Annotated in this window: 46 protein-coding genes and 1 other RNA gene (2 of these 47 cut by a window edge); 27 read left to right on the forward strand and 20 right to left on the reverse strand. The window is 49.9% G+C overall.

Annotated elements, in window-relative coordinates:
- The 17 genes from trpB to bamC form a co-directional block, all read left to right on the forward strand.
- Positions 1-1046: the 3' portion of a tryptophan synthase subunit beta gene (gene trpB / locus ACO0LL_RS11410; RefSeq protein ID WP_422950987.1), read on the forward strand. The gene continues 223 nt to the left of window position 1, outside the view; only the last 1046 of its 1269 coding nucleotides appear in the window; its start codon lies beyond the left edge, outside the window; its stop codon occupies positions 1044-1046.
- A gap of 137 nt (positions 1047-1183) precedes the next feature.
- Complete coding sequence (trpA, locus tag ACO0LL_RS11415) at positions 1184-1990, forward strand: tryptophan synthase subunit alpha (RefSeq protein ID WP_422950988.1); 807 nt, start codon at positions 1184-1186, stop codon at positions 1988-1990.
- Positions 1991-2075: 85 nt separating this feature from the next.
- Entirely contained in the window at positions 2076-2951 is an 876-nt protein-coding gene (gene accD, locus ACO0LL_RS11420; RefSeq protein ID WP_422950989.1) for an acetyl-CoA carboxylase, carboxyltransferase subunit beta, read from the forward strand.
- A gap of 55 nt (positions 2952-3006) precedes the next feature.
- Complete coding sequence (folC, locus tag ACO0LL_RS11425; protein ID WP_422950990.1) at positions 3007-4296, forward strand: bifunctional tetrahydrofolate synthase/dihydrofolate synthase; 1290 nt, start codon at positions 3007-3009, stop codon at positions 4294-4296.
- A gap of 62 nt (positions 4297-4358) precedes the next feature.
- A complete protein-coding gene (locus ACO0LL_RS11430; RefSeq protein ID WP_422950991.1) occupies positions 4359-5429 on the forward strand; it encodes an SPOR domain-containing protein in 1071 nt (356 codons plus the stop codon).
- Between the two features lie 19 nt (positions 5430-5448).
- Entirely contained in the window at positions 5449-5937 is a 489-nt protein-coding gene (locus tag ACO0LL_RS11435) for a CvpA family protein (protein ID WP_422950992.1), read from the forward strand.
- A gap of 22 nt (positions 5938-5959) precedes the next feature.
- Entirely contained in the window at positions 5960-7480 is a 1521-nt protein-coding gene (gene purF, locus ACO0LL_RS11440; protein WP_422950993.1) for an amidophosphoribosyltransferase, read from the forward strand.
- A gap of 223 nt (positions 7481-7703) precedes the next feature.
- Positions 7704-8651 (forward strand): ABC transporter ATP-binding protein, encoded by a 948-nt coding sequence (locus ACO0LL_RS11445; protein ID WP_422950994.1) that lies wholly within the window; start codon positions 7704-7706, stop codon positions 8649-8651.
- Between the two features lie 61 nt (positions 8652-8712).
- Positions 8713-10068 carry an ABC transporter permease gene (locus ACO0LL_RS11450; protein WP_422950995.1) on the forward strand — a complete coding sequence of 452 codons (1356 nt, stop codon included), beginning with the start codon at positions 8713-8715 and terminating at the stop codon, positions 10066-10068.
- Positions 10069-10246: 178 nt separating this feature from the next.
- Positions 10247-12583: a TonB-dependent receptor plug domain-containing protein gene (locus ACO0LL_RS11455; protein WP_422950996.1), complete on the forward strand. Its 2337-nt coding sequence runs from the start codon at positions 10247-10249 to the stop codon at positions 12581-12583.
- A gap of 182 nt (positions 12584-12765) precedes the next feature.
- A complete protein-coding gene (locus tag ACO0LL_RS11460; protein ID WP_422950997.1) occupies positions 12766-13620 on the forward strand; it encodes a 3',5'-nucleoside bisphosphate phosphatase in 855 nt (284 codons plus the stop codon).
- Between the two features lie 75 nt (positions 13621-13695).
- Entirely contained in the window at positions 13696-14571 is an 876-nt protein-coding gene (htpX, locus tag ACO0LL_RS11465; protein ID WP_422950998.1) for a protease HtpX, read from the forward strand.
- 50 nt (positions 14572-14621) lie between these two features.
- Positions 14622-15245 carry an L-threonylcarbamoyladenylate synthase gene (locus ACO0LL_RS11470; RefSeq protein ID WP_422950999.1) on the forward strand — a complete coding sequence of 208 codons (624 nt, stop codon included), beginning with the start codon at positions 14622-14624 and terminating at the stop codon, positions 15243-15245.
- Between the two features lie 49 nt (positions 15246-15294).
- Positions 15295-15990, forward strand: coding sequence for a site-2 protease family protein (locus ACO0LL_RS11475; protein ID WP_422951000.1), 696 nt, complete (start codon positions 15295-15297; stop codon positions 15988-15990).
- A gap of 31 nt (positions 15991-16021) precedes the next feature.
- The gene (locus ACO0LL_RS11480) at positions 16022-16579 is read left to right on the forward strand and encodes a class I SAM-dependent methyltransferase (RefSeq protein WP_422951001.1); all 558 of its coding nucleotides are present in this window, start codon (positions 16022-16024) and stop codon (positions 16577-16579) included.
- Between the two features lie 99 nt (positions 16580-16678).
- Positions 16679-17563, forward strand: a complete 885-nt coding sequence (gene dapA / locus ACO0LL_RS11485; RefSeq protein ID WP_422951002.1) for a 4-hydroxy-tetrahydrodipicolinate synthase — start codon at positions 16679-16681, stop codon at positions 17561-17563.
- Positions 17564-17647: 84 nt separating this feature from the next.
- Positions 17648-18811 (forward strand): outer membrane protein assembly factor BamC, encoded by a 1164-nt coding sequence (gene bamC / locus ACO0LL_RS11490; protein WP_422951003.1) that lies wholly within the window; start codon positions 17648-17650, stop codon positions 18809-18811.
- A gap of 148 nt (positions 18812-18959) precedes the next feature.
- On the opposite strand, the gene ACO0LL_RS11495 is transcribed toward bamC, so the two are convergent.
- The gene (locus ACO0LL_RS11495; protein WP_422951004.1) at positions 18960-19388 is read right to left on the reverse strand and encodes a DUF1841 family protein; all 429 of its coding nucleotides are present in this window, start codon (positions 19386-19388) and stop codon (positions 18960-18962) included.
- A 111-nt stretch (positions 19389-19499) separates the two neighbouring features.
- Here ACO0LL_RS11495 and ACO0LL_RS11500 point away from each other — a divergent pair, with 111 nt between their 5' ends.
- Complete coding sequence (locus ACO0LL_RS11500; protein WP_422951005.1) at positions 19500-20081, forward strand: malonic semialdehyde reductase; 582 nt, start codon at positions 19500-19502, stop codon at positions 20079-20081.
- A gap of 69 nt (positions 20082-20150) precedes the next feature.
- On the opposite strand, the gene nth is transcribed toward ACO0LL_RS11500, so the two are convergent.
- From nth to ACO0LL_RS11515, 3 genes are all read right to left on the reverse strand, one after another.
- Entirely contained in the window at positions 20151-20798 is a 648-nt protein-coding gene (gene nth, locus ACO0LL_RS11505; protein WP_422951006.1) for an endonuclease III, read from the reverse strand.
- Positions 20795-21499 (reverse strand): electron transport complex subunit RsxB, encoded by a 705-nt coding sequence (gene rsxB, locus ACO0LL_RS11510; RefSeq protein WP_422951007.1) that lies wholly within the window; start codon positions 21497-21499, stop codon positions 20795-20797. The genes nth and rsxB overlap by 4 nt, the downstream gene beginning before the upstream one ends.
- A 113-nt stretch (positions 21500-21612) precedes the next feature.
- Positions 21613-22848, reverse strand: a complete 1236-nt coding sequence (locus ACO0LL_RS11515) for a polyhydroxyalkanoate depolymerase (protein WP_422951008.1) — start codon at positions 22846-22848, stop codon at positions 21613-21615.
- Positions 22849-23368: 520 nt separating this feature from the next.
- Here ACO0LL_RS11515 and ACO0LL_RS11520 point away from each other — a divergent pair.
- Together ACO0LL_RS11520 and ACO0LL_RS11525 are read left to right on the forward strand one after the other, a co-directional pair.
- Positions 23369-27661: a response regulator gene (locus ACO0LL_RS11520; RefSeq protein ID WP_422951009.1), complete on the forward strand. Its 4293-nt coding sequence runs from the start codon at positions 23369-23371 to the stop codon at positions 27659-27661.
- A 71-nt stretch (positions 27662-27732) separates the two neighbouring features.
- Positions 27733-28857: a response regulator gene (locus ACO0LL_RS11525; protein WP_422951010.1), complete on the forward strand. Its 1125-nt coding sequence runs from the start codon at positions 27733-27735 to the stop codon at positions 28855-28857.
- 103 nt (positions 28858-28960) lie between these two features.
- On the opposite strand, the gene ACO0LL_RS11530 is transcribed toward ACO0LL_RS11525, so the two are convergent.
- Both ACO0LL_RS11530 and fdxA read right to left on the reverse strand, forming a co-directional pair.
- Positions 28961-30031: an NAD(P)/FAD-dependent oxidoreductase gene (locus tag ACO0LL_RS11530; protein ID WP_422951011.1), complete on the reverse strand. Its 1071-nt coding sequence runs from the start codon at positions 30029-30031 to the stop codon at positions 28961-28963.
- 84 nt (positions 30032-30115) lie between these two features.
- Positions 30116-30439: a ferredoxin FdxA gene (gene fdxA, locus ACO0LL_RS11535; RefSeq protein ID WP_186951675.1), complete on the reverse strand. Its 324-nt coding sequence runs from the start codon at positions 30437-30439 to the stop codon at positions 30116-30118.
- 407 nt (positions 30440-30846) lie between these two features.
- Between fdxA and ACO0LL_RS11540 the strand changes: the two genes are divergently transcribed.
- Positions 30847-31818 carry a 2-hydroxyacid dehydrogenase gene (locus ACO0LL_RS11540; protein ID WP_422951012.1) on the forward strand — a complete coding sequence of 324 codons (972 nt, stop codon included), beginning with the start codon at positions 30847-30849 and terminating at the stop codon, positions 31816-31818.
- A 37-nt stretch (positions 31819-31855) separates the two neighbouring features.
- On the opposite strand, the gene ACO0LL_RS11545 is transcribed toward ACO0LL_RS11540, so the two are convergent.
- Together ACO0LL_RS11545 and ACO0LL_RS11550 are read right to left on the reverse strand one after the other, a co-directional pair.
- Positions 31856-32110, reverse strand: coding sequence for an acyl-CoA-binding protein (locus tag ACO0LL_RS11545; protein WP_422951013.1), 255 nt, complete (start codon positions 32108-32110; stop codon positions 31856-31858).
- Between the two features lie 100 nt (positions 32111-32210).
- Positions 32211-32915, reverse strand: a complete 705-nt coding sequence (locus tag ACO0LL_RS11550; protein WP_422951014.1) for a UPF0149 family protein — start codon at positions 32913-32915, stop codon at positions 32211-32213.
- Between the two features lie 75 nt (positions 32916-32990).
- Between ACO0LL_RS11550 and ACO0LL_RS11555 the strand changes: the two genes are divergently transcribed.
- The 3 genes from ACO0LL_RS11555 to ACO0LL_RS11565 all read left to right on the forward strand — a co-directional run bounded on the left by ACO0LL_RS11555 (position 32991) and on the right by ACO0LL_RS11565 (position 35664).
- A complete protein-coding gene (locus ACO0LL_RS11555; protein ID WP_422951015.1) occupies positions 32991-34034 on the forward strand; it encodes a serine/threonine protein kinase in 1044 nt (347 codons plus the stop codon).
- Positions 34035-34125: 91 nt separating this feature from the next.
- Complete coding sequence (gene rpiA, locus ACO0LL_RS11560; protein WP_422951016.1) at positions 34126-34797, forward strand: ribose-5-phosphate isomerase RpiA; 672 nt, start codon at positions 34126-34128, stop codon at positions 34795-34797.
- A gap of 114 nt (positions 34798-34911) precedes the next feature.
- Positions 34912-35664 (forward strand): carbonic anhydrase family protein, encoded by a 753-nt coding sequence (locus ACO0LL_RS11565; protein WP_422951017.1) that lies wholly within the window; start codon positions 34912-34914, stop codon positions 35662-35664.
- 99 nt (positions 35665-35763) lie between these two features.
- On the opposite strand, the gene ACO0LL_RS11570 is transcribed toward ACO0LL_RS11565, so the two are convergent.
- The 3 genes from ACO0LL_RS11570 to ACO0LL_RS11580 form a co-directional block, all read right to left on the reverse strand.
- Positions 35764-36036: an oxidative damage protection protein gene (locus tag ACO0LL_RS11570; RefSeq protein ID WP_162041666.1), complete on the reverse strand. Its 273-nt coding sequence runs from the start codon at positions 36034-36036 to the stop codon at positions 35764-35766.
- Positions 36037-36101: 65 nt separating this feature from the next.
- Positions 36102-37412: an amino-acid N-acetyltransferase gene (gene argA, locus ACO0LL_RS11575; RefSeq protein WP_422951018.1), complete on the reverse strand. Its 1311-nt coding sequence runs from the start codon at positions 37410-37412 to the stop codon at positions 36102-36104.
- Between the two features lie 173 nt (positions 37413-37585).
- On the reverse strand, positions 37586-38740 hold the full coding sequence (locus ACO0LL_RS11580) for a tetratricopeptide repeat protein (protein WP_422951019.1): 1155 nt from the start codon (positions 38738-38740) through the stop codon (positions 37586-37588).
- 212 nt (positions 38741-38952) lie between these two features.
- Between ACO0LL_RS11580 and hrpA the strand changes: the two genes are divergently transcribed.
- A complete protein-coding gene (gene hrpA, locus ACO0LL_RS11585; protein ID WP_422951020.1) occupies positions 38953-43119 on the forward strand; it encodes an ATP-dependent RNA helicase HrpA in 4167 nt (1388 codons plus the stop codon).
- A 130-nt stretch (positions 43120-43249) separates the two neighbouring features.
- Positions 43250-44146, forward strand: coding sequence for a DMT family transporter (locus ACO0LL_RS11590; RefSeq protein ID WP_422951021.1), 897 nt, complete (start codon positions 43250-43252; stop codon positions 44144-44146).
- Between the two features lie 8 nt (positions 44147-44154).
- Here ACO0LL_RS11590 and ACO0LL_RS11595 read toward each other — a convergent pair whose 3' ends face one another.
- The 5 genes from ACO0LL_RS11595 to ACO0LL_RS11615 all read right to left on the reverse strand — a co-directional run bounded on the left by ACO0LL_RS11595 (position 44155) and on the right by ACO0LL_RS11615 (position 53724).
- A complete protein-coding gene (locus tag ACO0LL_RS11595) occupies positions 44155-44754 on the reverse strand; it encodes a hemerythrin domain-containing protein (protein ID WP_422951022.1) in 600 nt (199 codons plus the stop codon).
- Positions 44755-44905: 151 nt separating this feature from the next.
- Entirely contained in the window at positions 44906-46960 is a 2055-nt protein-coding gene (locus ACO0LL_RS11600) for a S46 family peptidase (protein ID WP_422951023.1), read from the reverse strand.
- A gap of 120 nt (positions 46961-47080) precedes the next feature.
- Positions 47081-48943 carry an oligoendopeptidase F gene (gene pepF, locus ACO0LL_RS11605; protein ID WP_422951024.1) on the reverse strand — a complete coding sequence of 621 codons (1863 nt, stop codon included), beginning with the start codon at positions 48941-48943 and terminating at the stop codon, positions 47081-47083.
- A gap of 293 nt (positions 48944-49236) precedes the next feature.
- Positions 49237-52806, reverse strand: a complete 3570-nt coding sequence (locus tag ACO0LL_RS11610; protein WP_422951025.1) for an ABC transporter permease/M1 family aminopeptidase — start codon at positions 52804-52806, stop codon at positions 49237-49239.
- Positions 52807-52815: 9 nt separating this feature from the next.
- The gene (locus ACO0LL_RS11615; protein WP_422951026.1) at positions 52816-53724 is read right to left on the reverse strand and encodes an ABC transporter ATP-binding protein; all 909 of its coding nucleotides are present in this window, start codon (positions 53722-53724) and stop codon (positions 52816-52818) included.
- Between the two features lie 257 nt (positions 53725-53981).
- Between ACO0LL_RS11615 and ffs the strand changes: the two genes are divergently transcribed.
- Positions 53982-54080: signal recognition particle sRNA small type (gene ffs, locus ACO0LL_RS11620), an RNA gene on the forward strand.
- A 355-nt stretch (positions 54081-54435) separates the two neighbouring features.
- On the opposite strand, the gene ACO0LL_RS11625 is transcribed toward ffs, so the two are convergent.
- The 4 genes from ACO0LL_RS11625 to hslO form a co-directional block, all read right to left on the reverse strand.
- Positions 54436-55749 carry an MFS transporter gene (locus ACO0LL_RS11625; protein ID WP_422951027.1) on the reverse strand — a complete coding sequence of 438 codons (1314 nt, stop codon included), beginning with the start codon at positions 55747-55749 and terminating at the stop codon, positions 54436-54438.
- The gene (locus ACO0LL_RS11630) at positions 55746-56813 is read right to left on the reverse strand and encodes a MerR family transcriptional regulator (RefSeq protein ID WP_422951028.1); all 1068 of its coding nucleotides are present in this window, start codon (positions 56811-56813) and stop codon (positions 55746-55748) included. The genes ACO0LL_RS11625 and ACO0LL_RS11630 overlap by 4 nt, the downstream gene beginning before the upstream one ends.
- Positions 56814-56899: 86 nt before the next feature.
- A complete protein-coding gene (locus ACO0LL_RS11635; RefSeq protein WP_422951029.1) occupies positions 56900-57334 on the reverse strand; it encodes a DoxX family protein in 435 nt (144 codons plus the stop codon).
- Between the two features lie 168 nt (positions 57335-57502).
- On the reverse strand, positions 57503-57671 hold the 3' end of the coding sequence (gene hslO / locus ACO0LL_RS11640; protein WP_422951030.1) for an Hsp33 family molecular chaperone HslO. 758 nt of this gene lie beyond the right edge of the window; the window shows 169 of its 927 coding nt (coding positions 759-927); its start codon lies beyond the right edge, outside the window; the stop codon is at positions 57503-57505.

Here is a 57671-nt window from a genome sequence, read left to right on the forward strand (position 1 = left end):
AATTGAAGTACTTCGTTGGTCGTCCATCTCCTGTGTATCACGCCAAACGCTGGTCTGATCTGATGGGTGGGGCGCAAATTTATTTCAAGCGTGAAGACTTGAATCACACCGGCGCCCACAAGATCAATAATGTCATCGGCCAGGCTTTGCTGGCCAAGCGCATGGGTAAGCCACGCGTCATCGCTGAGACTGGTGCTGGTCAGCATGGTGTTGCCACAGCAACCATCTGCGCCCGTTTTGGACTCGAATGCGTGGTTTATATGGGGTCTGAAGACGTCAAGCGCCAGGCGCAAAATGTGTATCGCATGAAGTTGCTAGGGGCGACCGTGGTGCCAGTGGAGTCTGGTTCCAAGACCCTGAAAGATGCGCTGAATGAAGCCATGCGTGACTGGGTCGCGAACGTCGATAATACTTTTTACATCATAGGCACGGTGGCTGGCCCGCATCCTTATCCCATGATGGTCAGGGACTTCCAGTCAGTTATTGGTGAGGAGTGTTTATGGCAAATGCCTGAGCAAACCGGGCGTCAGCCAGACCATGTCGTGGCTTGCGTAGGCGGTGGCTCAAATGCCATGGGTATTTTTTATCCTTACATTGATCATCAGCAAGTCAGGCTCATCGGTGTTGAAGCTGCAGGGGAGGGGCTGGAAAGTGGCAAGCATTCTGCTTCACTGACGGCAGGTTCCCCCGGTGTATTGCACGGCAACCGTACTTATTTGTTGCAAGATGAGAATGGCCAGGTCATAGAAACCCACTCCGTGTCAGCGGGCTTGGATTACCCGGGCGTAGGTCCTGAACATGCATGGTTGAAAGAAAGTGGCCGTGCGCAATACGTGACCATTACTGACGATGAGGCACTCAAGGCTTTTCATGATTGCTGTCGTATAGAAGGCATCATTCCTGCGCTGGAATCCAGTCATGCCCTGGCTTACGCAGCCAAACTTGCTGCGACTTTGCCCAAAGACCAGATAATCCTGGCAAATCTGTCGGGGCGCGGTGACAAGGACATGCATACCGTGGCCGAACGTGCCGGGTTGAAGTTCTGACCAGCCATTGAGTAAACATGCAGGCGCATACATATAGGAGTGCGGCCTGCATGTCTTCCCTATCAAAATTGAGACTGATGCCATCGCAGGAGTGATGCCCTGGACAACGCATAGCGCATCGAATAAGGACCGACAAGATGTCAAGAATTCAAAATACCATGGCTGCTTTGGCAGCCAGCAATAAAAAAGGCTTAATCCCTTTCATCACCGCAGGTGACCCTGCACCTGAATTAACTGTGCCTTTAATGCATGCTCTGGTCGAGGGCGGCGCCGATATTATTGAGCTGGGCGTGCCGTTTTCTGACCCTATGGCAGATGGCCCTGTCATTCAGCGCGCCTCTGAAAGAGCGCTGCAATTTGGAGTTGGCTTGCGGGATGTATTACAATTCGTCCGCGAATTCCGGCAAAGTAATCAAAAGACACCAGTTGTACTCATGGGTTATGCCAACCCTATAGAGCGCATGGGGCAGGATGCTTTCATCGCCAAGGCTGCTGAAGTTGGGGTGGATGGTGTGCTGGTAGTGGATTACCCGCCGGAAGAATGTGAAGAATTTGCAAGTAAAATGCAGCAACAGGGGATGGATACCATTTTCTTGCTGGCACCGACATCGACTGATGAGCGTATAGCACAAGTTGGTAAAATTGCCAGTGGTTATGTGTATTATGTGTCACTGAAGGGTGTTACCGGTTCTGGTGCGCTGGATCTGGATGCGGTTGCCGCCATGATCCCGCGTATCAAAAAGCATGTCAAAGTACCGGTTGGCGTGGGCTTTGGCATACGTGACGGGGCGACGGCGAGAGCCATTTCCACAGTGTCGGATGCGGTGGTGATAGGCTCGCGCATCATCCAGGAACTGGAAAATACCCCGCGTGGAGACGTAGTTGCCGCAGTTGCTGCAGTGAAAAGCTTTATTTCTGGTGTCAGACAGGCTTTGGACGAGTAAAATACGCGCCTGACTGGTTCTTTTACCAGAATGAACCTGATGCCGGGTTGTTAAAAAGACAGCCTGGCGGCCATAAGGAGAAAACATGAGTTGGTTAGAAAAACTGTTGCCGCCGCGTATACAACGCTCGGAATCTGCAAATCGTAAGTCGATTCCTGAAGGTTTGTGGGTCAAGTGCCCCTCTTGCGAAGCGGTGCTGTATCGTTCTGATCTGGAAGCCAATATCCATGTTTGCCCCAAATGCAGCCATCATTTGCGCATAGGCGCGCGTGAACGTCTGGATGCCTTGCTCGATGCAGGTGGCCGTTATGAAATCGGCCAGGAAGTCTTGCCTATCGATACACTGAAATTCAAAGACAGCAAAAAATACCCTGACCGCCTCAAAGATGCGCTGGAAACTACCGGTGAAACTGATGCCCTGATAGTCATGGGTGGTTCTATTATGGCTGTGCCTGTTGTTGCTGCTTGTTTCGAGTTTGAATTCATGGGCGGCTCTATGGGTTCTGTTGTTGGTGAACGGTTCGTGCGTGGCGCGCAAGCTGCACTGGAACAAAAAGTGCCTTTCATTTGCTTTACCGCTACCGGTGGTGCACGTATGCAAGAGGGCTTGTTGTCGCTGATGCAGATGGCAAAAACCACATCCATGCTGACTAAATTGTCTGAAAATAGATTGCCTTTCATCTCTGTACTGACAGACCCTACCATGGGTGGCGTATCTGCTTCTTTCGCCTTCCTCGGTGACGTAGTGATTGCCGAGCCTAAAGCCTTGATCGGCTTTGCTGGCCCACGCGTGATTGAAAATACCGTGCGTGAAAAATTGCCAGAAGGCTTCCAGCGCTCTGAATTCCTGCTGCAAAAAGGCGCGATCGACATGATCGTCGATCGTCGCAAGATGCGTGAAGAAATTGCGCGTTTGCTGGCTTTGTTGCAAAACCAGCCTGCTGAAGCAGTATCCACCTGATATATATTGAATACCTAATAAGCCCGAAGCATTTTGTTCGGGCTTTTTTTATCTTATGACAAATTTACCTGCCACCCTGGCTGACTGGCTGGCCGTACTCGAAACCCGCCATTCCAAAGAAATCGATATGGGCCTGGACCGCGTTGCTGCGGTCAAGAACAAGCTGGACATCCACTATGATTGCCCCGTCATCATGGTCGCTGGCACCAATGGCAAAGGCTCTACCTGCGCCATGCTGGAAGCAGTGCTGATGCAGGCTGGTTACCGTGTTGGTCTATACAGTAAACCGCATTTCCTCGACTTCAATGAGCGTGCCCGTATCAATGGTGAGATGGTCAAGGACGATGTCTTTATCTCCACTTTCAATGCTGTTGAAGAGGCACGTGGCGATATTTCGCTGACCTATTTTGAATTTACTACGCTGGCAATTTGCAAATTGCTGGCCGATGCCAAGCTTGATGTGGTCATCCTCGAAGTCGGTCTCGGTGGTCGCCTGGATGCAGTGAATGTCATTGATGCTGATGTCTCCATCGTCACCAGCATCGATATCGACCATATTGATTACCTTGGTGATACCCGCGAAAAGATAGGCTTTGAAAAAGCCGGTATTTTCCGCCCGGGCAAGGCAGCGATTTGTGGTGACCCTTTGCCGCCCCAGTCCCTGATAGGCCATGCCAATGCCATAGGTGCAGACTTGTGGCTGTTTGGCCGCGATTTCAATTACAACGGTGACAAGCAGCAATGGAATTTTGCTGGCCGCAGCCAGCGCCGTAATTCACTTGGTTACCCCAGTCTGCGTGGTGCCAACCAGCTCTTGAATGCGTCTGCCGTGCTGGCCGCGCTGGAAGCCCTGAAGCTTGAACTGCCAGTCGGCGCGCAAGAAGTGCGTACTGGTCTGGTGATGGTGGATTTGCCTGGTCGTTTCCAGGTCATGCCAGGTCGCCCGACCGTGGTGCTGGATGTCGCGCATAATCCGCACGCCGCCGCTACCCTGGCGCAAAATCTCGACAATATGGGTTTTCATGCCTATACCTATGCGGTATTTGGTTCCATGCTCGATAAGGATATTGACGGTGTTATTGCTCAATTGAAAGAAAAAGTCGATCACTGGTGCGTCACGGCCTTGCCTTTGCCGCGAGCGGCCCCAGTTGATGTATTGAAAGACAAATTGGTCGCCGCTGGCGTGCTGGCAAATACTGAAAAAACCATCACTGGTTTTGATGCCCCAGAGCTGGCTTATGCGGATGCCATCAGCAAGGCAGGCGAAAATGATAGAATAGTGGTCTTTGGATCGTTTTTGACGGTAGCAGGTGTGATGCGCGCCCGTCGTTCTGCTCTCCATTGATGTTTTTTGCAAGCCGGTTTGTTGATGACGTACCCGCTTGCTAACCAACCAGAAATTTGCACATGGGTTTGCTCTCGCGTTTTACACAGAAGCAAGAAACTTCCGATACTCAGGATAGCGGTGAATTCCGTTCCCGCGCTGAAGAAGAGAGTATCGAAACTCGTTCCAGGACAAAAAAGGCCGAGCCCAGAAGGCGCTCGAAGGTCGATGATCCCATATTGCCAGAGAAGAAACGTGCCAGGCGCCGCCTGATAGGTGCCGTTGCACTGGCACTTGCTGCCATTATAGGCTTGCCCATGATCCTCGATTCTGATCCCAAGCCTTTGCCTGATGATATTAATATCCGCATTCCCTCCAAGGATAAAACACCGGATATCGCCGCTGATGCTGTCGCGCCAAAATCCAAAAAGCAGCTGCCAGATGAGCCACCTGAAGAAATCATAGAAGTACCGGCGACGCTAAAAAATAAAGTCGCTGCCACTGATGGTGTCGACAGACAGGTCAAGTCCATGACCACTGCGGGTGGTACTACGCTGGCCCAGACTGCGCCAGCAACGGCCAAGCCAGTCAAGCCTGAAGTAAAAACAGAAACAAAACCCGAAACAAAGACAGAAACCAAACCTGTAGTAAAAGCAGAAAGCAAACCTGAACCAAAAGTTGAGGTAAAGCCAGTTCCAGCTCCAGTCAAAGCGGTGGAGAAGGACGTGGCTACGGCAAAAAATGAGCCTAAAGCTGAAGCCAAGCCTGCCAAGTCTGAAAAAACTGATGTCAAACCAGTTGTCGCCAAACCTGGCAATGCCGATGATGAGGCTGCCCGTGCGCTCGCCATACTCGAAGGTAAAACTCCACCAGCTACCAAGCCGGTAGTCAGCAAGCCGGAAGCCGCAGACAAACCTGCAGAAAAATCATCTTACACGGTGCAGGCAGGCGCGTTTTCCACACAATCCAAAGTGGATGAAGTGCAAGCCAAGCTGAACGCGGCGAATATACGTTCATATACGCAAAAGATCATCACCACGAATGGTGAAGTGACAAGGATTAGGGTAGGCCCCTTTGCTTCCAAAGAAGAGGCAGATAAAATGCGCGCCAAATTAAGCAAGCTGGGCCTGAGTGCCAGCCTGCCACCTAACTAATGAGTAAGGAATATCTGGCGTGACATTGTTTGATTATCTCGTGCTGCTGATCCTGGTTTGTTCCATCGTGATCAGTACGCTGCGCGGTTTAATTAAAGAAATTTTGTCGCTGGTCAGTTGGGTGGTCGCATTTGTGATTGCCAATGCCTATAGTGATGTATTGGCGACCTGGTTGCCATCGATGGTGCCAGGCCAGATGCTGCGCCTGATTGTTGCCTTTATTGCCCTGTTTATCGGTGTGCGCCTGTTGATGGCGCTGATCATGATGGCGGTGGATGCCATGATCAAGGCTAGCGGCCTGACATTGGCAGACCGGGGTCTTGGTGGTCTGTTTGGTCTGGCGCGTGGTTGCATACTGGTGCTGGCTGCCGTGCTGGTGTGCGGTATGACATCCATACCGCAACAGCCGTTCTGGACCCATGCATGGCTTAGCCCTCTTGCAGAAACCGCAGCGCGCACGGTGATCCCGCTGTTGCCAGTCTCGGTTTCGGAGCATGTAAAGTTTTAATTGTTTTTTTTAGGAGTCCACCATGTGTGGCATCGTAGGCGTATTTTCAAATAATCCTGTCAATCAATTGATTTATGACGCGCTGCTGCTGTTGCAGCACCGCGGTCAGGACGCAGCTGGTATCGCAACAAATCATGGTAATAAATTCGCCATGCATAAAGCGAATGGCCTGGTGCGTGACGTATTCCGTACCCGCAACATGCGTTCTTTGCCTGGTAATGTCGGTATTGGGCAAGTACGTTATCCAACTGCCGGTTCCACCAGTGAAGAAGAAGCGCAACCCTTTTATGTCAATGCACCATTTGGTATCGTGCTGGCACATAACGGCAACCTGACCAATGCGGTAGAGCTGAAGATAGAGCTGTTCAAAAATGACCGCCGTCATTTGAATACCGATTCTGACTCTGAAGTCTTGCTCAATATCCTGGCGCATCAGATACAGGAAGTCACCAGCGGCTATTCGCTGGACCCAGAAGGTCTGTTCCGCGCCGTTGCGATGCTGCACAGGCGTGTACGTGGTTCTTACGCCGTTGTTGCACAAATCTCTGGCTACGGCTTGCTGGCTTTCCGTGATCCATTTGGTATTCGTCCTTTGTGCGTCGGTGTTTCACAGACCGAAAACGGCGCTGAATACATGATCGCCAGTGAATCAGTTGCGCTCGAAGGCCTGGGCTTCAAGTTCCTGCGTGATGTTGAGCCGGGTGAGGCTTTGTTTGTCGATATGGATGGCAAATTGCATACCCAGCAATGTGCAGATAACCCTAGCTTGAACCCATGTGCCTTTGAATATGTGTATCTGGCCCGTCCTGATTCCATCATTGATGGCGCCTCGGTGTATCTGACCCGCCTGAAAATGGGTGAGTATCTGGCCGACAAGGTACGTAATCAGTTCCGCGATGGTGAAATTGATGTTGTCATGCCTATCCCTGATTCTTCCCGCCCATCGGCAATGGAATTGGCACAAAAGCTGAATCTTGATTATCGCGAAGGCTTTATCAAGAATCGCTATATAGGCCGTACTTTCATGATGCCAGGCCAGGCTGTGCGCCGTAAATCAGTGCGCCAAAAGTTGAATGCCATTGGTTCTGAATTCAAGGGCAAGAGTGTTTTGCTGGTCGATGATTCCATCGTCCGTGGCACGACCAGTCGTGAAATCGTGCAAATGGCACGCGAATCTGGTGCAAGGCGCGTGATTTTTGCTTCTGCTGCGCCACCGGTGCAATTCCCTAATGTGTATGGTATCGATATGCCTACACGCAGTGAATTGATCGCCTATGGCCGTAGTGAAGAAGAAGTCTGCCGTGAAATCACTGCTGACGCTCTGGTGTATCAGGATGTGGCGGCCATGAAACGTTCAATTTCTGATGTTAACCCGCTGTTGAAAAACATAGAAGCATCTTGCTTTGATGGTTTTTACATCACGGGTGATGTGACGTCTGGTTATCTCGATAAGCTGGAAACAGCGCGTAATAGCCCACGTCCAGATACTGAAGACTTGCTGCGTTCGCAACTGAACCTGAACCTGGCAGATCGCGCGGACTGATCATGAAGATCAAAACCTGCCTGAAAACGGCAGGTTGAACCTGAAAACCTGCTTACTTTAAATAAGCAGGTTTTTTTATGTCTCTGTCCTTGGTGTTGCCATATCTGTTGCAAACTCGCGCATAGTCAGGATTCTTGTTTGCTGTAAAAGCATTGTTTGAATTACCATTGCTGACACTGGTTCTTTAAATTGTGTTCAATTGTTCTCCATTAAGGCAAATCCCATGGCTAGCACGCTGCTGGATGTACAGAACTTGACTAAATCATATGGCGCACGCAAGGTCGTTGATGATGTTTCATTTACTATTGAACGCGGGCAAACCCTAGGTTTGCTGGGGCCAAACGGAGCAGGCAAATCAACCACAGTCAGCATGATTTGCGGCTTGTTACAACCTGAGCAGGGCAGGGTATTGCTGGATGGGCAGACCATGGGGGCCGGCAATAATGCCGTTAAATTCAAGATAGGGCTGGTGCCGCAAGACCTGGCGCTGTATGACGAATTGCCAGCAAGAGAAAATCTCAAATTGTTTGGTGCCTTGTATGGCCTGTCTGGCAGCAAGTTGCAGCAGCGCTGTGATGCAGTGCTGGAGCTGGTCAATCTGGCGGACAGGGCAAATGACAAGCCATCGACTTTCTCTGGTGGTATGAAACGTCGCCTGAATATTGCCGCCGCACTTTTGCATGACCCGGAATTATTGATACTGGATGAGCCTACCGTTGGCGTTGATCCACAAAGCCGCAATGCGATTTTTGATAGCCTGGACGTGCTCAAGGCACAAGGCCGTACGCTTATCTATACCAGTCATTACATGGAAGAGGTTGAGCGTCTGGCTGACCATATCGTCATTATTGATCATGGCAAAGTCATTGCCAATGAAACCCCGGCAGATTTATACCGCCGTTTGCCTGCCAAGGCAGCGTTGCAACTGGATTTGAATACGCAGATCACTGAGACAGATGTTGCTGCCCTGAGTGTTTTGCCAGGTGTTGATAGTGTACATATGTCAGATCACGGCAAGCATCTGGATGTCACGCTGACTGAGCATGAGGTAGCTTTTGGTTTGCTGAGTTGGCTGGCAAAAAACGGCTACAAGACCAATCATTTTGCGACTGCAAAAACCAATCTTGAAGCGGTATTCCTGACCCTGACCGGGCGTAGTTTGCGCGATTGATTTTCTCTTGATTTGCGCCTGAAATCCCTCCAATAAGAATGCGAAATACTGAGGAACCATAATGACTGCCCTGATCGCACTGATACGAAAAGACCTGATCCTGTTCCTGGCGGACCGTCGTGCTTTATTGCTTAACCTGGTGATGCCCATACTGTTGGGGGCATTCTTTGGGTTTGTCACTGGCGGCAGAGAGGCTAAAGATGCGGCCAAGATAGAGATCGCCGTGATCAGTCAGGATGATCATGTGATCAGCCAGAAAATAGTAAAGGGCCTGAAGGAAGAGGCCACTCTGTCAGTCAAGGAATTACCCCTTGAAGAGGCCAAGGCTCTGGTGCTGAAAGGCAAGCTCAATATGGCGGTCCTGATACCTGAAAAATTTGGTGATCAGGCAGGCGGGGCCCTGTTTGGTGGCAAGGAAAAACCAGAGCTGCTTATTTTTTATGACCCCTCGCAAACCGCAGTGCTGGCCATGGTCAAGGGTATGTTGACGCAGCAAGTCATGCAAAGTGTCAGTGCCGAAATGTTTGGTGGCAAAACGGGTACCAAGTTCATAGACCAGAGCTTGCAAGAGCTGGAAAAGATGGATGAAGCCAATAAAAATAAAGGGGAGTTGCATGACTTTCTTGGGAGTTTGAAAAAATTCCAGCTTAGCCAGCAAAAAACTGAGCTTGCAGATACTGCTGCAGATGCGGGTTCAGCAAGCGCTTCTGCTGCAAAATCAACAGATGCAGCAAAATCAGCGAAGGCCGCAAATACTGGCTTGAGCATGCCCTTCGTTACCAAGGATCAGGCCATGACCGCAGGTGACCCGGTCACCAATAAATACAATGGCTATGCTCATTCATTTGCAGGCATGAGTGTGCAGTTTATTTTATTCATGGCGATAGATGCGGGCATAGGCATACTCCTGGCCAGGCGGTTGGGTTTGTGGAACCGCTTGCTGGCCGCGCCAGTTGGTCTGAATACAGTGCTGATCGCCAGGGCGCTGTCATGTGCCCTGATCGCCTGTGGCCTCATGTGTTTTATTTTCCTGGTCGCGGTTTTTGTATTCAATGTGCATATAGCGGGAAGTCTGCCTGGCTTCATCGGCGTAGTGGTTTCTTTCTCCCTGATGACAGCCAGTTTTGGATTGTTGATTGCTGCCTTTGGCAAAACCCCTGAAGCAGCGCGTGGCATATCGGTGTTTGCGACCCTGATCATGGTCATGCTCAGCGGTGCCTGGATGCCTTCTTTCATGTTTCCGCAATGGTTGCAAAGCCTGACCCTGATCGTGCCTACGCGCTGGGCTGTGGATGGCCTGGATGCCATGACCTGGCGTGGCCTGGGGTTGGATGCTGCTTTACCTGCAGTGGGTGTGCAATTGGCTTTTGCTGCTGTTTTTGGGGTAATTGCGCTATGGCGTTTCCGTAAAGCCTGAAAACCATAGATTTTGTCTGGTATCACAAAGTAACCATCGCAAGCCCACTGTTTCAATTCTATACAAATATGAACCGGTGTTTGCTGGTATTCAAGCTTGCTTAAAAATACAATCCTGACATGAGCGAGCGCTGCCTGTTTGCGCTCATGCAGTTTTTGTATTTTCACGTTTGAAACCTATGTATCCAAAATTTAGATTGCGTACCCTGACACTGGCGGTTGCCAGTGTTTTCTCAGTGACTACGTTTGCTTATGCGCAAACTACCCCTCCTGAAGCCATCAAAAGTACTGAGGAAAATTCTCAGGACATGAAAGCCAAAGCCAAGACAGGCGACAAAAAAACTGAAGCAGCCAGCAAGGACAATATACAAAAAGTCACCATCAATGGTGGCCGTACTGACCAGGAAGAGCGCCGCCAATCCACTGCAGCCAAAATTATTTTCGGCAGGGAAGAGCTGGACAGGAATGGCGACAGCAATCTCGGGGAGGTGTTGAAACGCCTGCCCGGCGTGACTGTGGGCGGCAGGCCAGGACGTGGCGGTGATATACGCATGCGTGGCATGGGCAATGGTTATACCCAGATACTGCTCAATGGTGAACGTGCGCCACGCGGCTTCTCCATGGACAGCCTGACACCTGACCAGGTAGAACGCATAGAAATCATTCGCGGTACCGTGGCTGAATACAGCACCCAGGCGATTGCTGGCACCATCAATATTGTTTTGCGGGAAGAGTACAAGCAAAAAGATATCGACCTGAAGTTATCCCTGGGCTATGAACAGGGCAGGCTGGCACCGAATGTGTCACTGACAGTGCCCGGTGAAATGGGTAGTTTGTCGTATGCCTTGAGTGGTTCTGTTTTTCAGAATCGTCAGCATGATGAAGGCAGTACTTTTACCAATTCTTATGATCATGGTCCGCAGCGTGATCCTCAGACTATATCTGAGACTTTAATTCAGAATCAATTTGATCAAACTAACCGCAGGACGACAGGTATTCATTTGACGCCGCGTTTTAACTATAAGTTTGAAAATGGCGACACCTTGATGGTGCAGCCATTCCTGATGAATTCGCGCAGTGATTCCAGTACCCGAAGTGATATTAATCTGATTGATCACTATGTAACTAAACTAGATAACACTAATGTACTTGCCACTAACGGTGATTTTGCAGTGGCAACCGGATCTGCACACGCGGAGACAACATTCTTGCGCGGTTTTGGTAACTGGCAACATAAGTTCGAGGACAACTCGAAATTGAATATCAAATTTGGCGGCGGCCTGGGCAAAATGGATAGCAATTCCTTGCGCTATCAATTTGATAAAACCGGTAATCAGATCGACTTGATCAGCGATGTCAATAATACTAGGGACAGCAGTCTCAATACCGGTGGTAAATTCACTAAGCCTTATGGTGAAGGGCACACATTGGCCGCTGGTTGGGACATAGAAATGGGTAAGCGCAGCCAGACCCGTATTTCACTGGATAATGGAAAATCGCAGTTCGCCGAATCTGGTGACAACCTGGATGCCAATACTCGTCGCCTGGCTGTTTTTGCACAGGACGAATTTGATATCAATCCACAATTCTCTGCTTACGCAGGGTTGCGCTGGGAAGGTATCAGGACCAGCAGCACGGTGGGTGGTAATGCGATAGAAAATACCAGTAGTGTCTGGAGCCCGGTCTTGCATGGTGTCTGGCGTATTCCTGGTGCTGGCAAGGATCAGATCAGAGCCAGCCTGACTCAAAGCTACCGTGCGCCAGCACTGAATGATTTGATCGCTGTGACTAGCATTTCCAATCAAAACAGCTTTTATCGCCCTGACCGTACCGGCAATCCATTCTTGAAGCCGGAGTTATCCAAGGGTATTGATCTCGCTTTTGAACATTATTTGACGCGCGCAGGTATTATCAGTGCTAACTTTTTTGTTCGCGATATCAATAATCTGATACGCAGAAGCACAGATCCGGTTCAGGTTTTGGATTTGGTCGATGGTTTGTACAAGACGCGCCAAATTTCCAAGCCTGTGAATATCGGTCACGCAACGACCAAAGGCATAGAATTGGAAGCTAAATTCCAGTTGCAGGAATTCTTCCCTGATGGCCCGGCTATTGATGTGCGCAGCAACTATAGCCATTTCTGGTCTACTGTGGATGATATCAAGGGGCCTAATAATCGCCTTGACCAGCAACCTACACAAACTGCCAATTTCGGTCTTGATTATCGTCCTGCAGGTATTCCGCTGACCGTTGGCGGCAATATCAACTGGACGCCAGCCTACGAAATACAAAGCAGTAACGTCCAGGTCAACCAGACTGGTATCAAACGTCAAGTAGACCTGTACGGTTTGTGGAAATTCAATCCAAACTTGCAAGTGCGCCTGTCCGCCAATAATGTGCGGGCCAATGATTATCAGAGCGGCAGCATAGTGAACTCGGACACACTTAACCGTATTGACTACAACACATCCAAAACCTACACCATCTGGACATTGCGTGTAGAGATGAAGCTGTAAGTCATGTCATAAAAACAAAGGATCGTGCAGTGCAGCACGATCCTGTCCTGGAGAGTACAATACTTCAGTAGGGCGGTGTAGAGGTGCACGATGTATAGATGCATACACAAGCAATTCCTGGCTAAAACAGGCAGTCTGGAAAAAGATTAACACCGCCGGCCTGATTTTTCCCCGTACTCATCATGTTATCTCCAGAATTAAATGCCGATTTACACAGCCATTCCGTCGTCTCTGACGGTGTGTTGACACCGTCGCAACTGGCAGAGCGCGCCAAGTTAAATGGCGTGGATGTCTGGGCGCTGACTGACCATGATGAAGTGCGCGGCATCCCTGAGGCGCGTGCTGCGGCACTGGACCTGGGCATGGGATATATTGCCGGGGTGGAAATCTCGATTACCTGGGCTGGCAAGACTATCCACATTGTTGGCCTCAATATTGATGAAACCAATCCTGATCTGGTCAGTGGCCTGGCGCAAACACGCTCAGGCCGTGAGCGTCGTGCGCGTGATATGGCGGCAGAATTATTAAGCAAGGCAGGCATTGCCAACACTTATGAGGGGGCGCTCAAATACGTCGGCAACCCTGACCTGATCTCACGTTCACATTTTGCCCGTTACCTGGTGGAGATTGGTGCCTGCGCCACGGTGTCTGACGTATTCAGACATTATCTGGCAGATGGCAAGCCAGGTTTTGTTCCTCATCGCTGGGCGACTCTGGCAGAGGCGGTCGGCTGGATACGTGGTGCCAGTGGTGTGCCTGTAGTGGCACACCCTGGGCGCTATGATCTTAGCCCATTGGCTTACGATGCCTTTTTTACCGAGTTCAAGAATCTTGGTGGCCTGGCAATAGAAACTGTGACTGGCAGCCATACGGTGGATCAGTATGAGGAATACACCAGGATCGCTGCCCACTATGGCTTCTTGTCTTCACGTGGTTCTGATTTTCACTCTCCCCAGGATGCCGAGGTCGATATTGGGCGTTTGCCACCCTTGCCAAAAATAGCAAAACCCGTGTGGGAGCAATGGTCTCTGGCTTGAAGATGCTGCCTTGAAAACGCGGGTTTAAGCCATATGTAACAGGGCATGAATCGTGTGTTCCTTTGGGAGGTGTTCATGAAGCGCATAGTCTTGTTCTTGCTGACAAATCTGGCGGTGATTGCCGTCATGTCGGTTGTGCTATCCGTGTTGGGCGTTAACCGGTTTTTGACGGCGAACGGCCTGCAATTATCGACCTTGTTGGCGTTTTCCCTGGTTGTCGGTTTTACCGGGGCGATATTCTCGTTGCTGATCAGCAAGCCCATGGCGAAATGGTCAACGGGTGCCAGGGTCATCGAATCTCCATCTACATCAACCGAGCTCTGGCTGGTCAATACTGTCAAGGCCCTGTCTGAAAAGGCAGGCATCGGTATGCCTGAGGTGGCGATCTATAACGGTGAGGCCAATGCATTTGCCACTGGTGCTTTCAAAAATTCTGCACTGGTTGCTGTTTCCACTGGCTTGCTGGAGGGTATGACACGGGAAGAGGTAGAAGCCGTACTCGGTCATGAAGTGGCGCATATCGCCAATGGCGATATGGTGACCATGGCACTGATACAGGGTGTGGTGAATACTTTTGTGGTATTCCTGGCCCGGGTAGTTGGTTACGCAGTGGATAAGGCAGTATTTCGCAATAATGATGATGACAGGCCGGGCATAGGTTATATGATCACGGTATTTGTATGTGAGATACTGTTTGGTATTGCTGCATCCATGATCGTTAACTGGTTTTCGCGTCAGCGTGAATTTCGTGCAGATGCCGGTTCGGCGAACTTGCTGGGTAACCGCCAGCCCATGATGCATGCCTTGGCAAGACTGGGTGGTTTGCAACCGGGCGAGTTGCCAAAATCGATGGCCGCATCTGGCATTAGTGATAAACCTGGCTGGAGTGCTTTATTCTCTTCTCATCCGCCACTAGAGCAACGTATTGCCGCATTACAGAACATGCGTTAATTTTATAATTATTTTGCGGCGGTAGCTGAGCTACCGCCTTTCTTCTTTTTATGAGCCAATTTTTTCAAATTCACCCTGATAATCCCCAACTGAGATTGATCAGGCAGGCCGTGCAAATTATTGATGATGGCGGCATCGTTGCCTTGCCTACCGATTCTTGCTATGCACTGGTTTGTCATCTGGACGATAAGGATGCGGTCACGCGTCTGCGCAAAATCCGTGGCGTTGATGAAAAACACCACCTGACCTTGCTGTGCCGCGATCTGTCTGAAATTGCACAATATGCCAAAGTTGATAACAGCCAGTACCGCATGTTGAAGGCTGCTACACCAGGACCCTATACCTTCATCCTGGAAGCGACCAAGGAAGTGCCGCGCCGCCTGAGCCACCCATCGCGCAAAACCATAGGCTTGCGCGTACCGGAAAACTCTATCACCCATGCCTTGCTGGAAGAGTTGAAGCAACCTTTGCTGGGCACCACACTGATCTTGCCCGATGAAGAAGAACCTTTGACTGATCCTGAGCAGGTCAGAGACAGGCTTTCAAAACTCGTCGATCTGGTCATTGATGGCGGGGCTTGCAGCCTGGTGCCGACAACCGTCATTGACATGACCGGCGGAATTCCAGAACTGGTGCGCCAGGGACGTGGTGACGCTGCTTTGTTCGGATTGTGATGGCAGGGGCAATTTCCTCTTCAACGACAGACTTAAATAGAAATACTCAATGGACCTGATTATCCAAACAATCTGCATTTATGCGCTACCTGTTATTTTTGCGATTACTTTGCATGAAGCGGCTCATGCCTATGTCGCCAAATACCTTGGTGATTTGACAGCCTATAGCCAGGGCAGGGTAAGCTTGAATCCCATGGTGCATATAGACCCAGTTGGCACCATTCTGATTCCTGTTGTTCTGGCTGTCATTTATATTTCTACGGGGACCGGATTGTTATTTGGTTACGCCAAGCCGGTGCCAGTTAATTATTCCAATTTGAAAAAACCTAAGCGTGATATGGCCTGGGTTGCTCTGGCCGGGCCTATGGCAAATCTAATCATGGCATTTGCATGGGTGTTGCTTGCCGCATTGATACAAAAGATGCAGGTGCAGGAAGAGTTTTTCCTGAGTATGGCTAAATTTTTTATGAGTATGGCCAACGCAGGTTTGATCGTTAATCTGATGATGTTTGCCTTCAATCTGTTCCCCATCCCCCCGTTGGATGGGGGTCGCATACTTTTTAGCCTGCTGCCGCATAATCTGGCATATAAATTTGCGCAGATTGAACCATATGGCTTCTTCATCGTCATCGGTCTTGCGATGATGAATGTGCTTAATTTCTGGATGACGCCAGTTATGCTGGCAGGTAACTTCTTGTTATCCCTATTCATGTATCCCTTTAGCCTTTTATTGGGAGCGGGTTGATGCTGGCATTTTGCACTCTGGAGTTCTTCTTTTGAGCCTGCCTTCAAGCTGGTTGCAACGCTACCTTCATTTGCTTAATGCAGATGCCGGGCAAATACTTGATTTGGCCTGTGGTACTGGGAGAAACAGTTTCTATCTGCACTGCCTTGGGTTACCTTTGTTGGCTTTGGACAGGGATGTTGCAAGCCTTGCTGGCATGCAAGCCGCAGGTATAGCGACTAAAGGGCATGATCTTGAGGCCGGCGAGGGTGGCTATGACTGGCCTTTTGCCGAGCATAGTTTTACCGCCATCATCGTCTGCAACTACCTGCACCGGCCATTATTCCCGCATATACTCGCCAGCCTGAAACCGGATGGTTTGCTGATTTATGAAACCTTTGCTGACGGTAATGAAAATTTTGGTAAACCCTCTAATCCTGCATTTTTGTTACGACCAGGCGAACTTCTGGCGCAAATGCAGTCTAATCCCGCAGTGACTATGTCCATCATCGCTTACGAAGATGGCTATGTCGAGCAGCCTAAGCCAGCCATGGTGCAGCGTATTTGTGCCAGAAAAACTGGAAAAATCAGTGTTTTGGATAAGCTTTGAAGCAAATGCTCACAAGTTTAGAGGCTTATTCCAGCTATTTGCGCCCCGTTTAGCAGCGTATCCGCTACAATCAGGGTTTTACTTTTTTCTTGCATTAACATGACAAAGATTCAGGGTAGTCTGGTTGCGATCGTAACCCCCATGCATGCAGATGGCAGTCTTGATTTGCCTTGTTTGCGCAAATTGATAGACTGGCATATCGCCGAAGGCACAGACGGCATCGTGATCGTTGGTACGACAGGTGAGTCTCCCACTGTTTCTGTCGAGGAACATTGCGAATTAATACGTGTGGCGGTTGAGCATGCCAATAAGCGCATCCCTATCATTGCCGGTTCTGGTGGTAATTCGACTGAAGAAGCGATCAACCTGACCAAGTTTGCCAAGCAGGCGGGTGCTGATGCTTCTTTGCAAGTCGTGCCTTATTACAACCGTCCTACCCAGGAAGGCATGTACCAGCATTTCAAAAAGATTGCTGAATCTGTTGATATTCCTATTATCCTGTACAACGTACCTGGCCGTACTGTCGCAGACATGTCGAATGAGACTATACTGCGTCTGGCGCAAGTTCCTGGCATTATTGGTGTCAAGGATGCAACAGGCAATATCGCCAGAGGTACAGACCTGATACGTCTGGCCCCAGCTTCTTTCGCCGTATATTCTGGTGATGATGCGACGGCAGTAGCGCTGATGCTGTACGGCGGCAAAGGCAATATCTCGGTGACTGCCAACGTTGCTCCTAAAGCCATGCATGAATTGTGTGCAGCTGCCATGCGCGGCGATGTCAAGGAAGCCGTTGCCATCAATAACCGCATGATTCCTTTGCACAATAAATTGTTTATCGAACCTAATCCTTTGCCAGTGAAATGGGCGATGGTAGAAATGGGTTTGATACCAACTGGTATTCGTTTGCCTTTGGTAACGATGGCTGAGCAATATCATGAAACCGTTCGCGCAGCAATGCGTGAGGCGGGTGTATTACAATGACTCCCCCTGAACGGCTTGGAAACTTGCACGTTTGCTTCACGCAGTTTTAATTGATACTCGATACTAATACGTAGGGACTTTCACATGGCAAAAAGCTTTGTTGCTAAAAACGGCATCATAGGCGCGCTGGCGCTGGCAGGTTTGACTGGCTGTAGTTCGATCGGCAATATCCTCGAACCTAACAAGATCGACTATAGAAGTGCCAGTAAGGCAACGACTGCATCCCTGGAGGTGCCACCAGATTTGACGCAAATTCGACGCGATAGTCGTTTTTCCATTCCTGAAGCAAACAAAAGCAGTGCTACAGCATCCAGCTACAACCTGGAAAAAGGAAATAAAGTCGCCACTAACTCTGGCGTAGTTGCAGTCAAGCAAGTGCAGAGCATGCGTATAGAACGCAATGGCAATGCCCGCTGGCTGGTCGTTAAAGACACGCCTGAAGCCCTGTGGCCACAATTGAAAGACTTTTGGCAGGAACTGGGTTTCCTGATCAATGTGGAAAACCAGGAAGCTGGCGTCATGGAAACTGATTGGGCAGAGAACCGCGCCAAGATTCCTCAGGATATTATCCGCAGTACCCTGGGTAAAGTGCTTGATTCTCTGTACTCCACGGGTGAGCGTGATAAATTCCGTACCCGCATTGAGCGTAGTGCTAATGGCGAAGTAGAGATCTATATCAGCCATCGCGGCGCACAAGAGGTACTGGTTGGTGCGCAAAAAGATGGCACGGTATGGACACCTCGTGCTGCTGATCCTGGCCTGGAAGCTGAATTCCTGTCACGCCTGATGGTACGTCTGGGTTCTGATGGTGAAAAAGCCAAAACTGCTGTGGCATCACCTGCTGCAACAGGCAAGCCGCACTCTCAATTGCTGAAGGTTGATGGCAAAACTTTTGTTGAAGTGGATGAGGCCTTTGACCGTTCATGGCGCAGGGTAGGTCTGGCGCTGGACCGCATAGGCTTTACAGTGGAAGACCGTGACCGTTCCCAGGGCTTGTACTTTGTCCGTTATGTTGATCAGGACATCGATGCCAAGACTAAAGGCGCCAGCGAAGGCTTCTTCTCACGTCTGTTCTCGTTTGGTTCATCCAGCGATGCAGCCAAGAATGCGCAGAAATACCGCATTCTGGTCAAGAACACGACGACTGGCGAAACCAGCCAGGTATCCGTACATGGCAGCGATGGCAAGGTGGAATCTTCGCCAGTGGCAGACAAGATTCTGCAACTCTTGAACGATCAGCTGAAATAATCGTTGGTTACGTAAAAAAAGCGAGGCTGAGCCTCGCTTTTTTGCTTTGTGCCGACAGAATCTAAAGTGCCTGTGAGCGGCGTGGTGGACGGCTTAGTGCGTTCGTTCGATTAATCGTAAATGAATTTGCGTGCAGTAGGTAAATAGCTTAACTGCAACGCATCTTCAGCGATTCTATATACGCCTGGCCATCTGGTGGCAAGCCTGTCCTTTGTGAGTTCCATATCATTTCCCCCAGACATTCCATGATTTCATGGTGCGCTTCATGTTCAGACTGATGTTTTCTGGCCAGTATCTGAAACGCCTGTTTGATGCCGGGTGGCTGATCAACCGAGATTTGCTCGGCTATCGATAAGTGCATGGACAAGTGCAGAAATGGATTGGTCTGGCCCTGATCCACACTGTAATTGGCTTCAAGGGCTTGTTCTATATCTGCAAGTTCATTGTCGTATTCAGGATGCTGTCTGATCCAGTCGGAGGCAATGATTTCTATTGGTGTCAGTATCAGGTTTTCGCGGGTTTTTCTAAAGGTTTCACAAAAAAAACGGCGTACATCGTGCTGGCTAGGGGTGAACATGGCTGGTCCAAATTAAAAAGTGCGCCTATTGTAAAAGGTATTTTCTTTTGCTGCCCTGAAGCTTTTGACGACTTGAGTTATTATCCTCCGATTATTTGAAAGGAATACTCCATGTTATCCAAAGACGCTCTCGACACCTTGTTTACCAATGCACGTACCCACAATGCCTGGCTGGACAAGCCGGTTACTGATGTGCAGTTGCAAGAAATATATGATTTGATGAAATGGGGCTCTACTTCTGCCAATTGTTCTCCTGCTCGCATAGTATTTGTCAGGTCCGAAGCTGAAAAACAAAAATTGCTGGGTTGTGTTTCCCAGGGTAATTTTGAAAAAACCAAAACAGCACCGGTGACTGCCATCATCGGCATGGATATGGAGTTTTTTGAAAAGCTGCCGCAATTATTCCCGCATGCAGATGCGCGCTCATGGTTCGTTGGCAACCAGGCCAATATCGATGCAACGGCTTTCCGTAACTCATCGCTGCAAGGGGCTTACTTCATGCTCGCCGCACGCGCTGTGGGCCTGGATTGCGGCCCTATGTCGGGTTTTGATGCAGACAAGCTCAATGCTGCCTTTTTTGCTGGCACGACGGTTAAAGTCAATTTCATCTGCAATCTCGGTTATGGCGATGCACAGCAATTGTTCCCACGTTCCCCGCGTCTGAGTTTTGATGAGGCGTGCAAGATAGTCTGAATCTTTTGACGCTCTGTTAAAGAACAAAAGCCTGCAAAAATGCAGGCTTTTGTTTTTTTTACGTGTTTTTTAAACTGAATCCGGCAAGGGCGTTTTTTGCTTGAATTCACATAAGTCGGCAATCATGCAGTTCCAGCACTTGGGTTTTCTGGCAATGCAGGTGTAACGGCCATGCAGTATCAGCCAGTGATGCGCATCTTGCTTGAATTCTGCCGGCACAAATTTCATGAGCTTTTGCTCAACGATATCGACATTCTTGCCCGGCGCTATGCCAGTGCGGTTCGATACCCGGAAGATATGCGTATCCACCGCGATAGTCGGTTCGCCAAAGGCGGTATTCATGACGACATTGGCAGTTTTCCTGCCTACGCCGGGTAATGCTTCCAGTGCTTCGCGCTGACGCGGTACTTCACCACAATGCTCAGCCATGAGGAGGCGGCAAGTCTCGATCACATTTTTTGCCTTGGTGCGGAACAGACCTATGGTTTGTATGTAGGGAATCAGGCCATCAACGCCCAGTGCATGTATTTTCTTGGGTGTATTCGCGACTGGATAAAGTAATCGGGTAGCTTTATTGACTGACACATCCGTGGCCTGTGCCGAGAGCAGCACTGCTATCAGTAATTCGAAAGGCGTGGTGTATTCAAGCTCTGTAGTCGGATGTGGATTTTGTTCTCGCAAGCGTTCAAAAATGGCCTGGCGTTTTGCTGCATTCATTGCTTGTCACCTTTTGCTGAGTCTTCTTGTGTTTGCAGTTTCTTGATGCGCGCTCTTTCTATGGCTGCCGCAATGATGGCTTTCTTGCGTTCCTTGCTGGCAGCTTCTTCTGCGTTAAGTGCCGGCTCTGCTTCCAGTGCGACGAGTTTGGCCGCCGCCTTGGCCGCCAGTCGCTCATCATTCTCCTGTTTTTCGCGTATCAGGCGCTGATTGCGCAAAGTATAGAGTTGACGTGATTTATCCGCTTGAGTCTGGCTCCAGGCATCCCAGCCAGTTTGCCCTGTCGTGACAGGCAGCATGCTGATGCAATCGACAGGGCAGGGGGCAACACAGAGGTCACAGCCTGTGCATAGCTCGCTGATGATGCTGTGCATTTGCTTGGGTGCACCGATAATCGCATCGACCGGGCAGGCTTGTATGCACAGGGTGCAGCCTATGCAATAGGCTTCTTCTATCTTTGCTACCGGTCTTTCGCGCTCAAGCCCGTGACTGATGTCCAGTGGAATAACAGTCTTGCCGAGTATGCCGGCAAGACGCACTACACCTTCCTGCCCACCGGGCGGGCATTGATTGTAGTTGGCCGTACCATTGGCAATTGCTTCGGCATAAGGACGGCAAGCGGGGTAGCCGCACTTGGTGCACTGGGTTTGCGGCAAGGCGTTTTCAAGCTGATCTGCTAGAGATTCTGACACGGTGATCATAAAAGACAATGGAGAGCCGTGATTATCCCCCTAAATATCAACAGCCACAAACAAAAAAGCCACGAGGCCTTGAGCGTCGTGGCTTTTGTTGGAGCTGAATTGATCTGTATGGATCAGGAGTGCTGCTTGATGAATTCGCCGATTTTTGGGCAAATGATATCGCGCCAGCGACGGCCAGAGAAAATGCCGTAATGGCCGGCACCCGGTGCCACATAATCCTGCTTCATATTGGCAGGGATGCCGCTACACAGATCATGGGCTGCCTGGGTCTGGCCAGGGCCAGAGATGTCATCGAGTTCGCCTTCTACGGTGAACAGGGCAACATTCTTGATATCTTGCGGCCTGACCAGCTTGCCTTCAACTTCCCAGGTGCCGGTTGGCAGGCGGAATTCCTGGAATACGGACTTGATGGTTTCCAGATAGTACTCAGCCGGCATGTCCAGTACTGCATTGTATTCATCATAGAATTTACGATGCTGCTCTGCGGACTCATCATCACCCTGTATCAAGTGCTGGTAAAAGTCCCAATGGCTTTGCGCATGACGGTCAGGGTTCATGGCAACGAAGCCGGTGTGCTGCAAGAAGCCTGGATAGACCTTGCGGCCATAGCCTAGATAATTTGCCGGCACACTGTAGATCACGGTATTTTCAAACCACGAGAATTTCTTTTCCGTTGCCAGGTTGTTGACTTGTGTTGGCGATTTGCGTGGATCTATCGGACCACCCATGAGCGTCATGGTCTTGGGCAGCAAAGGATCTTTGGCTGTCGCCATCAGGGAAATCGCCGCCAGCACCGGTACAGTCGGTTGGCACACGGAAATCACATGTGTGTCTGCACCCAGGAAATGGATAAAATCCTGAACGTAATAAATATAATCATGCAGGTGGAAAGGGCCGGCAGACAAAGGCACCATGCGAGCATCTGTCCAGTCGGTGATGTACACATCATGCTTGGGCAACAAGCCGCGCACGGTATCGCGCAGCAAGGTGGCATGGTGGCCAGACAGAGGGGCGACCAGCAATACTTTGGGCTGGTTCAGTTTTGTCAGCTCTTTATCACTCAAGACTTTTTTGAAATGCAGCAATTTGCAGAAAGGCTTGATGACAGCCGTGCTTTGCGCAATTTCTACTTCCTGCTTGTCTATGGTGGTAGAGGTAATGCCAAATTCTGGTTTTTCGTAATCTTTGCCCAGGCGGAACAGCAGTTCATAGCCTGCAGCGATGCGTTGCGAATAAGGTGTGTGCGCAAGGGGGGAAACTGGATTGGTGAACAGTTTTGAAGATGCTTCTGCCCATTGAGTCAGGGGATTCAGAAAGGCGCGATTGAGCTCATGAAATTGATAAAGCATAGTGAATCTTTCAAATAGGGGGCCACGCATTCACTCGGTCAAAACAGGATGGCCGGGACCAAATGACACAGGGCGAAACAAGCTTAGAAAAAACACTTAATCAAACTGTTGCGAACTGCTGCAATGCATCATAAACCAGTTTTAAAAATTTTTGGCTGAGCAAAAGACTTGCGCAACTCGTTGGTGTGAATTAATGTTAAATTATTGATTTATATGCAATGATTTCTTGTGGAAATGTTGAAATTTAAGTTATTTTTCAAGAATTCGCTGTTTCGCGCTGTTTTGTGCCGTTTCGTTTACTGTCGCAAAACGTAAAAAGACCTGTTTCGCGTATTTATTCAGGTAAAAGACACAGTTTCAGGCAATGTTCATCCATTGGCAGGTCACTCGCATTAATATTGCGGTATGTGCAGTGCCTGATACAAGGATTATGAATTTGAGCCGGTGCTTGAGTGTGGATATGGCTCAGGTTCAATTAGATTTTTCATCGCATCATTTCTTTTCTGAAGAGCCGAGCAGAATGAGTAAAGATAGTTCTCTAGCAGAAATCCACTGGCGCGAGCTTTGTCTCGATGCCTTGGACTTGATGCGCGATAACCCGGCGGATGGCCGCAAGGTGGCCGTCGCCATGCGTCTGCAAGATGCCGTTAAAGCCAACCCCACTGCCTTGATCGCTGCGGATCTGATCGACGCTTTTGCTGATTATTTTGATGATCACATGGAGCAGGCGGCCCCCGTATTTGACCGCGCAGCAACGCTGTTTGAATCAGTGGATGAGCATGAGGGCATGGCATTTGCCCTGTTTGGCACTGTTGCAGTCTGGCGTCGCCGTGGCAAGGTGCAAGATGCCTATGCGCTTTGCCATTCACGCATCGTGCCGGCTTTGCGCATGAAGGTCAGCCGCATTTCTGTCGTTGTCTATAACACTCTCGGTATTTTGTCTCAGGAGTTGGGATATACCGAAGAAGCCATACGGCATTTTTACACTGCGTTGAATGACGCCCGTGCACTGCAAATCCCCAACCGTGTGGCACAGGTAACTGCCAACCTGGGGGAGATTTTTTACGTCAGCGGTAATGCGGAAGATGCAGAGGTCTTATTGCAAGAAGCAAGGGATATCGCTGTCAACTCCAGCGAGCGCTGGCTGGCACCTTTTGTGTCGACCATGCTGGCTTTGTGCAAAGTATCGCTGGACAAATATGAAGAAGCCTATCAGGCCATTGCTTCATATATTGGCGGTATCAAGAGCGGCGAAAATTCTGATAATTCCAGCAGGGCATTTTGCCTCTCGGTAGCTGCCTATACACTGGCCATGCGTGGGCAGGTGGATGAGGCAGATAAACTCAGTGATGCAGCAATGAAGTTGCTGGACAGTTTTGAAGACAAGCATTTGAAGCCGTATAGCTGGTGGGTCAGCGGTCATTTGCACCGCATTCATAAGCGTTATCCAGAAGCCATCCGTGACTTGCGCCGCGGGGTTGATGAAGTCGGCGGCAATGGGTATATCTATATGCCCTTGAGGGCCCTCAAGGAATTGTCCGAGATATTTACCGAAATGGGAGAGTGGAAAGAAGCTTATCACGAGCAAAAGCGCTACCTTGACCTGTTTGCCAAGGCACAGGGCCTGGCTACCCGTGTGCACGTCCAAACCCTGCACATCAGGAACGAATTAAAAGAAGCGGAGTTAGCACGCCGCATGGCCGAGCGCGCCATGGTTGAGCGCCGCCAGCTCGAAGATGAACTCAAACGCATACTGGCTGAACGTGAAACTATTTTGGAAAACTCCATCGTCGGCATGGTTTTCTTGAATAACCAGGGTCGGGTGCAATGGGTTAACACTCCCTTGTGCCAAATATTTGGGGTAGAGCGCGATAATGTCCTGGGTGCTTCGCTGGAACCCTTCTATGAGTCGCGAGAGGCGTATCTGGAATCAGGTGCCCTGGTCAATGAGTCCGTTCTGAAGGGTGTTGCTTTCGAGACTGAATTGAAAATGCGGCGTAGTGATGGCACCGTTTTTTGGGTGCATTTTTCTGGCCGTGCGGTGGATAAAACCAACCTGAACCATGGCACAGTCTGGGTGGTCATGGATATTTCTGCCCGTCGTCAGCTAGAAGAAGACTTGAGCAAGTCCGAGCAGCACTACCGGCAACTCATCAATAACGTGACTGAAGGAATACTGGTTGTACAGGATGGGCGCATCGTTTTTGCCAATCCGCGCGTGCAGAGTCTGACCGGGTACAAGGCTGACGAACTGGCACAGATGTCTTTTATCACCGCCATCTATCCCGACGACAGGCCCATGGTGATTGATCATCATACGCGCCGCCTGCGTGGTGAAGACGTTGAACAGTACTATCATTTTCGCATAGAAAATAACCAAAGCCGTTCCATCATCTGGGTGGAATTATCTGCCGTCATGATAGATTGGGAAGGGCGCCCGGCGACCCTGTCTTTTGTCTCGGATATCACGCAGAGAAAGCTGCTTGAATCCCAGCTCAAGGAAAGCATGGCTGAACAGATACGCCTGCAGACCCTGCAAATGCAAAATGAATTAAAAGAATCCGAAATGGCGCGCCGTCATGCAGAAGAGACGACGGAAGCCAAATCCATGTTTCTGGCCAATATGAGTCATGAAATCCGCACGCCGATGAATGCCATCATCGGTATGGCACATCTGGCTTTAAGAACGGAACTCAATCCCAAGCAAAAAGATTACGTAGATAAAATCCACAAGGCAGGTATTTCTTTGCTGGGCATCATCAATGACATCCTGGATTTCTCCAAAATAGAAGCAGGCAAGCTCAATATCGAACAGGTTGATTTTAATCTCGACGATGTGCTCAATAATATCTCTGCGGTAACGACTGACAAGGCTGACGAAAAAGGACTGGAATTCCTGTTCCGTGCGCCACCAGACATTCCTCGTTATCTCAATGGCGACCCTTTGCGGCTGGGGCAAGTCCTGATCAACCTCATCAACAATGCCATCAAATTTACCGAGAAGGGTGAGATATACGTTACTTGCCAGACACTGGAAATGGCTGGCGGCAAAGTCAAACTCAAGTTTGAGGTGCGTGATACCGGCATAGGCATGTCGGAAGAACAGTCGGAAAAATTATTCCGTCCTTTTAGCCAGGCTGATGAATCAACGACACGCAAATTTGGTGGCACAGGCTTGGGCCTGTCGATTTCCAAGGGCATGGTTGAGTTGATGGGCGGTGAGATTGCCCTGAGCAGCGAAGCAGGTTGTGGCACCTGTGTCTATTTCACGGGCTGGTTTGGTATAGCTCAGCCAGTAGTGCAGCGACAGGTGATCCCCGGTGCCATCAATGGCATGCGTTTGCTGATTGTTGACGATAACCCTGCCGCTGCCGAGATTTTGCAGGAAATACTCTCTGAGTTACCGGTCGATATTGATGTGGTGAGCAGCGGTGCGGCTGCTATGCAAGCTGTCAGGGAAAGTAATCTGAGCTATCCCTATGGCGTCGTATTCACAGACTTGCGCATGCCGGAAATGGATGGGCTGGAGCTCATTACCTACCTCAAGCGTGATGGCTCGTTGCAGCCCACACCTCTTATGGTATTGGTCAGTGCCCATGGTCGTGAAGAAGTCAGTTATCGTGACGATATCGCCTTGCCTGACGGTTTCCTGACCAAGCCTGTGAATGCCTCAACCCTGGTCGATTGTCTGGTTGAGCTGTTTTCCAGCAGCAATTACGCGATACCTGTCAGTCACGGTGTACTCGTGCCCAAATATACCGATTTGCGCGTATTGCTGGTCGAGGACAATGAAATCAATCAGCAGATTGCCCGTGAACTGATGGAGGCCGCCGGTGTTGCCGTCGATATCGCCGGCAATGGGAAAATCGCCGTCGATATGGTGAGCAAGGTCGATCCGGAATTCTACGGCGTCGTATTCATGGATGTGCAGATGCCGGAAATGGATGGGCATGAGGCAACTCGCCTGATACGTGCAGATGCCCGTTTTGATGGCTTGCCCATCGTCGCCATGACAGCGCATGCGATGGTTGAGGAGCGTGAGCTCTGCTTTGCTTCCGGCATGAATGCTCACCTTGCCAAGCCCATTAATCCCAAGGAGCTGTATCACGCTATTTCGCACTGGTGCCCGGCACATGTGACTGGCAGCAATTTTGATAATGTGCAATTACCGATACAGGACATTACTAGCAGCTTGCTGATAGAGGGAATTGATGTTGAAGAGGGCTTGAGCCGCACCCTTGGCAATCGCTCATTTTATCTGGAGCTGTTATCGCGCTTTTGCGATGATCAGCGCCATGTTGCCGAGCATATCCGCAAGGCGATGGAGGCTGGCGACAATCTGCTGGCAGAGCGTTTGGCGCATACCCTCAAGGGCGTGGCTGGTCTGATAGGCGCTAAAGCCATACAGCCTTATGCCGCAGAGCTGGAGTTGAAGCTGCATGACAATGCGACTCTGGCAGAACTGGCACCAGTGCTGGATGAATGCGCGCAAACAATGTTGGTTACTATCAATGCGATAGACCAGGTATTGGCGCAGGAAAAATCCACCAGTAAAGCAGATGCGAAAGTGCTTGATCTGGTGCCGGTGGATCATGAGCTCATGCAGGATTTACTTGTAAAATGCTGTAACTTGTTGCGCGATTACGATGGCGAAGCAGTGGACTTGCTGTTAGAGTCAGGAGAAATGATCGCCAATGCTTTTGGCGTCGATGTGCAAAAACAAATCATGCGTGCAGTCAGACAGTTTGACTACGATGTAGCCCTGAACTTATTAAGCAATAGTGCGAAAAACCTCGGTTATGAAATACTTTGATACGATGGTATCCAGTTTAATGCATGGCGTTCACAGGAATGCGGGGCAATTACTTCTTATCGGGGTGATGTATGAATGAAGTATTCGATCAAAACGCCAAGCAGGTAGTCCTGATCGTCGATGACACACCCGACAATATCTCACTTCTGTCGGGTTTGTTGAAAGACCAGTACAAAATCAAGATTGCCACCAATGGTCTGAAAGCCTTGCAAATAGCCTCCAGCCTGCCCGGACCTGACCTGATACTGCTGGATGTCATGATGCCCGAGATGGACGGCTATGAAACCTGCCGCCGCCTCAAGGCTGACCCTGCCACGGCGGATATCCCGATTATCTTTCTGACTGCGAAAAGCCAGGTGCAGGATGAAGAGATGGGCTTGCGTCTGGGAGCGGTCGATTACATCAGCAAACCTATCAGTCCGCCTATCGTGCTTGCAAGAGTGGCTACGCAATTAAATCTCGTCAGGGCGCGGCATTTATTGCAAGACCAGAACAAACACCTGGAAAGCCTGGTGCAGGACAGAACCCGCAAGCTGGGCAAGATGCAGGACGCGATTATCATGGCCATGGCATCGCTGGCTGAAACCAGGGACAACGAAACCGGCAACCACATTCGCCGTACCCAGAATTATGTCGCAGCACTGGCCCGCAAGCTGAAAAACCATCCTCGCTTTACGAATGAATTGACGGATGAAAATATAGACCTGCTGTACAAATCGGCGCCATTGCACGACATAGGCAAAGTCGGAATTCCTGATAATATTTTGCTCAAACCCGACAAACTGACTTCAGAAGAATTTGAAGTCATGAAGCTGCATACTGTGTACGGGCGTGAAACCATTATCTCAGTAGAAAAATACCTGGGTGAAAGTAATGAATTTTTGCGCTTCGCCCGAGAAATCACGTATTCGCATCAAGAGAAATGGGATGGTTCAGGTTATCCAGAGAATCTGGCAGGTGACGCCATACCGCTCTCTGCGCGCCTGATGGCGATTGCCGACGTATATGATGCCCTGATCTCGCGGCGCGTCTATAAGCCTGCATTTTCGCATGAAGAGGCCATCGGCATCATGCGCAAGGGGCATGGGACGCATTTTGACCCTGATATCCTCGATGCCTTCCTGCAAATCACGGACGAGTTCAATCAGATTGCCAATCAGTTCAAGGAATCGGATTCTCACATGCCAGCAAATTGAGAAATTGGACGGCTGTGATTCTATAGCCCTGGAAAAGCCAGGGTTCATAAACAAAAAAGCGCAAAGAAAATCTTTGCGCTTTTTTGTTTGGGTGGTTCTCGGATTAGTCGAAAACCGGTGTTTCCACACCCAGGATTTTGTGCAACTTTGGCGATGTGGTGGTGTATTGCATGTGGATTTTCTTGTCAGGGAAAATATACGGTGCAGCACCAAACGCAGCCAGCGCAGCTTCATGGAAGCCGGACAGGATGAGCTTTTTCTTGCCTGGGTAGGTATTGATATCACCTACGGCAAAAATGCCAGGCACATTGGTTTCAAACTTCTCGGTATTGACGACTTTCAACTGCTTGCGTTCTATGTCCAGGCCCCATTCGGCGATAGGGCCGAGTTTTGGTGACAGACCAAAGAAGACCAGCAAAGTATCCAGTGGCATGCGACGGGTAACGCCGTCAGCACCAGTGACCTTGATTTCAGACAGTACATCGTCTTTGGTTTCTATGCCTGTGACCTGGCCTATGGTCAGTTGCATTTCATAGTTGTCGCAGAGTTCTTTCATCTTGGCGACAGAAGCCGGTGCAGCGCGGAAGTCTTCACGGCGGTGCAATACCACCACGGATTCAGCCTTGCCAACCAGGTTCAGTGCCCAGTCCAGCGCAGAGTCGCCACCACCGCAGATCACCAGGTTTTTACCATGGAACTGGCTAGGATCTTTGACGCGGTAAAAGACCTGTTTGTTTTCAAACGCTTCTATACCTTCGACTTTCAAAGTGCGTGGCTGGAAGGAGCCAACACCGGCAGCGATGAAAATGGTTTTGGTGATGAAGCGTGTGCCTGTCGATGTTTCCAGGTCAAAGCGGCCATCTTCACGGCGCTCAACCAGGGTCACTTCCTGGCCCAGATGGAAGGTCGGTTCAAACGGTTCGATTTGCTTCAACAGATTGTCTGTCAATTCCTGACCTGTGCAGACCGGCACAGCAGGGATGTCATAGATAGGTTTGTCTGGGTACAGTTCTACGCATTGGCCGCCGACAACTGCCAGAGAGTCAATAACGTGTGCTTTGATTTCGAGTAAGCCGAGTTCAAATACCTGGAACAGGCCAACTGGGCCCGCACCGATGATGACGGCATCTGCTTCAATAGCGGCGTTGGCCGCGGTAGTTTGTTTATTTTCCATACGACGAGATGATTCCTGATATTGCGGATTTGTTTGAGCCGATTAAGCAAAGCCCATATTGCTGCCCCTGATACTTATAGATACTTATTTGTCCAGATATTGCAATTTATCTTTGACGTCTTTCCAGTCGTCAGCGTCTGGCAAGGGAGCAACTGTCTTGGTAATCGACGGCCATTTGCGGGTCAGGTCGGCATTGATCTTGATAAACTGCTGCTGATCTGCAGGCACATCTTCTTCAGCAAAAATGGCGTTAGCCGGGCACTCTGCAACGCACACGGCGCAATCGATGCATTCGTCTGGATCAATGATCAGGAAATTCGGGCCAGCACGGAAGCAGTCCACCGGGCACACATCCACGCAATCGGTATAGCGGCAGCGGATGCAGGATTCGGTCACAACGTGGGTCATAACAGTCCAATCTAAACTAAAAATTCGGGATTTAGGCGCAGTCTGGGCGCAAAAACAGGCTCAGGGCTGCAAAGCCTTGTATTTTAAGGCAATTTAGCAGTTCTCACAAATCAGGCTTATATAGTTTGCGCATAAGCAAATACAGGCGAATCAAGGTGCTTTGCTCCTGAAGGCTGCCTGAAGTGAATAATTGTAAGCCACTTGTCAATGAACTGGCTTGATTTGCATCACTTGCATGAATTTTCTTGCAGCAATGATAGCCAGGATGAAAGTTGTTGAACTGCTATAGGGGTGCAGGAAAATTCGGCATAGAAACGGTATCATGCAGCATCCGCCCTGTTCATCATCAGATGGATGGGCATTTGAAGTATTTGCTAATTTACATATCATTTTAATTAAGGCCAGACATGAAGCCTGCAATCCTGGTAACACGCGCCATTTTTCCTGAAGTCCTGACTAAGCTGGAACAGTATTTTGAAGTCGAGTCGAATCAGGACGATATTATTTTTTCACCCACAGAACTCGCTGCCAGACTCAAGGACAAGGCCGGTACTCTGGCGACAGCCAGTGCCAGAATCAATGCCGAGCTGTTGCAGCAAGTGCCGGGCTTGAAAATGATCGCCAGCATGGCAGTTGGCTATGACAATATTGATGTGCCGGCATGTACGGCGCACGGTGTCATGGCCAGCAACACGCCAGAGGTCTTGAATGAAACCACGGCCGATTTTGGTTGGGCCCTGCTGATGGCGACGGCCAGGCGGGTAACGGAGTCTGAACACTGGCTGCGCGCGGGCCACTGGACTAAATGGCGCTTCGATTCTTTCCTGGGGGCAGATGTGCATGGTGCTACTCTGGGTATTATCGGCATGGGCAGGATAGGGCAGGCCATAGCGAGGCGTTCTACAGGTTTTGATATGAAGGTTGTGTATCACAACCGCTCACGCCTCAGTGCTGAACAGGAAGCCTATGCGAATAACGCGCAATACGTCAGCAAAGAAGAGTTACTGCAGCAAGCTGATCATGTCGTGCTGGTACTGCCTTACTCAGCCGCCTCGCATCACACCATAGGCGCGACAGAATTGAAGATGATGAAGCCGGGTGCAACCCTGGTGAATCTGGCACGCGGTGGTATCGTAGATGACCAGGCACTGATTGCGGCCTTGCGTGAAAAGCAGATTGCAGCAGCAGGTTTGGATGTGTTTGAGAATGAGCCCAAATTCCATCCAGACTTTTTAAGCTTGAGCAATGTCGTACTGACACCGCATATCGCCAGTGCCTCAGAAGCAACCCGGCGGGCAATGGCAAACCGTGCGGCAGATAATCTGATTGCCGGTCTGACTGAGGGCAAGCCCAGAGATTGGCTCAACCCTCCAGCTTAAGATGGCAACTTAATGGTAGTGACTTAATGAAGGCGACTTAATCCTTGAGTGAAGTGATCAGATCTACATATTGCTGCATTGCTGCTTCCTGTGTTGTGCCTTTCAGGCCAGCCCAGGCATCAAACTTGGCGCGGCCGACAAAGTCGGTCATGCCAGGACGGTCACCGGTGGCATCGCCAGTACTACCTTGTTTGAACAGGCCATAAATCTTGAGCAAAGTCATATTGTCCGGACGCTCGGACAGGTTTTTGGAATCGGCTTGTGCCTGAGTGAATTGTTCTTGCAAGCTCATGGGAGTCTCCAGCATGTTATTAAGAAGCGCAAAAATAGCATGAAGACATGCAGGCAGGGCAGTTTTGCGCTAGAGGTTTCCCTCCAGCGCAAGATTGCAATTAGTGCAGGGTGGTAGGCTCAGCGCCGCAGCAGACTTTATATTTTTTACCGCTGCCGCAAGGACATGGGTCGTTTCTGCCTACCTTGGGCGTTTCACGTTTGACGGTAGTGACGCCAGATTTGCGTAAAGGTGCCCAGAAACGGCGTATGGTAGGGATGGAGGCTTCCAACGTCAGTGCCAGCTCATGGCATTTTTCTGGCGTATCGACAAATTTCAATTCATCTTCTTCTATTTCTTCTGCGCCCAGCAGGTAAATCGGTTGCAGCAATGGGCCTATTTCTTCCGATTCCCAGGCGGCTTCCCAGGCTTCTTCGCGCAATTGCATGCCTTCCCAAAAGCCCCAGGCCCAGGTTTCGCCATCGATCAATTCATTGCCATTTTGCTCCATGACGCAAAACAGGGGCTCATATTCCTGTGGTGCGACTTCAAAGGTAATCTGTATTTCATTCATGAAGCGGGCTACCAGACCTGTCACGCGCTGCATTTCCTTTTCGTTCTTGAACTTGGGTTCGCCCTGGTCGGGCAAGCCCCATACCAGTGGCAACCATTCAGCCATAGGGATGATTTCTGGCCCCAGGGCAATGGCGGTCAGGTAGCCGTGCAGGGCATCCATGGTCATGCCATCGTCGCCGACTTTGTCCGACATCAGGAATTTGTCGAGTTCATTGAATTCTTTGTCGCTTAGTGGTTCGTCGAGATGCATGTCGTGACTCTTGAAAAGATAAGTATGAAAATACCGGAAGTTTAGCGCTTTGTGTGCTGGCTGCACAGGAGTTTTATGTCGAATCTACTGGCAGCCACGTACAATAGCGGGATGACAGATTTTACTCCCCCAGATTCTTTCGCCGGGCTGACGCCCGAATTAGTCCTTGATGCTGTTGAAAGCAGTGGCTTGCGCAGTGATGGCCGCATGCTGGCCCTGAACAGCTATGAAAACCGTGTTTATCAGATAGGCATAGAAGACGCCTCGCCGGTTATTGCCAAGTTTTACCGGCCCTTGCGATGGTCAGATGCAGCAATACAGGAAGAACATGATTTCGTGCGCGAATTGCAGGCGCAGGAAATTCCTGTGCTGGCCGCTTTGCAGACTGAGGAGGGCAATAGTCTGCGGCATTATCAGGGCTTCCGTTTTTCCCTGTTCAAGCGTCAGAGTGGCCGCGCACCTGAAACCGGTGATCCTGCCACACTGGAGTGGCTGGGGCGTTTCATAGGGCGCATACATGCCGTTGGTGCTACCGCCAGCTATGCAAGCAGGCCAGCGCTTGACCTGCAAAGCTTTGGCGTCTTGCCGCGTACCTGGTTGCTTGAACATGATTTCATCCCGCCTGATTTGCTCGCAGCATATACCAGCGTCAGCCAGCAGGCTCTGGATGGTATCCGGGCTTGCTACGACCGGGCAGGTGAGGTGCAGCAACTGCGCCTGCATGGCGATTGCCACATGGGAAATGTCTTATGGCTGGAGTCAGGTCCAGAGGCCGGACCTCACTTTGTTGATTTTGATGATAGCCGTATGGGCCCAGGCATACAGGACTTATGGATGCTGCTATCCGGCGACCGTAGTGAAATGCAAAGTCAGTTGACCGATATCCTGGTGGGTTACGAAGATTTCTTTGAGTTCGAGCCGCGTCAGCTGTATTTGATAGAAGCCCTGAGAACTTTGAGGTTGATCCACTATTCAGCCTGGCTGGCGCAGCGCTGGAGCGATCCTGCTTTTCCTGCAGCTTTCCCATGGTTCAACAGCCAGCGTTACTGGCAAGACCGCATACTTGAACTGCGCGAGCAAGTTGCCCTGATGGATGAGGCCCCGTTGTGGCAAATTTAATACTCTTTTTGCCATGTTTTGATCAAATTGCTAATAAGTTGGGCCTTACTGTAAAATCCCGCCAATTTTTAAACTATGATGGAAATGCACCATGACTCAAGATGAATTGAAACTTGCCGTCGCCCAGGCGGCAATTGCTTATGTAGTAGAAGGTGAAATTGTTGGCGTAGGCACAGGTTCTACAGCGAACTTTTTTATCGATGAGCTGGCCAAGATCAAACACAAAATCAAAGCAGCTGTTGCCTCTTCTGAGGTGACGGCGGCACGGTTACGTTCTCATGGTATTACCGTGCTGGATTTGAATGAAGTGACATCCATGCCAGTGTATATCGATGGCGCAGATGAAATCACGCCGCAAGGGGCCATGATAAAGGGCGGCGGTGCGGCTTTGACGCGTGAAAAGATCGTTGCATCTGTTGCTGAAAAATTTATCTGTATCGCTGATGGTTCCAAGCTGGTGGATGTCCTGGGCAAGTTTCCTTTGCCGGTAGAAGTGATTCCCATGTCGCACACAGTGGTTGCGCGCAAGCTCAATACACTGGGTGGTGAGGCGCGTTTGCGTCTCAAGGATGGGCAGCCATTGCTGACCGATAACGGCAACATGATTTTGGATGTGCATGGTATGCAAATCCAGGATCCGCTCGCTATGGAAGCTCAGATTAACAATATCGTTGGAGTGGTGACGGTCGGTTTGTTCGCGCGTCAAGGTGCAAATGTTTGCCTGCTGGGAACTGCAGATGGTGTTAAAACACTGCAATTCTGAATTGAGTTGGGGAGCTCAGCCGGGAAATAGTTCAGGTTGGTCTGCTGTAAATCTGTGCAAATGCAGATGAATGAGAAGTCATCCGTTGTTCAATTTTATGAGGAGATGAGACAAATGAATACAAGCATGAATACCTATAAAAAAGCATCCGCATCCCTGAGCTTTCTTGCTGCGTTGACGACGGCCTTGCTGGTGACAGCCTGCGCTTCGCAGTCTCCAACCGCGAGCCAGCCTCCCATCAGCGTTGCGATGACACAGTCCATGCAAAGCAAGATTAGCCCCGATATAGCAATATCGATGTTGAAAGAGGGGAACCAGCGTTTTGTCTCAGGCAATATGCTCAAGCGAGACTTGCCAGGGCAGGTGAAAACCAGTGGCAGGGATGGGCAGTTCCCGTTTGCCAGTATTGTCAGTTGCATAGACTCACGTTCTGATCCGGCATTGGTATTTGACCAGGGTATAGGTGATTTATTTACCGCCAGGGTTGCTGGCAATATCGTCAATGAAGACATACTTGGCAGTCTTGAATATGCTGCCAAGGTGGTCGGTTCCAAAACCATCGTTATTCTTGGGCATTCACATTGCGGTGCCGTTAAAGGTGCGTGTGATAATGCCAATCTGGGTAATCTGACACAGTTGGTAGCCAAGATCATGCCAGCGGTGAAATCTACGCCAGACACTCATGGTAGTGACCGTAGCTCTGCAAATCACCATTTTGTCGATGCTGTGGCAGAGATGAATGTCAAGATGACGGTCAAGGCAGTCACAGAAAAGAGTGTGATATTAAAAGAAATGGCGGACAAGGGGCAGATCAAGATCATTGGTGCGATGCTCGATGTAGAAACCGGCAAGATAGAGTTTTATTGATACAGTTCAGGCCGAAACAAGAAAGCCCGCTTTAGCGGGCTTTCTTGTTTGTGTACAGCTAATCTATGTGCAAAATACGTGCAAAATATTGTGCAGCTCTTATTCTGTTGGCGGAACATAGCCGCTAGCAGCATCTGCACCGTCACCAAAGAAATGTTTTTCCATCTGGGTCGCCAGATACTTGCGGGCGCGGGTATCGGCCAGGTTCAGGCGGTTCTCATTCACCAGCATGGTCTGGTGTTTCAGCCAGGCCGCCCAGGCTTCTTTGGACACGCTTTCGTAAATGCGTTTGCCCAATTCACCTGGGTACGGTGGAAAGTCCAGGCCTTCGGCTTCTTTGTCTAATTTAATGCAGTGGACCGTACGGGCCATGTTGGTACTCCTTAATATGAATCTTGGTCAATCTTGAAAACAGCGTGAATTATACGGTCAATACTCTAGAGTTGCTTGATCAAAACCAGGGACTTGCGTTGCCAGTTATACATTTTTTGCCTGTCTTTTGGCAAATCATCGACTGATGCACTGACAAAGCCTCGCTTCAGGAACCAGTGTGCGGTGCGTGTCGTTAACACAAACAGGCTATGGAAGCCGGCGCGGCGTGCGCGTTTTTCCATGTGCTTGAGTATGCGTTCGCCATCGCCCTGGCTTTGCACGTCGGGGTTCACAGTCAGGCAAGCCATCTCTGCCATTTTTTCGAATGGGAAAGGGTATAAGGCTGCGCAGCCGAAAATCACACCATCATGTTCAATGACAGAGAAGTAATTGATTTCCCGCTCTATCAGTTCCCGGCCACGCTTGACCAGCGTGCCATCGGCTTCCAGCGGTTCTATTAGCTTGATGATGCCGCCTACATCTTCAATCGTGGCTTCACGCAGGCTTTCCAGGTTTTCTGAAGACACCATGGTGCCCACACCATCATGGGTAAATAATTCCAGCAGGGCAGAACCATCCATCTTGTAAGGAACTATATGGATACGTGGAACACCACCGCGCGAGGCCTTGATGGCATGTTCCAGGTAAAACGCTGAGTCCAATGGCAAGTAAGCGGCTTTTAATTCCAGCTCTGCTTGCATGAAAGATAATTCACGGATTTCATCGTTGTCCTGATCCACCATCATCGGTGTTTCAGAAATAAAAATCAGTTTGTCAGCACGCAAGGCAGTGGCGGCAGAGACGGCCACGTCTTCCATGGTCAGGTTGAAAGCTTCACCAGTCGGGGAGAAACCCAGCGGGCCCAGTAGTACCAGGTTGCCTGCATCAAGAATGCGGTGGATGGTGTCATATGCCACTTTGCGGGCGATACCCGTGAGCTGGAAATCGACCCCGCCAACGATACCGATAGGTTTGGCAGTAACAAAATTGCCAGAAATGATGCGGATGGCGGCATGTGCCATCGGTGTATTTGGTAAGCCCTGGCTGAATGCGGCTTCTATATCGAGACGCAATTCACCGGCAGCTTCTTTCGAGCATTCCAGCGCAGCTGTATCGGTAATGCGTATGCCATTATGAAATTTGCCTTCAACATTACGCAGGGCCAGTTGTTCAGCTACCTGTGGTCGTGAGCCATGGACAATGACAACTTTAATGCCAAGTGCATGCAAAAGTGATAAATCTTGCGCCAGAACCGGCAGGGCACCTGCCATAACCAGTTCACCTGGAAACGCGACCACAAAGGTCTTTCCACGGAAGGCATGAATATAGGGAGCGACTGAGCGCAACCATTGAACGAATTGAAAGGGATTTTCCATTCGCCAATTATAATCTGAGACGCAAAAATGCATGAGGCAACAACGTGGTCGAATTTCCACATTGTTGACGTCATAGTCAGGAGATAGGGGGATTACCCCTCATATTACCCTTCATCATAGGTCCTGAACCGTCTGAAACCATCCCAAATCAATTCAAATAGCGCCCAACGTCCTTAATTGTGAGAGTACGTTGCCTTGATTTTTTCCAGTTTGCTGGCATACAGGTTTTGCGCCTTGCGCGTAGTGCTATTGGCCTTGGCCAGTGTCAGTTCATCGACAGCATCCCGGGTTTCGCCTAGCCTTAAATGTGCCAGTGCCAGCCATAAATGGAATTCATCATAATTCGGGTCGCGCCTGAGTTCGCGTTTGAACAGATTTTTTGCTTCGGCATAGTCACCGCGTTCCATGGCAGCCATCCCTCGGTTAAAGAAATGAAAAGGTGGGTAAGGTTGCAAGCTTTCCAGGCGGCTCATGTATATTTGCGCTTCAGCCCGGCGTTCGCTCTTGCGTAACACTTCTACAAGGTTGCTGAGTGCCATGACGTTTTCAGCCTCTTTGCCGAGTATTTGTCTGAACACATTTTCAGCCAGCGCGAGATCACCATGCTGCCTGTAAACCACGCCCAGGGTATTGTAGGCAGCAGTAAAATCCGGATCACTCATCAGGGCAGAGCGGGCGAACCAGTAGGCATCGTCCAGCTGTTGCAGAGCCAGAGATTCGGCTGCGCGGTTATTGAAATACATGGCGATGACGGTTTCTTCCTTGATCATTTCCGTACGTTGACCACGAAGATCTTTTGGCGGCAGAAAATCGATCACCATGGATTGCGAATACTCCTGAGTAAAGCCCTTGAATGCCGATTTGTGGCCCAATACGATATTGACATGTCCGGCAGCAAAATAGATGTCGTTATTGCGGCTCCATGATTCATCGACCAGGACATTTTGATATTGCACATCCATCCCCAGTTCTTTTGCCAGTGCTGCGGTCATCAGGACCAATGACAAGCAATTGCCCGAGCGTGCCTTGAATGCCTGTGCTGCATTGCGTGTAATTTCGGCATCATATTCCAGCCTGATCTGACCTTTGCTGGAAAGTGCATCAAACAGGGCCTTCTGTGGGGATTTGAGTCTTAATTGCGAGTTGATATCATTCTTGATGTAAGAGCGCATTTCATCGCTGAGCGCCATGACATCGTCAGTGCTGATGACTTTAGCGGGAGGGGTAAAACCTGCATCATGAAATTGCAGATGGCTGATTCTCTGGCCAGGTTGGCTGGCGCAGGCCGTAAGCAAAATACTGATCAGCAGTGTGATCCAGATTTTCATTTTTTGTCTCCCCGTGTAACCAGGTTTTGAACCTCGCACGCCTAGGTATAGTTTGACTGCTTGCTTGGCCTCTGGTTCATTATAGGATAAATAAAGACGGGTTTGATTTATATGAATCTCCACTTGTTGTTCAGCAGGTAGAACATGGATAACATGGCAAGCAATGCAACATTTCCTGTTCGGCGCGAAAATCTGGGATAATGCGCAGCGCTATGTCTTCAAATCAAACACCTAAAAACTCCCCCAAGAAAGCAACGCTCGGTGCGATAGATGGTTTATCGGGATTGCGAGAGCTTCGACAACAATTGCGTGAAACCACCGCGAAGTCTGAAGTGCCTGAAAACAAACCACGCAATCTCAATGAAGGTGGCGCAGAGCAAGTGCGCCCTGCACGAGCGCAGCAAGCAAGGGCGCCAGGATCTCGTCAGCAGTCAAGACCTCAGTCCGGACGCGTAGCCAGCACAGAAACTGGCCGGAATAGCAGCAAAGACAATCACAAACAAAAAACAGCAGTGCCAGCGAGGGAAGAGCCAGCTCTGCCTTTTCGCAATGCCTTGCCACCGATTAGCTTCCCCGAAGAATTACCGGTATCTGGCAAGCGTGCAGAAATTGCCGAAGCTTTGCAAAAGCATCAGGTCATTATTGTTTGCGGTGAAACTGGTTCAGGCAAGACCACGCAGTTACCCAAAATCTGCCTGGAGCTGGGACGCGGGCAAAAAGGCCTGATAGGCCATACCCAGCCGCGCCGTATTGCCGCTTCTTCCACTGCCAAGCGTATTGCACAGGAATTGAATTCGCCACTCGGCGAAAACGTAGGTTTTAAAGTGCGCTTTACCGATACCCTGAGCAAGGGCGCATCGGTCAAGCTGATGACGGACGGTATCTTGCTGGCAGAAACCCAGACCGACCCGCTGTTAAAACAATATGACACCATCATCATCGATGAGGCGCATGAACGCAGCCTTAATATTGATTTCCTGCTCGGCTATCTCAAGCAATTACTGCCCAAGCGCCGTGACCTGAAGATCATCATCACTTCAGCGACGATAGATGCGCAGCGCTTTGCCAATCATTTTGCTGATACGCGTGGTGGCGAGCCCAAGCCTGCTCCGGTGATCGAAGTATCAGGCCGCTTGTACCCTGTAGAAGTGCGCTATCGCCCTATACAAGACACAGAAAAAGATAAAGAACGTGATTTGATGACGGCGATTACCGATGCCGTTGATGAATTGTGTCGCGTAGGTTCTGGCGATGTACTCGTATTCTTGCCAGGCGAGCGTGAAATTCGTGATGCTGCTGAAGCCCTGCGCAAGCATCATCCACCGCATGTAGAGATTTTGCCGCTGTTTGCCCGCCTCTCAGCACAAGAACAGGAGCGGGTATTCAAGACCTCGAATGCGCGCCGCATTGTTCTGGCGACGAACGTGGCCGAAACCTCGTTGACCGTGCCCGGCATACGCTATGTCGTTGATGCCGGTCTGGCACGCGTCAAGCGCTATAGCTATAGAAATAAAGTCGAGCAATTGCAGATAGAGGCGGTTGCCCAGTCTGCAGCCAATCAACGTGCCGGTCGTTGCGGCCGCGTTGCTGCTGGTGTCTGCATACGTTTGTACGATGAGCAGGATTACCTGCAAAGGCCAAAATTTACCGAGCCAGAAATTCTGCGCTCCTCACTGGCTGCTGTCATCTTGCGTATGAAATCCTTGCGCCTGACCGACGTAGAAACTTTCCCATTCATAGAACCGCCGCCTGGCCGGGCGATTGCTGATGGTTATCAGCTCCTGCAAGAACTGGGGGCGATGGATGAAGTCAATCAGTTGACGCCGGTGGGCAGGCAGCTCGCCAAACTCCCGCTGGACCCGCGTGTCGGCCGCATGATTCTGGCTGCGCGTGACAACCAGGCCTTGCAGGAAGTGTTGATCATTGCTGCCGCCTTGTCGGTGCAAGACCCGCGTGACCGTCCCATGGATGCGCAGGCTGCAGCCGACATGGCGCACAAGAAATTTGCTGATGAAAAATCTGAATTTCAGTCTTATCTGAAAATCTGGGCATGGTTTGAAGATGCTATTGAGCACAAGAAAACCAATCGCCAGTTGCAAGACAATTGCCGTGCCAATTTCCTGAGCCAGATGCGCTTGCGCGAATGGCGTGAAGTGCATTCACAATTGCTGACGATAGTAAAAGAGCAGGGCTGGCGCTTGAATGAGGCACCTGCCACCTACGAGCAATTACACCTGTCTCTGCTGACTGGTTTGCTCGGTAATATAGGCTATAAGTCAGATGAAGAAGCATATTACCTCGGCGCACGCGGCATCAAGTTTTATATCTGGCCGGGTTCTACCCTGGTCAAAAAAGCTGGGCGCTGGATCATGGCGGCTGAGCTGGTGGATACCACACGCCTGTATGGTCGTTGCATTGCCCAGATTAATCCGGAATGGCTGGAGAAGATAGGCGAACATCTCCTTAAAAAATCCTATGGCGAACCACGCTGGGAAAAACGTGCAGGCCAGGTATCTGCCTTTGAACGTGCTACCCTGTATGGTCTGGTGGTGTATAGCCAGCGTCGTACACAGTATGGTTTGACGCACCCTGTTGAGGCGCGCGAGATGTTTATACGTGATGCTCTGGTCGAAGGCGAGTTTGATACCCGCGCACCTTTCTTCGCCTATAACCAGAAACTGGTACGCGAGATAGAAAACCTCGAACACAAATCACGCCGCCTCGACGTGCTGGTGGATGAAGAGCTGATCGTAGCTTTTTATGATCAGCATTTGCCAGCCGACGTGTGGAATGCAGTCCTGTTTGAGCAGTGGCACAAAGAAGCGACCAAGGCTAATCCCAAACTCTTGTACCTGAACAAAGACGAGCTGATGCGCCATGAAGCAGCAGGCGTCACTACGGACTTATTCCCCAAGACCATGCAGGTCTCGGGTGTGGCTTTGCAGCTCAGTTATCACTTTGAGCCTGGCAGCCCACGTGACGGTGTGACCCTGACTGTACCTTTATTTTCTCTGAATCAGGTGTCGGCTGACCGCTGCGAATGGCTGGTGCCTGGCATGCTCAAAGAAAAAGTGCATTTGCTGATCAAGTCCTTGCCGCAAAAAATACGTCGTCATTGTGTGCCTATCCCTGAATATGCAGCAGGCTTTTGCGAGCGCAATGATTTCGGAAAAGGCAATTTTCTTGATGCCGTGATTGCCGATATACGCGAGCAAAAAGGCCTGCTGTGCAAGACTACGGATTTCAAATTCGAGACCGTGCCCGTGCATTTGACGATGAACTTCAAAGTCGTAGATGAGCATGGCCGTCAACTGGAAATGGGCCGTAACTTGGCCAGCCTGCGCGCTGAGTTTGGTGGCCAGGCACGCGAGAGTTTTCAGCGTATTGCCAGTGCCGAGAAACTGGCGCTGCTGGATAGCAATCCAGTTGCCGCCAAACCTGCTGTTGTCTCAGAAGACAAGTCAGTCCGTAATGCTGGAAAACCTGCAACTGCGAATGTCCAGACTACTTCTGCTGTACCAGCATTCAAGCAGGAAAACCTGACGGCCTGGACATTCGACAGCCTGCCAGAATTGCTGGAAGTCCAGCAAGGCAAGCAAACTCTGATTGGCTATCCGGCGTTGGTGGATAAACTCACACATTGCCATATCGAAGTGTTTGATGACCCTGACGAGGCCGCACGGGTGCATCGCATAGGCTTGCGCCGCCTGTTTGCCTTGCAATTAAAAGAGCAGATCAAGTTCCTGGAAAAAAATATCCCAGGCTTGCAGCAAATGGGTATGCAATTCATGGCGCTGGGTTCGCAGGAAGAATTGCGTGACCAGATTATCCAGGTTGCTATAGAAAGCGCTTTCCTGCAAAGCCCTTTGCCTGCGAATTCGGGTGAGTTCAATAAACGCCGTGACGAGGGTAAGGCTAGGTTGAATTTGCTGGCGAATGAAATTGCCCGTACTGCGGCGCAGATACTGGCTGAGTACCATGGCTTACCCAAGAAACTGCAAGGCATCAAGGCGCATGCGCAAGCGGCTGCAGATATGCAGACGCAATTGCAGATGCTGGTGACCAAGCACTTTATTTCGGAAAATGATTTCACCCAGTTGTCGCATTTCCCGCGTTACCTAAAAGCGATCACGGTACGCATGGACAAGCTGCGTGCTGATCCTGCACGTGACCAAAAGTTGCTGGCAGAGTGGAATAGCGTGGCTCAGGCATGGCAACGCCACCCGCGCAAGACCGGGCCGGATGCTGATCCAAAACTGCTGGAATTCCGCTGGTTGCTGGAAGAGCTCAGGGTATCTTTGTTTGCTCAGGAACTGCGTACGCCCATGCCTGTGTCCGTCAAGCGCTTGCAAAAAGTGTGGGAGAGTTTGCAGCGATAGCCGTCAATAGATCAGCATTAAATGAGTAATAGCTTGGCTGCAGGCAAAGCTTGTTTGCTTGTTGTATGCTGAGGGCAGGCTTCAGGCTAATCAAGCTGAAGCCTGCTTCTTTATCGACAGCCAGAAATCCATGAATCACAAACTGAACCCTGCAACCATATTTTTGCTTGTTATCCCGCCTTTGCTATGGGCTGGCAATGCTGTCGTCGGGCGCATGATACATGAGCTGGTGCCACCGATTACCCTGAATTTCATACGCTGGGTGCTAGCCTTTTTAATACTCTTGCCCATGGCTGCCCACATTTACCGCCGCGACAGCATGTTATGGCGCAACTGGCGGCGCTATGCCTTATTGGGGTTGCTGGGTGTTGGCTTATACAATGCCTTGCAATACCTGGCCTTGCAAAGTTCTACTCCCATCAATGTCACCCTGGTTGCAGCCAGCATGCCGGTGTGGATGCTGATCGTGGGTCGCTTGTTTTTTCAAGCCAAAGTTACGCGTTGGCAGATGGCAGGCGCGCTATTGTCTATTGCCGGCGTGCTGATAGTCCTGAGTCGTGGTGAATTTGCGCAATTACTGGCTTTGCGACTGGTCCCGGGCGATATCTTCATGATCATCGCTACCATTACCTGGTCCATTTATAGCTGGCTGCTGACACGTGGGAATGATGGTGAATTGCGCAATCACTGGGCTGATTTTCTGCTGGCGCAAGTCAGCTTTGGTGTTTTGTGGTCAGGCGTGTTTTCTGCGGCTGAATGGGCCGTCACCAAACCGGCGATACACTGGAGTCCTGCATTATTTGCCGCCCTGGCTTTTGTTGCGGTTGGTCCTGCGGTGATTGCTTTTCGCTGCTGGGGTCTGGGTGTGCAAAGAGTAGGGCCGAATGTCGCTGCTTTTTTCAGTAACCTGACGCCCTTGTTTGCAGCCATGATGTCATCTGCATTCCTCGGTGAATTGCCGCATGTGTTTCATGCGCTGGCTTTCATGTGCATCGTCGGTGGCATTATCTTGTCTTCACGGCGCTAGATTCTGGCTCAGACAGGGTCTGCAACGCCTATCGGGGCTGGCGCTATATTGACAATGAGCGAGAATAATTGCTCGTATTTATGGCGCTCACCAGCATCATCAAGCATTTTGCGGTTCTCCATAAATGCCGCATCGACTTCCTTCCAGTCCCTGTCATTCAATACTTGCCTGGCGATAGGCATGATGCGTTCTTCTTCAGCGCGCATATGGGCAAAATAAAAGTGTGCGTATTGTTCCACCAGATCACGAAACTGCGGAAAGGCAGCTTTTCCTCCAAACTCGTAATCGAGCAAGGCATGGAATAGCCGGTGTACCATCAGCTCACCCTTACCATGTTGTTCGCTCAAGGCATCCAGTTCATTGTCGAGCTGGTGCGTCCTTTCCTTGATTTTGGCAAACAGGTATTGATCTTCCTTGGGATGGTGGACTTTCTCAGGATATTCCATGATGTAGTAAACCATGGCGCGGAACACCTTCAAGTCAGGTGCATTGCCGCCACTTTCTATTTGCCGGACGAAATAGCGCATGCCCTGTATGACTGAAGACAAGTGTTCATGTTCATCCTGGATGATGCGCAATGAAGCAGGGTAAATATTTCTGATGGACATGACAGGCCTCCTTGCTATTCTTTTTGCTACTTTACTTTGGCGAAGGCAAGGGGCTGTTGATCAGGATCAAAAGTGTGGGTCGGTGATAGCCAGATTAAAAAAAGCCACGCGAGCTGATGCTGGCGTGGCTCCAGACATTTCCAGGATGGTCTTATTTACCGCTCAATTCCTTCAGCAAGTCCTGAGCGTGGTAAATTTTATCCATGGCTTCCAGTATGCCGCCGCTATGCACGGCGACACTGCGGTTGCTGCGTTCATCAAACCAGAAGGCTCCACCTAAAGAATGGATATTGCCATCAAATACCAGACCGACAATTTCGCCATTTTTGTTGATGACAGGGCTGCCTGAGTTGCCGCCTATGATGTCATTATTGGTCACGAAATTGTAAGACTGTTGTAGATTCAACTTGTTTTTCGCAAGATGCCAGGATGTGGGCAGGGCAAAAGGGTAGGCTCCTGTTTCGTGTTCGAAAGCACCGGCAAAATTGGTGAAGGGTTTAATGGCTTGCTCACCGGCTTGCCAGCCTTTGACCTCACCATAAGACAGGCGCAGGGTGCCTGTGGCATCGGGGTAAACGCTGGTGCCGGTCTGCAAAAAGCGTGCTTGTGCAATCAGCTCAGCATTTTTTTGCACGACGGATTGCACTTCCTGTTCCATACGCTTGCGTACGCTGCGCGAATCCGCATCGACTGCCAGTGCCAGTTTGATGAACGGGTCATCTGACTGGATGATGGCTTCTTTGCCGCCATTCCATAAGGTCTTGCGGTATTCAATATCAGCCAGACGGGTTTTGCTGACCAGTTTTTCCGTCAGTTGTTCAGGGGAGAGTTTGCCAAGTACCTGTTTGACGAAGGCATGATTGCTACCTAGGTCTTCGCGCATCTTGGTCAGGGAATGTGTCAGTTTGACTTTTTCAAATTCAGGGTAAATTGGCGCTTTGGAAAACACCATCTGCTGGATACCTGGCAAGCGGGTGTCGGTAAATTCTGGCAGGCGCTCAGCATTGTTTTTGATCTTCTCATCTGCCGCACGGACAAGATTACGGGCTATGCGGAAATAATCGCTGGAAAATGCTTCTGCACCTTCTGTCATACTGGAAATTCTGTGTAACTGACGGTAGTTCTCCTGTGCCCTGGCGATGGCATCCCAGGCGCCACCGACTTTTGCCTTGAGCTCTGGCCTGGCATCGACAAACTGACGCAATGCGGCTTCTTCAGCTTGTTTGCGGGCGATGAATTCCGGGTCCAGCAGAGTTTTTAATCTGCCCACGCCAGCCTTGTAACTGTTTTCTGTACCGAATAACAGATGATCGGCAGTGCGCGCTGCTTCCGGGCTGGTTTTACGGTATTGCGTGAGCACGCCGCGCAATTCTGCCAGATGCTGTAGTCTGTCGATCAAGCCGATGTCGCGCAGGCTGTTCAGTTGCGCCATCGTCAACTGGCGCTGGGTAGAGCCAGGATGACCCGTAATGAAGGTCATTTCACCTTCTTGTGGCCCGGTTTTACTGAAGGGAAAAAAATTCTTGATTTCAACCGGTTTGCCATTCTCATACACCCGCAACATGGTGATGTCGAGGTCATAGCGCGGGAAATTGAAATTGTCCGGGTCGCCACCAAAAAAGGCGATAGATTTTTCTGGTGCCCATACCAGGCGCGTATCGGCATAGCGGTGGTATTTATACAGATGGTAGCGGCCACCATGATAAAGATCGATGATGTCGCAGCGGGTTTTTTCTTTGTCTTCACCCACGCAGGCTGAGGTCAATTTGGCGTGAATAGCATTTTGTGCCTGTTTGAATTCTGTGCCTTCCAGACCTGCGGTGGCTTTTTTGACCTCGTCTGTCACATCACTGATATCTTCCAGACGATTTAATTCCAGCGCTGGGCATATTTGTTCTTCTTCCCGTTTTTTTGCCAGGAAGCCGTTTTCTACATAATTTTGTTTGGCGGTCGATAATTGCTCTATGCAGCCTGAAGCACAATGATGATTGGTCATGACCAGACCATCTTTGGAGACGAAAGAACCAGAGCAGCCGGGCAGTTTGACTGAGCTCAGCATGGTATTCCTGACCCATTCTGCCGTAGGCTTGAAGCCATATTCCGCTTGCAGCCTGGTGCCGGGTAAATTGTCTAGTGTCCACATACCTTCTGCGGCCATCGACAGCGCCGGCAATGCCAGGCTCAGCAACAAGAATTTCTTTTGCATCTTTTTTCCATTACCTTGAAAATAAATTGCCTCTCGCCAGGGGGGGGCGGGAGGCAGGGTTTTTTCATGTTCAGATGCTCATCTTTGTTGAATCAGCTTCTGATAGATTTGCGTATTGTATTAGCGTTTTGCCTGTATTGCTTCAATCTGATCCATGATTTTATTCATGCGCACAAACACTGCCTGATACGGGGCGGGTGAGGCCAGATCAACTCCTGCGCTCTTGACCAGTTCATAAGGATAGGCAGAACCACCCGCTTTCAATATGTTCAGGTACTTATCCCTGGCGCCAGTTTGGCCCTTGAGTATTTCGTCAGCAAACATTGAGCCTGCAGCGATGGATGTAGCGTACTGGAATACATAGAAGCGGTTATAGAAATGTGGGATGTATGCCCATTCCACAGCATAGGTATCGTCTATCTTCATGACGCCTTCTTTGTCGCCATGATAGCTTTTCAGGATGTCGCCATAGATTTTCGACAGTGCTTCACCAGTCAGGGATTCGCCTTTATCGACCTTGGCATGTACTTCGCGCTCAAAGTCGGCAAACATGGCTTGACGGAAGAAAGTGCCGCGCAGGTTTTCCAGCGCTGAGCCCAGGTAGAGCAGGCGTTCGTCATCGCTCTTGGCGATTTTCAACATATGGTCCAGCAGGAAGACTTCATTGGTGGTCGAAGCAATTTCTGCCGTGAAAGTAGGGTAGTCCGCACTGATGAATGGCTGATGTTTATTGGCCAGATAAGAGTGCATGGCATGACCCCATTCATGGCCCAGAGTCGAGACAGACTCATAATCATCGTTGTAGTTCAACAGCAGGTAAGGATGAACATCATAGGCAGCGCCATTCATATAGGCACCCGAGCGTTTGCGTGGACGAGGATAAACATCCATCCAGCGTTCAGTCGTGGCTTTTGCCATGGCCTTGGCGTAGTCATCACCCAGCGGCTTGACTGACTCCAGCATCAGCCTGACACCATCCTTGATAGGATATTTAAAATCACCAGACACCAGCGGCGGATAAATGTCGAAATAACGCAGGTCTTTTACACCGAGCAGTTTGGCGCGCAGTTTGAAATAGCGGTGCAGGGTAGGGAGGTTGGCGCGGGTCTGCGTTACCAGTGTGTCATACACTTCACGTGGCAATTTATTGTTATCCAGCGCCTGTGTCAGCGAATCCGGGTAATTGCGTATCTTGGCGTAGGCCGAGTCACGTTTTAACTGTTCGTAGAAGGTCACGCCATAGCTGCGCTCAAACTCTTTCCATTTTCCCCAGAATGCATCAAACACCAGTTGGCGGTCAGCACGGTTGGGTGCAGCACGGTATTTGGTATAGGCAGCCTGGTCTATGCGTACTTCTTCACCTGTCGATAGTTTGACTTTAGGCCAGGGCATTTCTGCATTGGATAAAGTCGAATAGACAGCGCTGGCGGTATTGGTCGCCATGCCAAAAGTGGCGATAAGTTCTTCGCCCTTTTTGTCCAGGGTGTGGGCGCCTGAGCGCAAAATGTCATCGAGCTGGTGGGCATAAATCTTCAGGCCTTTCTCTTTGGCCTGGAATGCCTGGATTTTTTTTGCTCCTATGCTCAGAATTTCCGGGCGCAGGAAAGAGGTGGCTTCTTCGACCTTGCTACCCAGAATATCTGAGCGTTGGCCCAGGTCCATGCCGGCATTATCACCAGTATCCTGATCGCGGAACTGGAAGGCATAGCTGGCCAGTTTGGCATAGCGTTTGGATAAATCAGCGTTCAGATCCAGGCAAGTCTTGAAGCGGGCGATATTGTCAGCCAGATGACCACTACAGGTTTGAAACTGTTTTAACTGCACTTCCAGCATGACGGCATCCTTGTCCCAGTCTGCCTTGCTCTGATACATATCATTTAAATTCCAGCGGTCTGCTTCGGTCTCGCTGGGGTGGGCAGCAAAGGCGAAGCTGGGTAAGGTCAATGCAACAGCGAACAAGTTGCGAACAAGATGTTTATGCATGGTTAATGGTCCAGTGTGGATTTTTTGGATTAATGGATGTGCAACAAAGGCAGGGTAGTGGCTTATTATTTATTTGATATGAGTACTTTTCAGTATGGTCATATTGGCCCTGCACTTGAGGCCATATTCTGGTCTGAAAGTTCACAATTGAAAAGCAAAATTGGAAATATATTTACCATAAGTCCAATATTTAATTATTAAATTATTACTTTTATTCCAGGCGGCAATAAATGAGGTAATCCAAGAAAGGGAAGGCGAACTCTGGCTCGCCTTCCCGTGCAGATGAGTAGAAATTATTTTCTAACCAACTCTACTTTGATCAGATTGTCATCCGGTTTGCGATCTACATATTTGATATCTGGATCTATGCCTGCCTTGGCGGGCAAGTCTTTGACGACGAGCTTGAACACCATTTCTTTTTGATTGATGAGCTGACGCTGACGTAGCAAAGCTTTGCCGTCTTTGTCATCTATGCCTATATCCATCCAGTCTTTCAAGGGAACTTCTTTTTCCACACCCAGTTCATCTGCCTTGAGTTTATTGCTGGTGACTTTGAGCGTCACTTCATACTGCCCGTCAGGCAAGATATGGGCAACAGCTGAAATGGCGCGGTTTTCATACAGGGTGATAGAGTCAAACAAATCATCAATCACATATTGCTGATCAGCCGGTGTGACTTCTCGCAATGCCCTGGTCAGTGCCGTGCTGCTAGGGTAAGGCGCACCTTTGTTGGCATGGCGTGCAATGACCAGGCGCAGGGCCTGATTGACTTTGTCCTCACCGATCTGGTCTTGTAGCAAATACATGGCCAGGCTGCCTTTGGCATAGTGGATATAGTCTTGATTTTCATTACGTGCCAGCGGTAATTCTTTTTTTCTCTCCTGACTGCGGCCTTGCAAATACCTGTCCAGCTCAAACTGTAGAAAGCGGCGCATGGTTGCATCACCATAGGTATGCTTCATGACCATCAATGCAGAATACTGCGCCAGGGTTTCTACCAGCACGGTGCCACCTTTGCTATTGCCTGAGATGACCTGATGTGCCCACCATTGATGGGCGACTTCATGTGCGGTCACATAGAAGGGATAATCCACTTCTTTGGGATTATTGTCATCAACGCGGGCAATGAAACCTATGCTTTCTGAAAACGGTATGGTGTTAGGAAAAGCCTGGGCAAATCTCGCATAACGCGGAAACTCAATGATACGGACCAGTTTGTGCTGGTAAGGACCAAAGTTTTGCGTGTAGTAATCCAGCGATTTTTGTACGCCTTTTACCATACGGTCCAGATTGTATTCATGCCCTTTGTGGTAATCGATTTCTATAGGGATGTCATGCCATTGCGCCTGTTTCACTTTATAACGACCCGACAGGAAAGCATAAAAATTCAAAATAGGCTGTTCAGGCACGTATTGATAATAATTACGGCCATGTTCTTGCCACTGGCGCTTTAAGGTGCCAGGCGCAACGGCCATCTGATCTGCAGAAGTTGAAACCACCGCATCAAAATTGATCCAGTCAGCGTCATTGGCGATATAGCTGTTTTCCAATGCCTTGGGATCATCGGTTTCAGCCATTCTTTCTTTTTCAGGCAAGCCTTGCTCGCGCCTGGCTTTGTCTTCCCGCAGCTCCAGCGCAGCCTGATAGCCTATGTGAGGTAAGAGTGTGCTGTTGAAGAAGCTGCCATTGTAATAAAGGTAGCTGCCCTGGCTCATGCCCAGGAAGTTTTTGGGCTTGATATTGAGCTCAAAATTGAGTGTCAGTTTCTCACCTGCTGCCAGCGGTTTTTTCAGCTTGTAGCTATGGAAGCCCAGCTTGCCATCGGCAATATTTTTTTCACTGGCAAGATCAAACTCCATCTTGATGATATCGATATCTTCTTTTTGGGTGATAAATATTTCCTGTATCGCCTGCTTGCTGCGATTCACTAGTTGGTAATTCCCTTTGATGTGGGCGCTACGGGTTTCAGGATAAAGATCGACGTTCAGTTTGACGTCACTGATACGTGGCTGTACATGGCTGGCATATTGTTTATAGCGTTTTTCATACTGGGCATTGTCAGTCTGTTGCGCAAACTGGTTTTGGTAAGTATTGAGGACGTTAGTGAAATAAAAGATCGCAGCGCCAGTCAACACAAAGATACAACTGCCAGACGCGAGCAAAATGACATTGCCGCCTTTGAAAGCCTGTTTCGCTGAGCGCAAGCGCAGGCGGAAATCAGTAGTCGTGCCGCGTACCCACATCATCAGGGACAGGCTGACCAGTATCAGGGCGGCGCCTGTCCAATAAGCCAGATACCAGCGTGAAAGCGCCAGCATGTGACCATAGCCATTCATGTCAGAATAGGTGAAGGCTGGTGTCACTCCATAGCGGAACATCGGATGTTCAATACCCAGTGCAGGCAAGGCTATCGTAGCTGCGTAATACAGTACGATCAAAAAGTAAGCCAGGTATTTGTGATTGACGATAGCTTGCAAGGAAATCGCAAGCACCGCCAGCAAGGCATAGTCAGGCCACTGCATCAGGAACAATTGTTGCAGATACTGGGTCAGCTCATAGTTGGTATAACCCTTTATCGTCTGTATCAGGATGCCGCACAACATCAGTACAAACAGCATGATGCCTTGCAAAATGATCAGTGCGATCAGTTTTGCAGTGAAAGGCAGGTAATTGGGTATCGGTAGTGCATCAAGCAATTGCGCAATACGTGCATCCCGTTCGCGCCATACCAGTTCACCAGCATAAAAAGTGGTAATGGCAAGCATGAATATCCCGAAGCTGCCACTGAGAATTTCGAGTACTGCATAAGTCACGGGATAAGTGGGTGTGCCAAACATCTTAGTGATGGAACTGGAAACCGCGAACATGAACAAGACGCCTGCCAATAGCATGACGATGAAGTACACGTTTTTGACTGACTCGCGCAAATTCAGCATGCTCTCGGCATACAGCAATTTCCAGTTGCGGCTACTGGCGAAATTCGGCGTGACTTTTTGCGGTTGGATAATGACAGGGGGAGTTGCGGCCTGCTCCTTCTTTTGTTTGCCAGCCGTATTGACGGTAGCGAATTGAAAGCGCCAGTAGCATAGCGCCAGGCTGGCAAAACCAAGAACCAGCCAGATCAGGCGGTTAATCAGGAACACGCCGTCCAGCGCAATCTGGCGGGTATTCTTGTCGGCGATGCTCCAGTATTCAGTCACCATGCTCACAGCAGAAGAACCGAAAGGATCAAGCAGGGCGGCCATGGTCTTGTTATCCAGATCAGCCCGCAATGAACGGGCGACCAGGTAGCCGATAATCAGCAGCACGCTGGATACATACACCGGCATCATGCGGCGGCTCAGTGCCCCAAGGGTAAAGAAAATGCCACCAAAAATAATAAAGTTTGGCAAGATTGCATACAGATAGGGCATCAGATAAGACAGGGCTTGTACTGGCCCCAGCCTGACAGCCTCCAGACCCGGCAGATAGCAACCCAGCCATGCGCCCAGGCCAAGCCCAGAAAAGATGATAATGGAAGTCAGCAGCGCACCTGAAAAGCGGCCTGCAAGATATTGGAATTTGCTGATGGGGGCGCTATAGAAAAAATGCCAGGTATGATGCTCTATGTCCTGATGCGTCGCTTGCCCCATCAAGGCCGCGACTGTGCTGATGCCTAGGTAACCAAGAAAGGTAATGCTCTGAAAAACTGCCACCGGCGCATTGACATTGACCTTGCCACCAAAGCCTATGGAAACACCGGGAAAGACACCACCGGCAGCCGCCATCCATAGCAGGGCCAGACTGAAAAAAACCAGAAAATAAACATAAGTAGAAAGACTGCGCGACTTCTGACGCAGCTCGAACATGAGTATCGCTAACATGACGACTCCTCAGGCTGCGCGTTGAACTGGCGATGTCGCTGGGCTCGTCAGCAAACCGGCCATCGCAGAGAAATAAACATCTTCCAGGTTGCCAGTAGCCGCTTCAAATTCATGGCCAGGTTTTTCATCTGCATATACATGGATGAGTGTGCGGCCTGAGGTCAGGCGACTGGAAATCAGTTGGTATTTTTGCTGGCAGTCGGCGAGTTCGCTTTTTTCTATAAAGCGTTTCCAGATTTTTCCCTGTATCTGTGCTATCAGGGTAAGTGGCTGCCCGGTCAGTATGACTCGTCCCTTGTTGATGACTGCCATGTTATTGCACAGGTCTGCAACGTCTTCGACGATGTGGGTAGAAAGGATGACGATTTTTTCTGTGCCTATGTCAGCCAGCAAATTGTGAAAGCGTACCCGTTCTTCCGGGTCCAGGCCTGCAGTGGGTTCATCGACGATGATCAGTTTAGGATCGCCAAGCAGGGCCTGGGCAATGCCAAAACGCTGGCGCATGCCACCAGAAAATCCACCGAGATGCTTGCTCCTGACATTGTAGAGATTGGTTTGATGTAATAAGGCCTCGACTACCTCTTTGCGCTGCTTGCGCTGATCTAGCCCCTTGAGAACGGCAAAGTGATCCAGCAAGTCATAGGCGCTGACCTTGGGATAGAGCCCAAAGTCCTGTGGCAGGTAACCCAGCAAGCGGCGGATATGGTCTTTGTGCTCGTGGATATTGATATTGTCCAGCATTGCAGTGCCCGCATCGGCATCCTGCAAGGTCGCCAATGTACGCATCAGGGTTGATTTGCCAGCGCCATTTGGTCCCAGCAAACCAAACATGCCAGCAGGTATGGTCAGGTTGATATCATTAAGTGCTTGTACACCATTGCTGTATTGTTTTGATAGTTGCTTTATGCGAAGTTCCATGCTTTTTTCCTGTTTGTAATTGAACTAATCCATGCGCAACGGGCGCGGGCAGGCATATCTTATGTAAATGAAATGGTCAAATGGAAGGATGCGATGAAACTGGGCCAGGCGGGGATGGAAATGAAGAATTGCGGTTTGAATGACCCGAGCGGGGAAAGCCCGGCTAGTTTGCTCTAAGTTTGTGTGGCTTAAGTCAAGATATCTCTAAATGAACCGAAGTGCTGCAAGTTTGCGCTTGATGCGATATAATTAGGTTTGGCGGGCCCCTGCGCATTGCGGCGTGGCCAATCTGGTCAGGTCGGGAACGAAGCAGCCACAGTCACTTACCGCAAGTGCCGCAGATCAGGCTCGCCAACTTCCAGTTTTAAATCCCCCCAAGTTTACTCCGCCATAACTTCAAGATGCATGAATAGCTTCTCTGGCTATGCTGCAAGCATGTCTGTCTGTTTTGACAAGTGCTATCAGTGGCAATAACAGTTTTAGCTTATTCCCTGCTCTGTGTCACCTTTCCAGGGGCAAATATGCACGCCAGATGTTCCAGCGTGATACCCGCATTTCGCCCGATGAGATGATTTTTACTCATTGCATGGTATTGTTATGCGCTGTAAGTCTGAAGGCCAAAGCCAGGTTGCACACTAGCGATGTGATGACAAAAATGACCCAGACCTGAAACATCACGTGTGATCAGGCTGAGTCTTTTTTCCAGGAGTTTTATGCGGGGACCTTCTTGTCTGTCACCATGGATATGGTACTGAACTGTGTTGCTGAGATGACGATCAAAATCAACAAGCCGCCACTGCCCATGAACAATTGTGGAATCGTGATGCCACGCAGCAGCCAGCCTGTGAAAGCAGCCGAGACCGGCCCTATGCCCATGAAGATAAACATGAACATGCTCATGGCGCGACCTATCATATGTGGCGGTACCTGTTTTTGTACCCAGGTAAATACGGCCACATGCAAGAAACCACCGAGTATGCCCACGCTTAGCAAAATCAGTGCCCCTTGCCAGCTTGCGCTGATCAGGCCCATGGGTGCGAACAGTATGCCGACCAGGAAATCGACCAGCAGGATCGTGCGGCCCAGGTTGCCAAAGCGCAGATTGGGCTTCATGGCTGCCAGTACCATGCCCAATAAGGTGCCTGCACCGTGTGAGCCTGCCAGTAAACCAAGTGCGCTGGCACTATTGTTGAGCTGGTTTGCCATCACCGGCAGGGCAATCTGTATCGGCCCCATGATAAAGAAGGCGATTGCCGCCCAATAGATGAAGCAGCTACGCAGTTGTCTCTCATTCCAGCAATAACGCAAACCTTCTGCCAGAGACTTTAGTAGTGCCGGTTTTTGTGCTGCAGGTGCGGCGCCAAGGGGTGCTGGCATGCTTTCATTCATTCTGACCTTGCTCAGTGTCCAGGCTGAAAAAGCATAGGTAAAACAGTCAAAGAAAAATGCTGCTGCCAGACCTTGCGCATCATGAACCATGCCGCTTTCTTGCGTACCAAACAGGGCAATCAGCAGGCCTGCCAGCACCGGGCCTATGAACATGGTCAACTGACGCATGCCCAGCATGATGCCATTCGCAGGTTGTAATTGCGATGGCTGTACGACACGTGGCAACATCGATGTACCTGAAGGTATGCTGAAGGCGGTCGAGATACCCAGTCCCAGGGCCAGTGCATAGACCATCCATAATTCCAGCTTGCCGTAAAAAATCAGCGCACTCAATATACCCAGTAGCAGTGTATTGATGTATTTGGTTTGCATCATCACAGTCTTGGGCGAATAGCGATCGACCACTGCTCCACCTAGTAATATCAATAATGCGCGCGGCACGCTGATCAGTGCCAGCACGATGCCGAGTATCAGGGTGTCACCAGTCATCTTCAGCACCAGCCAGGGCAGGGCGATTAAAGTGAACTGGTCACCCAGCATGGAGATCGCGCCACCGCCTATCATCCAGAGAAAATTACTGTCCTTGAATAAGCCTTTAGGCGCATTGTCCGTTTTATGCTTATCTATGTTGTTCATGTTGTTTTCCTTACTTTTTCTTGCTGCTTTTCAAGAGAGTTTTTCTCCAGAATTGCCATTCCCTGGCGGGCATAGGCAATAATAGTGAGTGTCAAACCTCCGCCTATGCTGAGCTCCGGTTCTTTTTCATGGATGCTCCTGACTTTGAGCATGGTGGGCAAATGATTGCCCCATGCATCCATGAACAGCTCGCGCCATTTGATTAAAGTGGCTTGCACATCGGGATGGTCAGGTGGCAGGTTTAACGCCATTTTTTGCTTTACTTCAGAAAAGATGCGTGTCCATGATTCTGCATTTCTGAAAAATGAGGCGCGAAAATACCTCAGTTCTTCTTCGCTCAGATATTTTCTGTAAATGTCATACCTGACTTCTACTGATGCCTGGGTGATGAAATCCATCATCTCATCATCGACACCGCTTAATGACTGCAGTGAAGGTTCTTTTCTGTGCATCAAAGTGAATTTGCTGAGCAATCTGGGATCAGGCATGATTTGACTCATGGCCAGTACCCATTCTTTGGCCAGTTGTTTGGCTTGTGGGTCAAGTGGTGATATTTTCTGGTCCAGCAAAATCCTGGCAGCCTTGACGAAAGGTGCCATATGCGTTTCTATCTTGCTTTGCGCTTGTGATTCCAGTTCGCGCATATCCAGAATCTCATCACGGCTAAAATATTTGCCGATCAGACTCATCATTTCCAGCGTCGACAGCCAGTATTCAAGATTGGGTTCGTCATTGGCTTTCAACAGGCCTGACAATTCTTGCAGCCTGTCACGCAATTCCATGCTTTGTGCTATTTGCTGATCCAGGCCAGAAATCTGTTCGTCTATGACGAAGTGCAAATCATTGCCAGCGCCGTTGATGACATCGCCCACTTCTGCCAGCGATAAATCCAGGCGGCGCAGGGCTTGTATGTGATGCAGGCGTTTGATGTCTGACCTGTCGTAGAGGCGATACCCTGCCTCTGAGCGCGCAGATGGCTTGAGCAAGCCGATTTTGTCGTAGTGATGCAGTGTGCGTATGGTCAGGCCAGTGCGGCTGGCCAGTTCACCGATTTTCAATAACATGCCTGATCTCCTTCAATGAGGGAGACTATAAAGCCTCACCTAATGTCAGGGTCAAAGGTTTTTTGAAAATATTTTTATTGCTCGATTTATTTGTCTTTTTTGTATTGTTGTGGCCAATATGCCCACATGACACCCAGCAAACTGGTCAACAGAATAAAGCCCCATTCCATGCCGCCCTGACCTGGGCCGACAACATACCAGCCATAGTGGGAGTGAACATGGAGCAATCCAAAGCAAACAACAACGATATGGCCCAGGCAGGCAGGGACGACAAAGCGATTGGCCAGTAATGCCAGGCTGCTGGCTGTTTGCACCAGCAAGACCAGCCATGCCAGGGCAGTGCCAAAAGGGTAGCCAAGTTCAGTCAGGAACTCGCCAAATTTGGGGATATTTGCCAGGTGGGTGTAGCCATGCAGGGGGTGCATCAAAATAATCAATGCGACACCTATGCGTACGATATCCATGCCGCGGTGCTGGTTGGCTGGATTTGCTTGATTTAATTTATACCATTGTTGAATCATGGAAAGTCTCCGGAATAATGAGCTTTCGACAATGGCAGAAAATCAAATTGGGAATTGGCTTATGTGATCAAACACTCATGCAGAGTGATGAATTCAAGCTGGGTTTGAGATGGGGATGGTCTGGCGACACGCAGTCACCAGACCAATGGATCAATAGACCAATAGAAATTAATGCTTGATTTCAGGCGCGGTCAGCGTACCTTCAGTCAGCGTGCTGGCAACGAACAACTGTGCGCAATCCACTTTGTCGAAGCCGTAGTGCTTGCCACAGAAATCGCAATTGATATCCAGCGTGCCAAGATCGGCAATGGCAGACTGGATTTCTTCTTCACCCAGC

Origin of the sequence: Undibacterium sp. TC4M20W (genome assembly GCF_049340245.1) — a bacterium.
GTDB lineage: Bacteria > Pseudomonadota > Gammaproteobacteria > Burkholderiales > Burkholderiaceae_D > Undibacterium.

Excerpts from the sequence above, each read along its gene's own strand:
- trpA (WP_422950988.1), top strand. The coding sequence starts at position 1,184 with ATGTCAAGAATTCAAAATACCATGGCTGCTTTGGCAGCCAGCAATAAA.
- accD (WP_422950989.1), top strand. The coding sequence starts at position 2,076 with ATGAGTTGGTTAGAAAAACTGTTGCCGCCGCGTATACAACGCTCGGAA.
- folC (WP_422950990.1), top strand. The coding sequence starts at position 3,007 with ATGACAAATTTACCTGCCACCCTGGCTGACTGGCTGGCCGTACTCGAA.
- ACO0LL_RS11430 (WP_422950991.1), top strand. The coding sequence starts at position 4,359 with ATGGGTTTGCTCTCGCGTTTTACACAGAAGCAAGAAACTTCCGATACT.
- purF (WP_422950993.1), top strand. The coding sequence starts at position 5,960 with ATGTGTGGCATCGTAGGCGTATTTTCAAATAATCCTGTCAATCAATTG.
- ACO0LL_RS11445 (WP_422950994.1), top strand. The coding sequence starts at position 7,704 with ATGGCTAGCACGCTGCTGGATGTACAGAACTTGACTAAATCATATGGC.
- ACO0LL_RS11450 (WP_422950995.1), top strand. The coding sequence starts at position 8,713 with ATGACTGCCCTGATCGCACTGATACGAAAAGACCTGATCCTGTTCCTG.
- ACO0LL_RS11455 (WP_422950996.1), top strand. The coding sequence starts at position 10,247 with ATGTATCCAAAATTTAGATTGCGTACCCTGACACTGGCGGTTGCCAGT.
- ACO0LL_RS11460 (WP_422950997.1), top strand. The coding sequence starts at position 12,766 with ATGTTATCTCCAGAATTAAATGCCGATTTACACAGCCATTCCGTCGTC.
- htpX (WP_422950998.1), top strand. The coding sequence starts at position 13,696 with ATGAAGCGCATAGTCTTGTTCTTGCTGACAAATCTGGCGGTGATTGCC.
- ACO0LL_RS11470 (WP_422950999.1), top strand. The coding sequence starts at position 14,622 with ATGAGCCAATTTTTTCAAATTCACCCTGATAATCCCCAACTGAGATTG.
- ACO0LL_RS11475 (WP_422951000.1), top strand. The coding sequence starts at position 15,295 with ATGGACCTGATTATCCAAACAATCTGCATTTATGCGCTACCTGTTATT.
- dapA (WP_422951002.1), top strand. The coding sequence starts at position 16,679 with ATGACAAAGATTCAGGGTAGTCTGGTTGCGATCGTAACCCCCATGCAT.
- bamC (WP_422951003.1), top strand. The coding sequence starts at position 17,648 with ATGGCAAAAAGCTTTGTTGCTAAAAACGGCATCATAGGCGCGCTGGCG.
- ACO0LL_RS11495 (WP_422951004.1), bottom strand. The coding sequence starts at position 19,388 with ATGTTCACCCCTAGCCAGCACGATGTACGCCGTTTTTTTTGTGAAACC.
- ACO0LL_RS11500 (WP_422951005.1), top strand. The coding sequence starts at position 19,500 with ATGTTATCCAAAGACGCTCTCGACACCTTGTTTACCAATGCACGTACC.
- nth (WP_422951006.1), bottom strand. The coding sequence starts at position 20,798 with ATGAATGCAGCAAAACGCCAGGCCATTTTTGAACGCTTGCGAGAACAA.
- rsxB (WP_422951007.1), bottom strand. The coding sequence starts at position 21,499 with ATGATCACCGTGTCAGAATCTCTAGCAGATCAGCTTGAAAACGCCTTG.
- ACO0LL_RS11515 (WP_422951008.1), bottom strand. The coding sequence starts at position 22,848 with ATGCTTTATCAATTTCATGAGCTCAATCGCGCCTTTCTGAATCCCCTG.
- ACO0LL_RS11520 (WP_422951009.1), top strand. The coding sequence starts at position 23,369 with ATGAGTAAAGATAGTTCTCTAGCAGAAATCCACTGGCGCGAGCTTTGT.
- ACO0LL_RS11525 (WP_422951010.1), top strand. The coding sequence starts at position 27,733 with ATGAATGAAGTATTCGATCAAAACGCCAAGCAGGTAGTCCTGATCGTC.
- ACO0LL_RS11530 (WP_422951011.1), bottom strand. The coding sequence starts at position 30,031 with ATGGAAAATAAACAAACTACCGCGGCCAACGCCGCTATTGAAGCAGAT.
- fdxA (WP_186951675.1), bottom strand. The coding sequence starts at position 30,439 with ATGACCCACGTTGTGACCGAATCCTGCATCCGCTGCCGCTATACCGAT.
- ACO0LL_RS11540 (WP_422951012.1), top strand. The coding sequence starts at position 30,847 with ATGAAGCCTGCAATCCTGGTAACACGCGCCATTTTTCCTGAAGTCCTG.
- ACO0LL_RS11545 (WP_422951013.1), bottom strand. The coding sequence starts at position 32,110 with ATGAGCTTGCAAGAACAATTCACTCAGGCACAAGCCGATTCCAAAAAC.
- ACO0LL_RS11550 (WP_422951014.1), bottom strand. The coding sequence starts at position 32,915 with ATGCATCTCGACGAACCACTAAGCGACAAAGAATTCAATGAACTCGAC.
- ACO0LL_RS11555 (WP_422951015.1), top strand. The coding sequence starts at position 32,991 with ATGTCGAATCTACTGGCAGCCACGTACAATAGCGGGATGACAGATTTT.
- rpiA (WP_422951016.1), top strand. The coding sequence starts at position 34,126 with ATGACTCAAGATGAATTGAAACTTGCCGTCGCCCAGGCGGCAATTGCT.
- ACO0LL_RS11565 (WP_422951017.1), top strand. The coding sequence starts at position 34,912 with ATGAATACAAGCATGAATACCTATAAAAAAGCATCCGCATCCCTGAGC.
- ACO0LL_RS11570 (WP_162041666.1), bottom strand. The coding sequence starts at position 36,036 with ATGGCCCGTACGGTCCACTGCATTAAATTAGACAAAGAAGCCGAAGGC.
- argA (WP_422951018.1), bottom strand. The coding sequence starts at position 37,412 with ATGGAAAATCCCTTTCAATTCGTTCAATGGTTGCGCTCAGTCGCTCCC.
- ACO0LL_RS11580 (WP_422951019.1), bottom strand. The coding sequence starts at position 38,740 with ATGAAAATCTGGATCACACTGCTGATCAGTATTTTGCTTACGGCCTGC.
- hrpA (WP_422951020.1), top strand. The coding sequence starts at position 38,953 with ATGTCTTCAAATCAAACACCTAAAAACTCCCCCAAGAAAGCAACGCTC.
- ACO0LL_RS11590 (WP_422951021.1), top strand. The coding sequence starts at position 43,250 with ATGAATCACAAACTGAACCCTGCAACCATATTTTTGCTTGTTATCCCG.
- ACO0LL_RS11595 (WP_422951022.1), bottom strand. The coding sequence starts at position 44,754 with ATGTCCATCAGAAATATTTACCCTGCTTCATTGCGCATCATCCAGGAT.
- ACO0LL_RS11600 (WP_422951023.1), bottom strand. The coding sequence starts at position 46,960 with ATGCAAAAGAAATTCTTGTTGCTGAGCCTGGCATTGCCGGCGCTGTCG.
- pepF (WP_422951024.1), bottom strand. The coding sequence starts at position 48,943 with ATGCATAAACATCTTGTTCGCAACTTGTTCGCTGTTGCATTGACCTTA.
- ACO0LL_RS11610 (WP_422951025.1), bottom strand. The coding sequence starts at position 52,806 with ATGTTAGCGATACTCATGTTCGAGCTGCGTCAGAAGTCGCGCAGTCTT.
- ACO0LL_RS11615 (WP_422951026.1), bottom strand. The coding sequence starts at position 53,724 with ATGGAACTTCGCATAAAGCAACTATCAAAACAATACAGCAATGGTGTA.
- ACO0LL_RS11625 (WP_422951027.1), bottom strand. The coding sequence starts at position 55,749 with ATGAACAACATAGATAAGCATAAAACGGACAATGCGCCTAAAGGCTTA.
- ACO0LL_RS11630 (WP_422951028.1), bottom strand. The coding sequence starts at position 56,813 with ATGTTATTGAAAATCGGTGAACTGGCCAGCCGCACTGGCCTGACCATA.
- ACO0LL_RS11635 (WP_422951029.1), bottom strand. The coding sequence starts at position 57,334 with ATGATTCAACAATGGTATAAATTAAATCAAGCAAATCCAGCCAACCAG.